This window comes from Neobacillus sp. KR4-4 (assembly GCF_042136325.1).
GTDB lineage: Bacteria > Bacillota > Bacilli > Bacillales > Cytobacillaceae > Neobacillus.
In genome coordinates this window covers 1-57671 of sequence record NZ_JBHHJU010000016.1, presented here as the reverse complement: position 1 = coordinate 57671, position 57671 = coordinate 1, and the positions used below count along the sequence as shown (strand labels likewise).

Below are 57671 nucleotides of genomic sequence, written 5' to 3'. Positions count from 1 at the left end.
TAAATACCTTCAATCCCGCCCAGTCAAACAAAACACATAACAACAAACAGGCAACATCCGACATATTGGATGTTGCCTGCTTTATAGATGAGCGTCCTCCCTGAGAGTACAAATGTCCACGAGCGGTGCCTGACACCACTAATGACTCCATTAATGTAACACCACTAATGTAAAACCACTAATGATACCACTAATGACTCCACACTTATATCAGCCGTTTAAAAATGGGTGGTGGAATAGATGGGCTTTAGTTCTTTTTCGGGTTCTATGTATGCTTTCGCGCTATTGACGGCGGTGGGGCCTTCGGAGAATCCGCCCGCTATCAGGTGTAGTTTGTTTTGGTAGTTTGCGACGTCTCCAGCTGCAAAAATACCCTCGATATTGGTTTGCATCCTACTGTCCACCTTGATGTTTCCGTATTCGAATTCTAATCCCCATCCCTTGATAGGGCCTAGGTCAATACAGAAGCCATGATTGACGAGAACTTCGTCCACGTCAATGATCTGAGTGTTGTTTGTTTCAATATCCTTTACGGTAACACTCTCAATTCGACCGTCCTCCCCATGTAACGCATCCAAAACATGCGGTGTCAAGATGGTCGCAGTTGATTTCCGCAAGTTACTGATGTTTCTCTCAAGTCCAGAAAACTCATGCCTTCGATGCACCACGGTAATATGACGTGCAATCGGGAGCAGCTCGTTCGCCCAATCAACAGCCGAATTACCACCACCAGAAATAAGCACATGTTTGTCTTTGTAGTCATTGAGCTTTTCGACTGCATAACGCAGGTTACGTCCTTCATATTGATCAGCATGTTCTACGTCAAGTTTGGCACTTTTTAATGTACCGAATCCAGTCGCTAAGATAATAGACCTGGTATGGTGTTTCTCACCATTGTGACTTGTTAAGAGGAACGTCCCATCTGCTAACCTTTCTAACCCGACTACTTGTTGATTTAAAACAATTGTCGGATCAAAGGTTTGCGCCTGTTCTACTAGCTGTTTAATTAAGTTTTCTCCTGAAACAGCCGGTATCCCGCCAATATCGCGGATCACCTTTTCTGGATAGAAGTAGGAAACCTTTCCCCCTAAGTATGGGAGAAACTCAATTATTTTTGTTTCCATCTCTCTCATTCCACAATAAAAAGCGGTAAATAAGCCAACTGGGCCACCACCGATAATGGTAACATCGTATAATTTCATTTCATCCCCCATCCCATCTATCCCATTTCACTAGAAATTCATGATTTTTCGATTGTCTAACTCCGGCGCTTTTTCAATTAAATCATAGCAAAGACAGACTGGTTTCTTCGTCCGTGGATCTTTAACAATTTCAGCATCGATTTGAAAGACCATTTTTAATACATCAGGTGTCATGACTTCGTCTGCGGTTCCCTCTTTGATAATTGTTCCCTTACTTAATGCAACCATATGATGGGAAAACCGTGACGCATGGTTCAAATCGTGAATGACCATTACAATTGTCCGGCTTTGTTCCTTATTTAATTTTTCTAGCAGCTGTAAAATCTCTAGCTGGTGCGCCATATCAAGGTAAGTGGTTGGCTCATCAAGCAGCAAGAGATCCGTTTCTTGGGCAATGGCCATGGCGATCCAAGCGCGCTGCCGCTGGCCGCCGGAAAGAGCATCAACTGGATGGTCAGCAAATTGACCAAGTCCGGTAACCTCTAGCGCCCATTCAATCACCTGTCTGTCGTTATCTGTTAGTCTGCCAAAGCCACTTTGATGTGGGGATCGTCCAAATGAAATCAATTCATAGACTGTTAATCCATTGGGTGCCTCGGGGCTTTGCGGAAGAACAGCCATTTTCCTAGCGATTTCTTTTGTTGGGACCTTGTGAATCATCTTTCCATCTAAATAGACGATTCCAGATTTGGCTGCATGGACACGTGCTAATGTTTTTAATATGGTAGATTTCCCACAGCCATTGGCGCCAATAATCGTGGTAATCTCCCCTTTTTTTATGTGTAAATTCAAGTTTTCAACGATTATCTTGTCTCCATAACCAATCTGAAGATTCTCGGTAGAAAGTGAAACCACAATCCGTTCCCCCTTTTTTTATTTGGCTTTCATAAGTAAGAAAATAAAATATGGTGCACTAAATATTGCCACTACAATTCCAACCGGTATTTGGGTTGGGGCAAGCAGGTTTTTGCCTATGGTGTCTGCCAATAAAAGCACAAACGACCCTAAAACGGCAGTAAGCGGCAAAAATAACTGGTGCTTTGGCCCAATTAATCGTTTCGCAATATGCGGAGCAACTAAGCCTAGAAAAGCAATTCCTCCCCCAGCCGCGACACTAAATCCTGCTAGCGCCACTGCTGCTAGAAGCAAGATTCTTCTTTCTTTTTCTACATGAATGCCTAAGCCCGTCGCGACCTGGTCACCTAAATTCATAATATTAAGGATGTGTGCTTTGTATAAAGCAAAAGGAATAAGCAGCAAAATTAACGGGGCGAGAATGGCGACAAATTTCCAATTCGTTCCCCAAATATCACCAGAAAGCCAGACAGCTGCCTGCATGAAGTCTTGTGGATTCATTTTGAGCTGAAAAATTACAATGGCAGCACCAAATCCTGAATTCACACCAATTCCGACTAAAATTAACCGAACGGGATCAATTCCCTTTTTCCATGCCAATACGTAAATTAGAAAAGCCGCAAGTACGGCTCCTAGTAAGGCGAACAATGGCATTAAGAAAATGCCGAGTGTGCTCACACTGTTCATAGAGCCTTGAAAAAAGTAGATAAATAAGATGACCATGAATCCGGCTCCTGTATTTATCCCTAATATTCCAGGATCCGCCAGTTCATTTTTGGTCACACCTTGTAAAATAGCGCCAGAGACTGCTAGTCCTGCACCAATTAATAGAGCCAAAACCATTCTAGGTAACCTAAAATCAATTAAAACGAGTTGGTCACGGGCCGTTCCCTGCCCCATTAATGTCTTGAAAACATCGATGGGTGCAATCCGCACGACTCCAAGGTTTAAACTTATGATAAAAGTGATAATAGTTAAGATAAATAAAAGACTAATTAGGACGATAAATTTTTTCTGTTTTGCTTTCGATTGGTGCATTACAGCCCTCTCCTTTCCCCACGAGCCAGGTATAAGAAGAAAGGAACACCGAGTATCGCAGTTACGGCTCCTACTGGAGTCTCAAACGGGGCATTCACCATTCTTGCTGCAATATCAGCAAGAACGAGTAACAATCCTCCAAGTACAGCGGAAATTGGAATAATCCAACGGTAATCTGAACCAATAATGAATCGGGTAATGTGTGGAATCACCAGTCCGATAAAACCTATAGCACCGGCTATCGATACAGCAGCACCGGTTAGTATTAATACAACAATCACACCGAGTGATTTTACTAAAAGTGTATTTTGTCCAAGCCCTTTAGAAACTTCTTCTCCTAGGCTTAGGATGGTGATTGATCTTGAGATATAAAGGGCGAGTAATAATCCAAATCCTCCTGTGATCAATAGAATCTTAACGGATTCCCAAGTAACCGTTGTTAATCCTCCTGCATACCAAAAGCTCATGTCCTTTGCCACTTGTGTATGGAGAGCAATGGCGCTTGAGAATGCACTTAGCATCGAACCCACTGCCACCCCGGCCAGGGCGAGTTTTACTGGGGTCAATCCTCCCTTTGAAAAAGCTCCAATCGTAAAAACGAGGATTACGCCAAGACCTGCCCCTACAAAGGATGAAAAGGCCAACCCCATCATTGTGGCGGTTGGAATAAAGGCAAGGGTGATGACCAATGCAAAAGCTGCCCCATCTGTCACACCCATGATGGAAGGAGAGGCGAGAGGATTACGTGTTAAACCTTGCATTACCGCACCCGAAACAGCAAGGAATGCCCCAACTAATACAGCGCCGATCGCTCTTGGCATCCGAATTTCTTGAATAATTTGATGCGTGGTCATGTCAGGATTAAAATGGGAGACAGCCTCCCAAACAGTAGCCATTTTTATATCCGCTGCACCGTAAGCAATAGATAATCCCATTGAAATTAGGATTAGTATCATTCCGGCGATTAATACGAAGGTCCCTTTAATGGATGTTCTTAAACTTTTATGATGAAGAGCTAACGAATCGCCTTCGTGCTGCTTTGCTTTTCCAGTCAAAAACTAACACCTCTATCTGATAAAAAACGAAAAATTGGGTATATTATTAAATCGGTAATAAAAATAGCAAAAGAATTGATAATCATTATCATTAAGTATAGAGAGTAACCACTTATTTTTCAATACGTTTACAGTATAAAAGCAACTCCCAGATTTATCCTTCAAACATTTTTCACAAATTTACCTATATTAAAGAGGTTTGTTGATTGACACTTCAAATGAAAATGATTATCATTACCATTATAATAGGTATTCACGATCATAGGAGGTTTATTCATGCTTAAAAAGCGCTTTTATTTATCTTTTACGCTATTACTGATGTTAATTTTGGTAAGTGCTTGCAGTAATTCTGATAATACAAAAACAGAAAAGACTACAGAAAAGGGAAATGCAGAGGTGACATTAACAGATGCGAAGGGTGAAGTGACAATCCCTGCTAATCCAAAACGAATCATCGCTCCTTATTTAGAGGATTCACTCGTGGCATTAGGGGTAAGACCTGCTGCACAATGGTCAATAGGTGATACGGTCTTAGATTATTTACAGCCAGAGTTAAAGGAAGTGCCCAAAATCGGCTGGGATCTCCCTCTAGAACAAGTAATCAACTACAACCCAGATTTAATTATCTTCAGTTCTCCAAATGCCATTCAAAAAGGACAATATGAAGAGTATAAAAAAATCGCTCCTACCTACGTTTATAAGGACGAAGTATATGCTGATTGGCGTAAACAACTGACCCAAATGGGTGAAATCTTAAGTAAACAGAAAGAAGCAAAAGAGGCTTTAGCCAATTACGATACGAAAGTAGCAGATGCGAAAACAAAAGTTCATGATGCTATTGGCGATGAATCAGCAGCTATTCTTTGGGTTATGGCCGATAAGTTTTATTTAATGGAAAACAATCGTTTCAGTGCCAATGTCCTTTATGGGGATTTAGGCATTAAACAACCTGCATTCGTTGAAAGTCTTGGCGGAGCTGCTATCCAGTGGGATCCAATTGCTCTGGAAAAATTTCCAGAAATCAAAGCAGACCACATCTTCCTTCTCAGCAAAAAAGGCGAGGCTGGGTTAGATATTTTAGCAAAAAGCTCCATCTGGAACGGTCTTGATGCCGTAAAAAATGGACATGTATATGAAATGAATGACCCTAGCAACTGGACTATCAACGGTCTAAAAGCAAGTGAAAAAACAATTGATGAAGTAGTAAATGCCCTTAAAAAGTAATAGTCAAAATGCCAGAAAGGCGTCATCCAATGTTAGGATGACGCCTTTTACCTTCTATCAATCCTCCAATACATTGAGCTTCATCAATGACAACGGAACGGAAATCCAAAGCCAAAGCAGCTGAAATTTAACCCTGAGAATTTCAGCGGGTGTCAGGCACCACAAAAAGACAAACGTCCACACATGGTGGACGTTTGCGGGATTGGCCAAAGCATCTTAGGAAACACGCTTTAAATGTTTAAATTGCCCTTTGGATAGTACTGATTTTTCGAGCCGGTGAGCCATGATTCCTGCTAAGACTGCTAAGATGATGTCCTTTGGCAGAGGCACTATCATCCATAACCAAGCCATTTTGTAAGTAAATCCTTCTGGTGCAGCTGCCCACAGCTTGTAGGCAAAATACATCCAATTGGTACCGAAGAGGTAGTTCACAGCCATTCCGATTAGGGACGCAATAATAAAGGCTGGCACAGTTTTCTTCTTTTCAACGATTTTACCAATAATAAACGCTGTGAAAATATACGATAAAATAAAGCCGAAGGTGGGACTGAAAAATGTGGAAGGTCCTGCACCAAATCTAGAAAAAACAGGAACGCCCACAAGTCCTACTAGCATATAAACAATCATAGCTATTGATCCTAAGCGGCTCCCCAAAATAGCACCTGCTAAAATAGCAAAGAAAGTTTGCAGTGTAATTGGAACTCCGCCCACCACCATAAAGGGGACCAAAGAGGTGATGTTAGCCCCTATTGCCATAAGCGCCACAAACATTCCCACTAGCGTTAAATCCAACGCTCTTAATTTACGATTCATACTCCCACCCCAATAAATTGTTATAACTTTAAAATAAAGGGTGACGCCCTATATTGTCAACTATTTCTAATTTAGGGTTAACAATAAAAAGTGTCAGGCACCAAAGAGGCTCCCTATCCTCTCCACACGGACAAAATGTTAGATTTGTCCACGCATGGTGCCTGACACCCACTTCCAACACTTATTTACTTCGTTGTAATATCCTTCAGGATGGCGTAGCCATTGTTTACTTTTAGGTTTGCAAGTATTTCTCCTTTTGCTGAGGCTTTTTCCCATTCTGTGCCTGTGTTGTCCTCAAGGTAGTAGTTATCCAAACCGTATCGGATAATGGCAATTTCTTGGCCTTGGTTGTCTTTATCGATATAGCTGATCGTTCCATTGAGGAATTCTCCCTTATTCGGTTTAGTAAGGGTGACTTTAATAGGTGTGTGGACCCCATTCTTTTTCTTCATTAGAACGTATACCTCAAACTCTCCACCACGGTCCTGTAATCTTGTGAGCACTGGTTGTTCCAACAATTTTATCGGCACCTCTTCTGCTTCATACCTTAGAGTCACATAATCGCCTCTAAATACATCAGATGGATCCAATGGTTTCGTTTGAAGAATCATTTCTTCGCCCGTTAACAGGGTATAAAGGGGCTTGACGCACATGCCTAATAGAATGAGCACAGGCACGCAACAAGCTAATACTAACTGTTTTGCCCGCTTATTCATGCACATTCACCCCTTTTTTCCTTTGTTTTTCAAAATAAAAGCCGAAACCTAGCAACAGGATTCCTCCGATGATAAAGACAAACGATTTTGGTAAAAACTCAAGGGATAAATCAAGGTAAAAACGGAAAATCATTACGCAGAGTATAATGATACTGAGCAGGCTTCCTCTATTGATTAAATACAATACATAAATCAGGTAGAGGATAGAAAAAGGAATATACAGCCAATCGAGCGGCCAGCTATCTTCAAAGGATAACAACAGTGCGGCCGCACCATGGACGAGGTATCCTAATACAACGTAAGTGTCTCTAATTTTCCCTTTCGAAAGGACAAGTGCGACTCCAATGATCAAATAGATTAGACCGTACACGTAGGCAAAATCATCATAATTATCATACGGATTGATAAAGTAACTAATAATCGTGCTGATAAGTGCCAGCGAAAGTAAGCCATTGACAAAACCAGTCAACTTTGAAAAACCTATTTTTTCATTAAGTATATATATTGCAGCAATCCACAACAGTGTCCAATAAGGAATATTTATACCTTGAAGATATTGCCCATCAAGCATGTATTTGAGGACGAAAAGGGAAGATGCTAGAAGAATCCATTTATCCCGCAGTACCCATGACAATGGCAAGATCCCCAGAGACCACCATAAAAAGGCATTTTGAGAATTGGTTCCGAGATGAAACATTTGCTCGACAAGAAAAATTCCCGCACCAAATACCAGACAGCCTAAATAATAAAGGCTCCTTGACGTCTTTGGAAAGTTCTTCTCCATTTTATACCCCGCAAGATTACAGGCCGCAAACAAAACGATGATTAAAAGAAGTTTCACTGTTCTTCCTATTTCATCCCAATTGCTTGCGATAAAACTGAGCACACCAGCTCCAATTAAAACCGTTCCAACATACAAAAGCGTTTTCGTAAATGAAAGTTTTTGAACCTCGTAAATTTCTTCTATCTCATGGGCCTTGCTTGCTGGCAGAATCTCTGAATCTTCTAGGTACTTAAGCTCACGCTTTAAAAAATTCAACTCATTTTGTTTTATAATACGCTTCGTCAACCATCCCACCCCTTTTCGTATCTACTTTTTATAATTGCTCCCCTACAGCTATTTCCAAACAATTTCTATACAATTAAGTTTATTCGACAAGTAGTATTTATATCCTTTTAAAAAATAGTGCTCGACTTGTGACACAAGAAAGTCCTTGTTTATTGGTGAATCAATAAGGCATTGCTATAATTCCTATCGTTCGATAATAAACAGACCGGATTAAATTTAAAGTATGGTTGTTTTTTATAAAATCTAGTATAGTTCTTTATATAGTATTTACATTTATGTAAAATTCCTTATGAATCGCCAAAAAAAGTATCTCCAAAAACTTATAAGATACGACAACATTAGACAGGATATTAAATCATTATAAAGAGGGATTTTGTCATAATAGTATTATGCGATAGTTCACTTATACTCATAGGCCCCCCTAAAATCGACAGTTTTCTCCTTGACCTAAAACTTTTTTAATGGATAAATTTTCCTAAATAATTAATCTACTAATATAACATTCAATTCTTCGAACAACGAAATTTTTGTAGGACGAATTTGGGATACGACTTAGGCATTTCGACAAGGTATTCTGAAAATTAACTTTAATATTGGCTTGTATCATCAAAATTTAGTTATGAATCAGGAGGCGTCGTAATTCCGTGAAAAAGAGACAAAAATGGAAAAAGAATTTAATGGTCATGACTGCCGTGACCGGATTAGGCTTTTCGGTATTTTATCCAGACTTTAGTACACCGACCAGCGCAGTTGGACAACCCGATCTACCGCTGCCAAAGGAGGAATCCTTCTCAATTGTTCAATTAGAGGTTCCTAATCAGAATGCAAAGGATAAACTATTGGAGCTTGGCATTGACCTCACTCACCGTGCCAGTGAAAACAACGGAATTTTTGAAGTGGATGCAGTAGTCACACCCACAGAGATTGCCATGTTAAAAACATTCGGAATAAAGGTGAAAGACACACTGGTCACAGAGAAACAGTGGAAGACCAGAGCTGCGGAGAGAGAAGCCGCTTTACAACAAGAGACAAACTTGACGGCTGCTGAAGATTCACTTAAAATCCTTCGCGCCAATCACTACACAAACCAATCTGAAACCTTCCTCTATATCGAGGCGAAATCAACTGCAGGTGCTTCAGCCAGTACCGCATTAACAGCCACTTGGACAGAGAACGGCGTTGAAAAGTCCGCCACACTTTCCAGAAAGGTAGATGCTGGTGAATACTTATATCACTATCTTGAAGTACCCGTAAGCACGATTCCAGCCTCTGTAAAGTTAGAAAGCAGCCTTGGCGGAGCCGCTTCAAGTGCAGTTACAGAATGGCTTGGTAAGGACAAGCCTGGGAATCCGCAAACACACTATGTTAAAGATTTTGTTGACCATTATATGGATCCAACTGAATTATATGAACGAGCTGAAAATCTAGCAAAAGAGTTCCCTGATTTAGTAGATATTATTGAAATGCCTAATAAAACAAATGGATACAGACGCCTTGCACAAGCCCAAATCGGCAGCACTCAGGAAAACTATGTTGTCGTTACATCCAAAGCATGGGGCCATGAAGGCGGTAATGAAATTTCAGTAGAATTCAAAAAGCCCGGAAGTAATGATTCGTCCTTAAAAATTAATGTCGAAGGGAAGAAAGTTCTTGTCGATTTAGCAACTAACTCTTCTGGTCAGATTATTAGTACAGCAAATCAAGTGGTGGATGCGATAAATGCTGATTCTTCTGCAAGTGCACTCATCACCGCGAATACATATCGCGGCAACGCTGGGACAGGAACAGTGTCATCCGCTACTGCGAAATTAACGGACGGTTTAAAAGCACCAGCAAATATTTCTCGTGATCCTTTTACAGTAAAAGCGATTCGTATCGGGAAACATCGTGACGGCTCCAAGCCAGGAGTATTGGGGTATGCTCAAGAACACGCTCGAGAATGGGTTACACCACTCGTTACAATCGAAACAGCCGAGCGGTTACTCCGTAACTACGCTCACGATGGCGAAACAAAAAAGCTTGTAGATAATTTGGATATTTTCCTAGTGCCGTCTACCAATCCCGACGGTGCACATTACACATTCTATGATTACAATATGCAGCGAAAAAATATGACCAATTATTGTGGGCCTGCGCAATCGGACCCTAACAATCGTAACAATTGGGGAGTCGATATTAACCGTAACCATTCTGTCGGGTCTCCTTTTGATGGATTTATTGGTGCATCTACAACAAATTGCACTAGCGGAACCTATGCAGGCCCTGCGGAAACCTCCGAACCAGAAGCTAAAAACATAGTTTGGTTAGCCGATGAAAATCCTAACATTAAATTTGCCATGAATATTCATAGCTATGGGGGTTACTTTATGTGGTCACCTGGTGCCTACGATGCAAACCGTACCACGCTGCCACGTCCAACTGCCGGTGAGGAAGCATTCTACTGGGCCGCTTCCGATACGATTCTAAACGATATTCAGGATTATCGAGGCACAGTTATTCTACCGAGCCGTACGGGCCCAGTTCCAGATGTTCTTTACTCTGCAGCAGGAAATTCCGCTGACTACCTATGGTATGAAAAAGGGATCTATGCTTGGGATTTCGAAGTAGGAGCAGATTTATGGGATAAGGAAACACAAAAGTGGAAACCAGTTGGCTTCCAGCCATCTTTTGAAGAAGGTCACGAAGAAGCCATGGAATTTGCCAACGGTTTAATAGGTATGTTTAAAGTAGCTTACAATCAGTCGAAAGATCATCAGCGTCCAACTTCCAAAGTTGTACCCGGCGGCGGGAAATTCACTGGACCAGTAGATGTTACCTTCGAGACTAGTGAGCCTGCAACTATTTATTACACCCTTGACGGCAGCCGCCCTACTTTTGAATCTGCTAAAATTAATTTAAGCGGAGTTCGTGAAGATGCCGAAGCTCTAAAAATTGCAAAAACGACAACCTTGAAATGGTTCTCTGTGGACGCAGCAGGAAACATTGAGAAGAATTATAACCCAATCAGTAAAGATAAGAGTAACTATAATTCTGCTACAATTACAATCAAGTAATTTAGGCATGGGCTGACCTTTTGGGGTCAGCTCTTTTTTATTTGTCTTAGGATCAAGTACAACAAAAAGGCCTGGTTCATTTCCTTGAACCAGGCCTTCGCTTAGGTTATTTTTCAAAAATGGCATTCGATAATAGACGGAATAGGTAGTCTGTGTGATCACGGAAACCTGCTTCTAATCCAATTAACGTTACATCTTTATCCTTCTCTTTTACCATTACGGCTTGACCCTCGGCACTGCTATTATTCCTCCAGTGACCTGCCACAAAGAATTTATCAGAGTTTTCAAGAGTTGCTACAACTTCATCATTATCGGTACCAGTATACCAAGCTGGACGGTAGACGAAACCAATGTCATCTTGACTATAACCTGCTGTTAAACCCGTTCCCGAGTAATCTACCATTACGATTCCGTTGCTATTAGACCCACCAGAATTAATAACATCATCTGTCAAACCAAGTGTTTTTGTTGCTCTAGATGAACCAGCCCCCACAGCAATATACTTGCCGCCCTTGCTGACAAAATCATTAACATTTTCCTTAAACAAATCAAACTGCCCAGCATTTTGGAGGCCGAATTCTTGGTTTGCGGCTGATAGTTTAGTAGCAATTAAATTTTCTGTGCCACTGTATATAAATGTATCGAATCCGCCTAGCCCTTTTTCTGCGACTTCCACTGGTTTCACTTCTGTCACATCAAAGCCAAGTCGTTTCAAGGCAAGCTTCGTTCCGCTGTGTGACTGGACTTTGCCCATTCCGCCATCCTTCAAAATGGCTACCTTCAATTTGGTTAACCCCACTGCATCAGCTGGCACCTTATCTGTAGATGCAACCTGTAATCCCGAAGCTTTTACTGCTGCTGAAATTTGATTTGCCGCTGCTTCTGTGTAGAAGTTCCCAGCTGCATCACGCTTTACACGAACACCTTGTTGTAACAATGTATTTGCTAGATTAACAGCTTTAACGGAGCTGTTTGGAATCAAGAATGGCCCCTTACCAGAAACAGATCCTTGGCCTGTGATTTGGTTAACCTTAGTTGCTACTACATCAACCGTACTTTGTGTTGGCACTGCTTCAAAGCCCCAAAGTTCTGGTAAACTCCAAGCAGAAATATCATACATAGCTGTCGTATCGTTAGAGATATCTTCCCCATCCCACAGCATCGTATTGGCTAGACCAGCCTTTGCTTGGTCCATCTGAACAAGATAGGTACCTTTTGGATAAGTCTTACCATCTGCGGTAAAAGCTTTCGTCGCTTGAACCACATCAATATCATTATTGATTAAGTGATTAACAGCCTTATTCGTTACAGTTGGGTCCTTCTCGTCAACTGGTAGGATATAGGCTTTCGGGAAGAAACCATCTTGATGGAATGGATGGTCAAAGTTAATCCCGCGTTTGAACATTTCGATTTGGTCTGTGATCATGCCTTGTTTATTTTCTGTTGCAAATTTTAACGCGCCTAATATGGCATTATATTGCCAGCGCACACCATCTAAGTCATTCGTCGGTGCCTCTAATGTATGTCCGTATGCCCCATGGTACATGGCATACATTGGTGTAAAGATTGGCGGATAATCATCCCATCCAGCACCATCATCACGTTGTGGAACGTAAACACCTTCCATGGTTTTATACTTGTTTCCAGTGTAACTATCCTGATCAGCCATGATTGAGGCTTCCATCGCTTCCGCTTGTTTGTAAGCCCACTTATTATAAAGATCATACTCATAGTTAGGGTTATGCGGCGGTGTACAAGGTTCGATTAATCCTTGTAAGTTAGGACCATAACCACTTACGTATCCGTGAGTATCAAGGAATACCATCGGATTCCATTCTTTAATGAGTTCAACCGTTTCCTTCGTTTCTGGCTGTGACTGTGTAATAAAGTCACGATTCAAGTCGATACCCTCTCCATTAAAACGAGTAGCATTCACACGTCCATCAGGATTTTGTACAACATTTAAGATAAGAATATTACTTTCTAAAATACTTTTAGTCTCTTTGTCATTTTGTGTTGCAAAGCGTTCAATGAGCTGAAGAAGTGCGTCGGACCCTACAAATTCTGTTCCATGAATGGAGCCGTTTATCATAACCGGAACTTTAAAGTCCGGATTATTGGCAATCCAATCTTGCGCCTTACTAGGGTTTTTAAACATTTGTTTTCTTAGGGATTGAATTTTACCAAATTTCCCTTGCGTAGTTGGATCTGCAATCGTTACAACATAAAGTGGATGGCCATCCGCTGATTTTCCACGTACCTCCACTTTAACTCTATTAGACTGCTTTTGGATGGCATTTAACTTTTCACCGATTTGTGAAAAGTTAACAAAGTCATAGTTTTCACTATTAAACAAGCTTCCATCTTGTTCTTCATATGCATTCACGTTTGTCCATTTTGGTCCTTCAGCAAACCCAACTGTCCATGGACTCGACGTTAGCAATCCTACCGCCAATAGGCCCGCAACTGTTTTCTTTTTCTTCATTTGCAAACCTCCGCTTATGTATCATTATTAGTTTTTATGTATTTTTATTATGTGGAATTAATTTTATTACGAAAACTGAAATAATTCTATCCTACCAACCTACTAAACAGGGGAATCCATACATTGCCAATTATGGGTAAAAAGCCCTGTTTTGGTGTCAGGCACCGCAAAAAGACACTCTCGATAATTTGTCCATTCCACGCGGACTCGGTTTGTCAGTTTTAGGAACAAAAGGCACCTTAATTTATAAGGGTGCCTTTGTTTTCTCATTATAAATTTGTGTTTAACGCTCCACTTGAAAAAGACAAATGTCCACGAGCGGTGCCTGACACCATTAGTTTGTTAATATTTTTTATCACGGCAAAATTTGCAAACTTTGATGGTTTGGTTTGTTTCTGTTTGATGTGGATATAGTAGTTTGATTCTAGTTCTTTCACATATCGGGCATGTTCCGCGCCCATTTGAAGGCAGGTAGCTGATTGTTTTTCCTCTGTTTCTCTTTGCCATCTCCATCCATCCCTATTCTTAATAGATTCTTTTCTTTATCTAATGATGGACTGGCATAAAAATTGTTAGGCATATAATTGTTTTTAGAAAAAAGATTGTTCGAATATTCTTTTTGGTAAAAGTAAGGCTTTTGTCCACGAGCGGTGCCTGACACCCTTACATGACACCCCTACATCACTAAAAGAAACCACCAAATTGAGTCATTCTATATCATTGCTCACTGACGCCTTAGACAACCATTAGGCATTTTTACTTGCCTTTCTACATACATTTCTAAGAAGATCATTTATTTCTATGGCTGCACGACTATGTAACACTTTCCATAAGATAGGAATAAGAGGCGGGACTAAACTTTTTCAAATGGAAAGGAAAGATGTGGTGCTTCAATATGAAAAAAAACGGAGCTTATCACGATTCGTTTCAAAATCTCCAAGAAAATGGGATGTCATTCGAGCAGGTTTTTGAACGAATTGTATCATTCATGAAGGTAGATCCTAATGGAAACTATAAACTAATGGTCGGCACAGATTCTCAAGTCCATAGATCTACGACTGTCTTTATTACCGGGATTGTCATTCAGAATAAGGGGAAAGGTGTTTGGGCGTGCATAAGGAAGGTAGTCATCCCAAGGAAAATGACACACTTGCATGAGCGGATATCTCTTGAACTATCGTTGACCGAGGAAATTGTTACAATGTTTACCGATGAAAGGAAAAATGAGTTAATCAATCTTGTCCTTCCCTATATCTACCAAGGAGCAACCTTCACCATGGAGGGGCATATTGATATTGGTGAAGGAAAGCGGAACAAGACGAGTGAGTTTGTGAAAGAAATGGTCACCAGAATCGAATCGATGGGCGTTGAACCAAAAATCAAACCAAACGCCTTTGTTGCTTCCAGCTACGCAAATCGATACACAAAATAAGGGTATCAGACATCACAAAACAATGTGGTGCCTGACACCCTTTTTTATTTGTATTTTTAATAACATTCCAGTTCTACTTTCACTGTCGTGCCTTTGCCTATTTTACTTTCGATATTCATGGTACCATTATGTTCCTGGATGATTTTATTGCTAACGGTTAGGCCCAGTCCGATTCCCTTGTCCTTCGTGGTATAGAACGGTGTTCCCAAAAAGCGCATAAGTTCGTTATCAATTCCAATCCCTTCATCTGAAAAGCGTATCTGCACACGATTGTCTGCAACTCTTTGGACTTGGATATTAACATTGCCGCCAAATGGCATCGATTCAATCGCATTCTTTAAAAAATTAACAAAAACCTGTTTTAATTGATTGGGATTACAATTTAAAAAAATATCCTTTTTCAGGTAATGGTTTTTTATCTGAACATTATGCAACAATGCTTGTGGATGTAAAATATTTACGGTACTCTCTAAGATCGTATGTAGACATTCTTTTTCAAACTGAATCGCCTGTGGCTTCGCCAACGACATAAATTCATTAACGATGATATCAATACGATCTAGTTCGTTCATGATGATTGATAAATATTCATCTTGTTTAGTTTTTGTGATGGTCTCTTTCAACAGCTTTGAAAATCCCTTTAATGAAGTCAAAGGATTCCGGATCTCATGAGCGACTCCTGCAGCTAATTGGCCGATAATTGAAAGCCGATCTAAATTTCGAAGGGCATCATCATTTTTAACTCGGTCCGTAATATTTCTTCCAACCGTGACATACGAATCAACTTCTCCTTCTTCATTAAAGATGGGAGAAATCATTGTCTCTGAATAGATCACGTCATTATCACCAGTTCGGACCTGCGTTTGGAGCAATTGAGGTTCCTTTGTTTCTATCAGGCGCTGACACACTTTTGCAAAATGGTCAATTTCCTCTGGTACGATAAGCTCATAGACGTTTTTACCTAATAATTGGTCAGGAGTGTACCCAATCCCTTTTTCATGGGATGGAGAGGCATATATGACCTTTCCTTCTATTGTATACACCTTTATCATATCCGTAGTATTTTCAGTAATTAACTTGTACAACTCACGTGTTCTTTTTAATTGTCTTTCAATATTAATATGCTCCGTAATATCCCGAAAGATTGCCAGGACGGCAATTATTTCCCCACAACGATTTCGAAAGGGAGAATACGAAACGGCGATATCAAGAATGGTTCCGTCTTTATGGTATTGTTGAGTAACCATATCGGAAAATGCTTCACCACGCTTAACTAGCTCTATCGTTTCATTCACTATGTCCGGATTAGGAAATTCATCAATTTTCCTACCTATTACGTCATCCTCTGTATAGCCAAATATTTTCGTATATACATGGTTCACACGAATAAACTGATTCTCCATATCAACCATACAAATCCCGTCTGCCGTACACTCTAAAAATAAGTCAATTAAATCATCCGGATTATACACCACAGAATCCTTCTCATTCCTAAAAATCGGGAAAAACTTTGACATAGAGATCTCTCCAAACACATCAATTATACTCTTAATCTCCATTTTACAGAGTTTTTCAATAAAGAAAAGAAGAATTTTTTGGTGTCATTAATGGTGTCAGGCACCATCAAAAGACACTTTGTTCATTTCGTCCTCTAGACATGGACAACTACAAGGAGGTGTTGACACAAAAGAACGCTTGGCCCACTGGGGGGGTAGTGTCTTTTTCTTTTTATGAAAGTCTGTTTTGAATTGGATTAATCGACTGGGCGGTCCTCAAATTCATCTCAAATACCTAAACAACCTGGTCTTGCATGCCCACAATTCGCTTATTTCCGAGGAAACTATACATATTTCGCATTACTCTTTCCAAAGATCGGATAAATCCCCATTTTTATACGTAAAATGACAAAATCCTAACAAAGAAAAAGCACACAGTTTAGACACATATTTCTATCTATCAAACTGCGTGCTTACATTCTATTAGCTTTCTTTCAAAACAATTATAAGGCACTCTCGATTTCTTTAGCCATAGATTTGACCGATTTTAAACCTCCACCGCTTAGGTACCAGGTGTCTGCATCAAGGTAGACAATCTTATCATTCTTAAAGGCATTTGTTTTTTTAACTAATTCATTTTCAATAATTTGTTTTGCACCAATTTCGCCGCCGACTGCCGTCGCACGATCGATCACAAATAATACGTCAGGATTCTTCTCCATAATGTACTCAAATGTAATGCTCTGTCCATGTGTGGATACCTCGATATCTTTATCGGCTGCTCCAAACCCAAAGACGTCGTGGACTACGCCGAAACGGGAACTTGGTCCGTATGCACTGACTTTGCCTTCATTTGCTAGCAGAATAAGACCTTTCTTATTAGAAGCCGAAGCTTGTTGATTTAACTTTTCAATACTAGCATTAATATCTTTTAATTCGCTTGCTACCTTGTCTTCTTTCCCAAATAGCTCACCAATAAGATTCATGTTTTTCTCAAAGGATTCCATGTAATTTGCATAATCGATGCCAACATAGACAGTTGGTGCAATCTCAGCAAACTGATCGTATAATTCTGCTTGGCGTCCTGAAATAAAAATGACATCTGGCTGCATCTCATGAATAGCTTCGAAGTCCGGCTCTTTTAAACTGCCGACATTCGTATATTTCTTATCCGCATATTTTTTCAAATACCCCGGAATCGCGGTTTGTGGTACTCCTGTGACATCGATACCTATCTCATCTAGGGTATCTAGGACACCAAAATCAAACACGACTACTTTTTCAGGGTTCTTCTTCACTTCTGCCTCTCCATATTGATGCTTAATCGTCATTTTCTCTGCTGGTCCCTTGCTGGCAGATGCCGTTTCAGTTTGCCCCTTTTCCTTTGATCCACCACATGCTGCTAACACAAGAATCATTGCAAACACTAGTGTAAATAAACTCCATTTTTTCATTTTTAAATCTCTCCTTTATTATGAATTAAAATAAACACAGATTCTGCAGTTATTCATTTCCTGAATCGGAATTTCCATATCATAAATCTCACTTAATGCCTGTGATTGAATAATCTCCTCGGTTGGCCCATCCTTCACGACCATACCATCCTTCATGGCGACAATCCGGTCAGAATAGACCGATGCAAAGTTTATATCATGGAGAACAATAACGACGGTTTTGCCAAGTTCATCGACCAATCTCCGTATGATTTTCATAATCTGAACAGAGTGCTTCATATCCAAATTATTTAACGGCTCATCGAGAAGAATATACTCTGTATCTTGGGCAATCACCATCGCAATAAAAGCACGCTGGCGCTGACCACCAGATAATTCATCTAAAAAGCTATCCTGCATTTCAGTTAAATGCATATACTCAAGCGATTGGTTGACAATTCGTTCATCGTCCTCCGTTAACCTCCCCTTTGAATAAGGGAATCTTCCAAAGGAAACAAGTTCTCTGATCGTGAGGCGGACGTTCATGTAATTCGACTGCTTTAAAATTGAGACCCGCTTGGCAAAATCACTCGATTTCATCCGGCGAACATCGGATTGATCAATCAGCACTTCACCCGTATCGGCATCGAGCAAACGGCTGACCATCGACAAGAGTGTGGATTTCCCCGCGCCATTAGGACCAATAAATGATGTTATTTTTCCAGGTTGAATATTGATCGTGACATCTTTTACCACCGGTTTCTTGCCGTAAAACTTTGACAATGACCTCACTGTTATCATGCAGTTTTCCTCTCCTTTAGCAGTAAATAGATAAAATAGACACCACCGATAAAGTTGATAATGACACTTAACGTCGTCGAAAAAGTAAAGACCCGTTCAACAAACCACTGTCCCCCGACAAGTGCGATGATACTCATGAGAACCGCACCGCTTATCAAAGTTTTGTGCTTGTATGTATGAAAAAATTGATAGGACAAGTTGGCAACAATTAATCCAAAAAATGTTATCGGTCCCACTAATGCGGTCGAGATTGAAATAAAGATGGCAACAATCACAAGCATTTGTTTCACAAGGGAATCATAGGGAACCCCTAGATTAATTGCCGTCTCCCGCCCCAGTGATAAAACATCGAGATACTTCATATACCGCCATGCATAAATCAGCACAAGTACTACGATAACAATCGCCAGCCACACTAAGTCTGAGTTGATATTATTGAAACTAGCAAACATCCGATCTTGGACAATCTGAAACTCATTCGGATCAATCAGCACTTGTAAAAATGTGGAGATACTCGAAAAGAATGTCCCAACAATAATTCCAATCAGCAATAAAAAGTAGATTGGCTGGCTGCCCTTTTTAAACAAGAAACGATATAAGAAAAGGGCAAACACAATCATCACGGCAACTGAAAGTAAAAAGTTTATTTGTTTATTGACGACAATCAGATGGGATGAACCAAGGAAGAAAATAATCACCGTTTGTAATAATAGGTACAAGGCATCTAGTCCCATGATGCTCGGTGTTAAAATTCGGTTATGTGTAATTGTTTGAAAAACCACGGTAGCATAGGCGATGGTAATGCCCGTTAACACCATTGCAAGAACTTTTGTTACCCTCCTTGGCAGCGCATAATCAAAACTTCCATTTAAATCATGAATTAGGTATACGGCACAGCATCCCGCAGCAATCAATACGAGACAGGCCATTTTCAACGGATTACGCATAGGCCTTCCTCCGAGATAGCAGATATAAGAATGTGCCGCTGCCGATCACACCAACCATGAGACTGATTGAAATCTCATATGGATAAATGAGCAACCGGCCTAAAATATCACAGACTAGAAGGAAAATCGCCCCTAGAATGGCTGTATGCGGCAGCGTTTTTTGTAAATGGTCTCCTTTAAAAATAGAGATGATGTTAGGAATAATTAAGCCGAGAAATGGAATTATCCCAACGGTCAGGACAACGGAAGCCGTAATTAGAGCAACGAGTATCAGCCCAATATTTACTACACTTCGGTAGGCAAGGCCTAGATTTTTCGAAAAGTCTTCACCCATACCGGCCACGGTAAAGCGGTTGGCATAAAAATAGGCAATGACTAAAATTGGGATACTTATGTAGAGGAGCTCATATCGACCTTTCATAATCATTGAAAAATCCCCTTGGAGCCAGGCCGACATATTTTGAATGACGTCTGCTCGGTAAGCAAAAAATGTGGTAACCGAAGACAAAATATTACCGAACATTAAGCCAATCAGCGGAATATAAATCGCATCTTTAAACTTGATTCGGTCGAGAATCTGCATAAATAAAAAGGTTCCCCCAAGTGCAAAGACAAAGGCTACTGCCATTTTTTCCAGCATGGTTGCATTTGCAAATAACAACATAGAGACAAGAATTCCAAGTCGGGTAGCATCCAAGGTTCCAGCTGTGGTCGGTGAAACAAATTTGTTCCGACTCAACTGCTGCATAATTAATCCAGCTATACTCATTCCTGCCCCCGCGAGTAGGATTGCAACGAGTCTCGGCACCCTGCTCACCAAGAAAATTTGCGTCTCCTCTGTTTGAAAGTTCAGCAGGTCTAACAGCGATAGACTGCTTACACCAACAAATAGCGAGATTGCGGATAAGATTATTAATGCTAATAGTAAATATCGTTTCTTCATAACTGTCCCCATCATTTCTATCATTCTAGCGATCTCTCGTTAACTAAAATGATAATGAAAATCATTATCACCTATTCTTAAAATCGATTATAACATTCAGAAATTTCAAGTCAACACTAATTGAGAACTTTTTTCAATTAAAATGCCAGAATCATACATTGTCCCAGATTTTAATTCCTAAACTCCATACCTACCGAATAATAAAATTATCGGTTCCATACTCATATTGGACTTCCTGACCCTCATAAATTGGGCATTAGGAGGTGAGTGAAGTGAAAAAATGGCTGGTGGCAATATTTTTGCCCATTTTGATTCTATTGTCTGGATGTTCCAGCGATCCTGTTCAGGATGATTTACTTAATTATGTAAATAAAGAAATGAAGGAAGCGGCGAAATTAGAAAAAACTGCCGTTTCGGCCTATGAAGGGGTTTCGGGTACAAACTATCAGGATGACCAGACCATGTACGATGTCTTAAATCGTGATGTCATTCCCAATTACAACGAATTTATTAAAGAATTAGAGTCTGTTAAGATTGAGACCGATGAGGTAAGAGAAATTCATGAAATATATATTGAAGGGGCAGATATACAATTTAATGCCTTTGCTATCATTAAACAGGCGATAGAAGAACAGGATGCTGACCTGATTCAAAAAGCTAATGACATGTTGGCGGATGCACGAAAACATCTTCGAGAATATCAAACTAAATTGAATAAATTAGCTAAGGAGCATGATGTAGAAATTGGAAAATAACCATCCTCTCCGATATATTCCATAAACAAAAATAAGGTCAGTCCTTTAGCTTTTATTCAACACTAGAGGACTGACCTATTCTGATGACGGAACTTTTCGCATGAGAGGTAATTCGAAATAAGTTAACAAGCGCCATAGCCATTCCAATGGCCCGAATCTAAAGAACCGAAGCCACATTGTACTAAAAATAAACTGGACGACATAAATCGCCACACATAGATAAAGAGATTGGATATATGTCAATTGATTGGACAACTCAAAAACTTCACCTGCGAGCAAGATTAATGCTGTTTGTGATACATAATTGGTCAGTGCCATCCGTCCGTAACTTTTTAAGGGTAATAGAATCCACTGGATGACGGGAAAGTTCAGAAGAACAAGCAACAGTCCAACATAAAAGGCAGAGACAATCGGACCGATCATGATTCCAATCCTTAAGAACTGCTTCGCTTCTTGTGACTCACCACCTGTTCCGACGGGATGCGGTCCAAGCTGATATTGATAAATAAGCACTGCCACACTTAAAACAAACATCACTCCTGTAAAAAAAGTGGTCACTTTCCAGTGATTTGTCATCTGTTCAAATAAACGAAACTGCCCGGAAGCAATTCCCAGCATCATCAACGGAACTACCATAAATATTTTTTCACCATACAAACTTATGACGAGCAACATGGCCAGTCCAAAAACAAGGTTCACAACCTTGTTCACTCTATAAAAAGGTAAAATAATCAGTCCGCACACAGCGTAAATCGCTAATGCTTCCCCAGGCTGGAATTGCAAATGGACGGCACCTAGTAAAAATAACACGACCATCCTCCGCAAAAACAACACATACCCATTTTTCCCCTTCGCCATTGCTCTCGAGATAAAAATATAGAACCCCACACCAAATAAAAAAGTAAAAATCGTATAAAAGCGCCCCTCCACAAATAAGTATAAAAACCTCCAATACGTTGCATCGCTGGTACTAGAAAGGGGTAGTCTCACTGATAATAATGGAATAATATTAACCAACATAATTCCCATGAGGGCAAAGCCACGTAAATAATCAAGTGCATCAATCCGCTGGTTGATTTCCTTCGAATTCATCTATATCAACTCCACCATCATTATAACTGTTTATCCTCCTTTCACCTATTGAAATTAGATAAAGGCTGACACAAAACAATGTGTCATCCTTACTATTTTTCGCATGTTGACTTTATTTTATTTTACTCCCACCCAAATAACCTATACCAAACATATTCCTTTTTCATACCTTAATAAATAAGCAGAAAATGTTAGAAAGGAAACTGGAGGTATACAGAGTTATGTTGGAGCTAAGGCAATCTCAACATGGGCGAGGGATTTTTGCTACACGTGATATCAAGAAAGATGAGTTATTAGAGGTATCACCTGTTATCATTTTCCCGAAGGAAGAGTTTAAGTATTTGGAGAAAACAACTTTAATCGACTATGTCTTCTGGTGGGGGAAAGATTTTGATGAATGTGCATTAGCACTTGGAATTGGTTCGCTTTTTAACCATTCCAGCCAACCGAACGCTATCTTTAAAAGAAAGCTAAAAAAAAGCACCATTAACTTTTATGCCTATACCGACATAGCAGTTGGCGAGGAGATTCGTATTAATTACAATGGTGACCCGAAAGACAAAACGCGATTATGGTTTGAGGAAAAATAAAACACACTTTTCAGATATCGAGAACGAGTCCAGTTCCTAATTAAAAAAGGGATTGGACTCATTTTTTTCAGGACATATTTCCCCCTTTTAAATTGACATTCATTTTGAATTATATTATTCTAGTAAAGCTATTTTATATAAAACCTATAAAAATACTAGGAGATGTAAGAAACATGAAGAGATTTGCACTACTTTTTTTAGCCCTCCTTCTTACCGTTGCTTTAGGCGCTTGTAGCAGCAAAGAGGAAAAGGTAAGTTCTGCTAAGAGTAAAAACCTTTATGAGCAGATTAAAGCAAAAGGTGAAATTACGATTGGCACAGAAGGTACGTATGCTCCTTTTACTTATCATGATGACTCTCAAAAGCTAACAGGCTTTGATATAGAAATTGCTGAAGAAGTATTTAAAAGATTAGATATTAAACCCGTTTTCGTTGAAACAAAGTGGGATGGCATGATCGCTGGTCTTGATGCTAAGCGTTATGACATGGTTGCAAATGAAGTGGCTGTTCGTCCTGACCGTTTAGAGAAATACGATATGTCAGAACCGTATATTGTCTCAAAAGCTGTTCTTGTTGTTCATGAGAACAATAACGATATTAAGACACTTGATGACTTAAAGGGTAAAAAAGTTGGACAATCATTAGACAGTAACTACCGTAAAATTGCTGAAGCACATGGTGCAACCAATACAGTTGTTGAAGGATTTAATCAATCCATCGACCTAATCACTTCAAAACGTATTGATGCAACAATTAACGATAGTCTTTCATACTTAGACTTAAAAAAACAGCGTCCAGATCTTCCTATTAAAAAGGTTTATGAAGAAGCAGACGCAACAAGCAATGCATTTCTTTTCCGTAAAGGAAATAAAGAACTCGTTGATGCGATAAATGGCGCTCTTGCAGATATGAAAAAAGATGGTACGTACCTAGCAATCTCTAAAAAATGGTTTAATGAGGACGTATCTAAGTAAAGGAATGGAACAATATGTTTACAGACCAAGAACGAATAGATCGAATTATAGGAATCCTTAGTGATTCCTTTTTTCCTATTTTAAAAGCGGGAATTCAGTTTACGATCCCATTAACAATTATCACCTTTATTCTAGGGCTAATTTTAGCTTTCCTTATTGCACTTGCACGGCTATCCAATCTAAAAGGCTTAAACGCTGCCGCCAAATTTTATGTTTGGATCTTTCGCGGTACTCCTTTACTCGTTCAAATCTTTATTCTATTTTACGGATTACCTAGTATGGGAATAACACTTGATCCATTTCCGGCTGCGGTCATTGCTTTTACGTTAAATAAAGGTGCTTACAGTTCGGAAATTATCCGGGCAGCGATTCTTTCCATTCCAAAGGGGCAATGGGAAGCCGCTTTTTCAATTGGAATGACCAAATCTCAGGCGATGAGACGAATTATTATTCCTCAAGCCATCCGTGTATCATTGCCGCCGCTCGGTAACTCTTTTATTAGTTTAGTAAAAGACACCTCCTTAGCAGCAACCATTACGGTTACTGAACTATTCCAAAAGGGTCAACAAATCGCGGCTGCTACCTATGAACCACTGTGGATTTATATTGAAGTCGCCTTTATCTATTTAATCTTCAGTACCGTTCTTTCTTATTTCCAGACTAAAATGGAGATAAGATTTGAGCGAAGTGTCGCTAAATAATGGAGGTGTTCCAATGATTCACATAGACAATTTGCATAAAAGTTTTGGTCAGCTTGAGGTATTAAAAGGGATTGATCTGACCATCCCAACAGGAAAAACTGCCGTGATTATCGGTCCTTCAGGTTCTGGAAAAACTACGTTACTGCGTTGCCTTAACCTGTTGGAAGTGCCTAATCAAGGTTCGATTAAACTTGGGGAACAATCGATAAATTTTGAGCAAAACCATAAGATGAAGGCAAAAGAACTTGTTTCTTTTCGTAAAAATACGGGTATGGTCTTTCAAAACTACAATCTTTTTCCACATTTGACTGCTCTTGAAAACGTAATGGAAGGTCAGACCACTGTTCTTAAAAGGTCAAAAGCAGAAGCAGAAACGAAAGCAAGAACCCTTCTGGATAAAGTTGGTCTGAAAGAACGTGCCGAGATGTATCCTCATCAATTATCTGGCGGACAGCAACAACGGGTGGGGATCGCCAGAGCTATGGCTATGGAACCTAAAGTTCTGCTTTTTGATGAACCTACTTCGGCATTAGATCCAGAGTTAGTTGGCGAAGTTTTAAAGGTTATGAAGGATTTATCAAAGGAAAATATGACAATGGTCATTGTAACCCATGAAATGAACTTTGCTAAAGATGTGGCCGACCAAGTCATCTTCATGGACCAGGGAGTTATCGTAGAAAAAGGCACTCCTGAAGAGGTATTTGAGAACACCCAAAATCAACGGACTTTACAGTTCTTGAATAAGGTCGCTTCTCGATCATAGCAGATACGGTTGCTAATCCTTTACACAAGAGGCTCTCCCTAATGAAAATTAGGAAGAGCCTTTTTATTTACATGTCCTTTATGATCCAAGCATGAAGGCCATTAATGATTTATCTTCTTTAAAATTCCAATCAATAAAGATGTCTCGTACTGATTTTTTAAAAATGTCCTCAAATCTGCCTTCACGGTGGAAATATACTTTTTCTAACTCATCTTTTGTGAATCTAAGTTCTTTTTCAAACCCTTTTTCAATAAGTGCCTTTTCAATAGGAACAAGTATACCGCTTCTTTCGACTAAATAAACGTTTGGTGAAATGGGATAGGCTTGGATATGATCAGGTACTTTTTCAACTAAGCAGCTGAGCCGCCCAACCTCCGATTCTAACCTTTGCATATCTATATCCGCTTGACTAACCTGACCTATCATTTCCTCTAATACAAAAATAAGAATGCCCGTATTATTTGGGAAGTTCCAATCATGATAGTATTCTTCTACATCGACTTCCAGAGTCACTTTTACTACCCCTGTTAATTCATCCAAAACGTGGTTAATGATAACGGCTCTTATATCGTCAACATATCTATTCTGTCCTTGCTGTAACAAGATTTCTTCCATTGGGGTTAAAAACCCGCGAATATACGTGACGAGGTGATTTTTAGACAGGGTGGTCCGACATGTCTGCGGGCCTTTTCCAAAATTTTTTCTTAACAACTTACTAATATAACTACTAATAAATTCTTCCTTGTTTTGATTAATCATCCATTTCTACTCCTTAAGCAGATACAAATCAATTCATCATTTATTATGTACCAAGGCTCAACTTGTTAAAAAAAAAACATGCGGCAAGCAGGAAAATCCTTTTGCCACATGTTTTCGATTCATTGATATTCTTTGTAAAAAACAAAAATGAGATAGTTTCGGTTCTTTTCATAATCCCAAACAATGAATATATCTTCAATGATGCGATTAAATAGATCCTCAAATATACTCTTATTTTTCAAATAACCGCTTTTGATTTCCCTTGCTTGATGAAGCAGCAGGTCGAGATTTCCTTGTTCATATGCTAAACTCTCTAGTTGCAAGAGGACATCTCTGGCTTCAATCGCACAAATATTTTGCGTAAACTTTACTACCTTTAAACCAACCGGTCGTTTATGATAACGGGTCCCTACAAAATCAATCAAGTTAAACAGAGTCTTCTCAAAGTCTTCTTCCATTTTAACTTCATCACTAGATGGAACATTTTCTAACAGAATAATTCCTGTATTCGAATCATAATTCCAATCATGGAAAAAATGATCAATTCCCCCTCCGAATACTTTCGAAACTTCATGTTTAAACTCATTGATGACCGCATTGATTACGGCTGAACGAAAATTATGGACCAACATCAACTGATCATTTTCCAACAAGACTTCCTCTGCGGGCGTAATAAAGTTTCGCATGTATATATATAATCGGTTTCCTTTTGACATCATCGTACAAGTTTCTGGACCCTTACCAAATCTGCGCTTGAGGAGCTTACTAAATGTACTGCTAAGATATAGCAAATTCTCTTGTGTAGATTTACTCATTAACTTCTCCTTTCAGGAAAATAAAAAGACCTAACTTCTAGGAAAAGAAGTTAGGTCACGGCTAAGACGACTATTTTTATAGTTTCTTCCATTTACCATACAAGTGATTAGGATATATTTGTGCTGGTTATATATAACTGCCATAACTAATGACTGCAAGACATTAGACCCTAACATTTTAACACGATATTTCCCCAACTAGCAATCATTTAATTTAAGACAACATTGGTAAACTTACTTCGATACAGGTTCCCTTATTGCTGCTGGTAATATGAATTTTCCCCTTATGCTCCTCAATAATTTGAAAACTTACCGGCATTCCGAGCCCCGTCCCATGTTCCTTCGTTGTATAAAATGGTTCATTTATTCGGTTAATCATTTCGGGAGGGATGCCGCATCCTTGGTCGATGATTCGAATCTGAACACGCTTCCCCTTGGTAATGGACCCTTCTATTAAAATCCTGCCGCCATCTGGCATAGCCTCAATTGCATTCTTAATATAATTGATAAATACTTGTTTTAATTGATTTCCATCCCCTAAAATGGATTCTTCGAGGAAGCAGAACTTTTTTTCAACTTCAATATTATTTAATAACATTTGTGATTCCATTAATGATAGGACTTGATCCAATAAGGACTTAATCGGCAATTTTTCATACTTTTTTTTGATCGGTGTTGCCAGTACCATTAGTTCCTTGAGAATTACTTCAATACGCGTAACCTCTGACTCTACAATATCAAAATACATAGACTCCCCATGATAATCCCTAGCCATTAAATGTAAAAATCCTTTTATCGCTGTGATCGGATTTCGTATCTCGTGGGCAATTCCTGCCGCTAATTGGCCTGCAACCGCTTGCTTTTCCGATAGTAATTGTCTTTCTTTTTTAATTAGAGTGATATCTTTTAAAACCACATAAGACCCCACCACTTCCTTATTAAAGAGGATTGGAAATGTAGTAACATTTACATCCATTAATAATTCGGGTCTCATATTAATCTGTGCATCAAAATTTGTTAGTTTTTCCCGGCTCTTTTCGAAGAAGAACGTTTGTGATTCATTCAAACATTTGGAGAGGAATATATGACTCAACCTCATCTGTAATAATTCAGGTATGGAGCAACCTAAGAGAGTTTCGCAAACATCATTCACATACACCAATCGCCCATCCATATTTAGTATAAAGAATGGGTCTGCATTTTTTGATAAAACAGAGAAATCCTTATCCACATTGACATCGATATATATTTGAAGCAGAAAGTTTAGACGTTTTATCTCATCCCTCTCCATTTTCCCCCACCTCTCTTTAATTCTCATTTAAAAAATCAAAAAGCCAAAATAAGCGTATAGTTTCTACGGCTTATTTTGGCTTAAATTCTAGCATCAATAGGTCTAGAGATTCATTGCCTATAAAAAGAGTTCACTGACCTTTTTCTAACACTCACAAGTAGACTAGAGCATATATCCCTATATCCACCTTTAATACTATACCCATTTGTAAAAATATTCAATTAATTTTTTCTGTTTAGTCTATTTGCTTTTTTATTAACCCAAATATTTATGGTATAGAGCCTTTGCTTTGGAAATATCCTTCGTTCCATGCACTAAAACCCTTCCGTCTCTAAAAACTACTAATCGGTGAGGATTCACAGTATACGATAAAAGGTAGGGATTTCGCTCCACGGCTCCTCCTCGAATCGCAAATAATTTTTCTAAAGCCTCCAAATCACGAACCATTGGAACCGCAGGACGTATCTGAACTGAATCTCTTCCACATAGGACGGCTGTCTTGGTTTGATTTTCGAATGATAAATAAGGGTAAGTACGTTCTTCCCCGCAAGAAGGACAATCCCTCTTTTTCAATTTATCTACTTGTATGGAACTATATTGGTTTTTCCATAAATCAAAAGAAACAAGTTTATTTCGCAATGAATCCAAGTCACCCACCAAGATTTTCAATGCTTCACTTATTTGAAAAGAAACGACCATGTTCACAGCTGGACTAATAATTCCAGCTGTATCACAGGTTAATCCTCCTAGAGGAACGGTTTCTACTAAACAAGAAAGGCAAGGTGTTTTCTCAGGAATGATCGTGTAGGAGATTCCATAACTTCCAACGCAAGCACCGTAAATCCAGGGGACACCATACATTTGGGATACATCGTTAATGATCATTCTTGTTTCGAAATTATCCGTTGCATCCATAATAAGATCAACGTTTTTGGCCCAGTCTTCCAGCTCTGACACAGAGGCATCCGCAATGATTACCTCTATTTTCACAGAAGAATTTATCGCTGTTAAGCGGTTTTTGGCCGCTATTACTTTAGGAATTCGATTTTTGGCATCTTCCTCTGTATATAACTGCTGCCGCTGTAAATTGGACCATTCTACATAATCACGATCAACAATGGTTAGTTTACCAATCCCAGCGCGGGCAAGTGCTTCGGCACATGCTGATCCGAGTGCTCCCATTCCAATTATGAGTACATGTTTATCGGAAATTCGCTGCTGCCCGTCTTTTCCAATGGGTGAAAAAAGTTCTTGTCGTGAGTACCGATTAATCACCCGATACTCATTCCTTCCTTTGGACTGCTTGCTGAAGCATATCTCTTTTTCTCAATTCGACCAGCCTCATAGCCTAAACGTCCAGCTTCAATCGCTAGTCTCATTGCTTTTGCCATTTTTACCGGATCATTAGCCGCTGACACAGCTGTATTTAATAAGACGCCGTCGGCTCCTAATTCCATCGCTAAAGCCGCATCGGCTGGTGAGCCAATCCCAGCATCCACAATAACAGGAACGACAGCCTGTTCGATAATAAAGCTAAGGTTTACGGGATTGATGATACCTTGACCAGATCCAATTGGCGAGGCCCCTGGCATGACAGCATGACAGCCTGCTTCTTGAAGTTTCCTAGCTAAAACAACATCATCTGAGGTATAAGGAAGGACAATAAATCCTTCTTTCACTAATTCTTCTGTCGCCTTTAAGGTTTCAATCGGGTCAGGAAGTAATGTTTGATCACAGCCAATCACTTCCACTTTAATCATATCGCAGAGGCCAGATGCTTTTGCCAATTTCGCGATACGGACGGCCTCTGCCGCTGTTTTCGCACCTGCTGTATTTGGCAGCAGCGTATATTTATTGGTGTCTAACTGTTCTAAAAAATTCGGCTGACTTGATTCAAAAATATTCATTCGTCTTACCGCGAACGTGAGTATTTCTGCTTTGGAAACTTCCACTGCTTCCTTTTGGATGTCGTAGCTTGGATACTTTCCCGTACCTAAAAACAAACGAGATTTAAAGGATAATGAACCTATTTTTAACATATCAACCGCCTCCTACAAAATGGACTATTTCAATTCGATCTTTATCTGCTAATCTAGTACTTTGGTGATCTATTTTGGTTAAGATTTCACCATTTACTTCCACAACAATGACTTTATCATGGATTTCATAATGCTTGAGAACATCTGAAACAAATACAACATGCTCTGGTAATTGGATATACTCGCCATTTAATATTACTTCCATTTTTAATCTCCTAACCAACTGTCTCTTTGTGTCTTTCAAGGTGAAAAGCTGCGAGAAGTGCCTCATCTTGCTGTCTACCTGCTAATAGGTCAGCTACTATTTTCCCTGTAATAGGGCTTAATAAAATCCCATTTCGAAAATGCCCTGCTGCAAGGAACAATCCCTTACAGCTTGGATGCTCGCCAATATAAGGGATTCCATCGCCTGTCTGCGGTCTGAATCCTGACCACACTCGCTCCCATGCTGCTTCCTTAATCTGAGGGACTAGTTGAGTCGCTCTTTCTATTAATGAAGCAATCCCTTCGGGGGTAACCTTGTTATCAAAGGTATTTTCAAGCATGGTAGCACCAATATAAATTTCCCCATTGCGTTTTGGTACCAGATAACAGCGTTTGTCGGAAAAAATAGTCGTGTTAATAATCGGCTCCTCCGTTCGAACGGAAAAGCATTCTCCTTTAACAGGATACACGCTAATGTCCAGCCCCGATTCACGCATTAATTTCGCTGCCCAAGCTCCGGTGGCCACGACAACTTGTTCACTATGTATGACACCATTGGTCGTTTTAACCCCTTTAACCTGACCGTTTTCAAAAATAAATGAAAGAACCTCCGTATTTTCACGAATTTCCGCTCCGAAATAAACAGCCGCATTTGCAAACGCTTTTGTTAACTTTGCTGGCTGCACATGTCCATCGTTAGGGAGATACATACCTCCAACAACACTTGGTGCCAAAGACGGTTCCATTTCTAGTAATTCCGTTGAATCCAGCCATTTTATCGTTGGATCCCAATTCCTTTGATAGTTGACTTGTTTTTTTACTTCTACTGCTATTTCTTCTGTTTCTGCAATTTTCAGCATTCCTTTATTCACAAACTCGATATCAATTCCTGTATATTCATATAACTCACTTGATAGTGTAGAAAACATTGCTTGACTCTTTAATGCCAATTGGAATAAAGGACCATCTTGTTCAATCTCCGCTTGTGCTGCCAGCATACCAGCAGCCGCACTGGAAGCTTGGCAAGCCAATCTATCCTTCTCAATTATGATTACTTTTTTGCCCATTTTTGATAGTTGATAGGCAATAGAGGATCCGTTAATCCCTCCTCCGATAATGGCAACATCAAATGAATTTTCCACTTGTTCCATCTCCATCTCTTAATACATTTAAATAAGCCTTTACTGCTACTAATGGATCGCGAGCTTCTAATACTCCTGACATGACCGCGATTCCTTTTGCCCCAGCATCTAGTACCCGCCCTGTATTCTCGGGAGTTAAGCCTCCAATGGCAATAACCGGAACCTCTAATTGTGTAATCCGTGATAATTCATCAAGACCTCTAGGGGGCTTTCCTGGTTTTGATTGCGAAGGGAAGACATGACCGAAAAGGGCGTAATCAGCACCCTTTTCTTTTGCTTTTTGTCCCTCCACGTAGGAATGGATGGAACTTCCTACCCTAAGCTGAGGAAAATTTTCTTTGACAATAGCTGCATCTAAACTATGAAAGGCTAATTGAACCCCCCCAGCCTTTATAACTAAGGCAACATCCACACGATCGTTGATGAGAATCTTTGATAACGGCAGGTTTGTCATTGTTAGAAGTTCCACAGCTTGATATAGTTCCCTCGCTGTTTTTTGTTTTTCTCGTAAGTGAATCGCGGTTACATACGGATGAATATCCGTGACAATTTCACATAGCTGCTCGATCGGCATTTTGCCATTGGATATAATATGTAACTCTTTAACACTAGTTAAAATACAAGTCACCCCCTATAATCCAGATTCTGAAGCTCAATGAAATAAAGTGAAAAACAAAAAACCACTTCCTTTTAATAAGAAAGTGGTTGATAATTTGAAATATAAACATGATCCTTCAAATATCCATGTTTCCACTTCCCTACGCTGGTATAACCCAGATCAGGTTCATAGAGTCCCGAAGTATCACTTCAATCTCAGCCCTTTAAAAAGGCACCTCTAGCGGATTGTTATCTATTCATTTATAAAAATTCCCTTGCATGGATAATGTTAACACGTCGATTAGAAATGTCAAATAAATTCTTTTTATACCTTTCATATATTCTGATCTCTCACCTATGCATGGAAAAGGATTATTTTACTATGGTTAGTTTTTGGCCAATGTAGATTGGTTGATTAGGATTGAGGTTATTGGCTTTAACGATGGAGTCAATCGTAACCCCATTCTTCTGGGCAATCTTCCAGAGAGAATCGCCCGCAACAACGGTGTAAACAACAGTAGATACCGTTGGGAGGGTTACAGTAAATTTTGCTACATACCCAGAATCCAAAGTACTGCTGTCTTTTTTGTATTCGATTGAATACCAGTCTCCGATTGCGGAATAAATTTTTATATCTGTATTCATCGGAAGCACAATCTTTGTATCATACTGAGTTCCAGGATTGGTTCTAACATTGACGTTTGTCCTTGTCTTCGCTTGTTCGATTGCTTGAATCTCCTGATTGGACGGAACTTTAATTAATGGTTTGGAGACATATCCTTTCAGAACCGCGCTGATAATTCTGTACTCAATTTGATACCAATCACCCGTTTCTCCCGTTATCACCACTTCTGAACCAGCAGGGATTGTTGTTAGGATGGTGCTTTGAGTGGTGGCTGCCGAGCGTAAGTTGGAATTTTTCAAGGTTAAACCGAAACCTTCTGTAATCAGAATGGATTTGTCACGTGCTGTATATTCATTCTTATTCCCAGCTAGATCTGTTAGTTTTACAATTGGATAGTAACTTCCACGGATTACATTAAAGCCACGGCTGTTTTTTCCATCCCAATAAAAATTCGCTGTCCCCTTCAAGTAGCGTCCTAACCAAGTCTTAACTACCCAGCCGCTTTCATCAACAATGGTTACCTCCATATCTGCCGTTTCACTTATGGTAATGGGGATTCTAATTTGGTTCTTTCCATCTTGAAGAGTAAGTTGGTTAACCGGTTGCAAATCAATTGTTGCTGTTGGCTTTTCTGTATCTAACTGGGATGTTTTTGGCACAGCGTACGTATATAGAAATTGATTCGTCTCTGTTACAAAAATGGTGTCCTTGATGACGCCGATTGGCCGCAAGCCAGACGCGCCTGTAGTAGGTGTTAGTTGAAGAGTGGAATATATAAGCTGACCATTTGCGCTATTAAAGAATTTAATTTTGTTGTAATTTCCCAAAATAATTCTATCGGAGGCTACGACCATTCCACTTGCCCCTTTAATGGTCTGAAGTCCACCAGCAACAAACTGTTCTGCATACAAGGTCTTCCATTTCTGTACTCCGGTATTTTTGTCTACCGCGATAATATTGGCCTCATCAAGAACAATTAAAGAATCACTCACTACAGAAAGAGGCTGTGTAAACATACCCGTAGGGCTAAACTTCCATAATGTTCTTCCACTTGCAGCATCCAATGCCCAAATATTTCTTGTTGCCGCTGGTTTCGTTTCGAAGTAAAGCTTTCCATCTTTATAGACTGGGGCCCCATAAATAGGGAGGCTTGAATCCAGATCAAATGTCCAAAGCACCGTGCCGGTCGATGCATCAAATGCATACATTTTGGATGTCATTTGAACTGGATTCCGTATATTTGCAAACAATCGATTATCACTAGCAGCGAAAACCCCTTCCAACCGCTCTTGGAATTTAAGGGGATAACTCCATCTCTTTTTACCCGTAGTTACATCTACCGTACCAATTGCATCGAAACCTTCGGTAGTTCTCGTTAAATAATATAAGGTATTCTGGTCAATTAAGAGACGATTCGCAAAGCTATCAACGGTCCAAAGTGTCTGTGGAGAGGTACCGTTATCCTGTATCGCATAAATTTTAGTCATCGTTGAAGCGTAAATCACTCCGTCTCTTGCTATCAAGTCAAGAAACCCATTCTGCTCTTCTATTGAAAAATTCCATCTCTCTTTATAGGTATCTAAGTCAGTGGCAGAGAGTACTTTTTTAGAAATCCGTTCCGCCGAATACAGCTGATTGCGATTTACACTAAACAACGCAGAAGCGTTATTAAAGGGATCTTTCTTTAACGTCAATAACGTCAAATCAGCAGGCAAGGAGGCACTAGAATAATTGGTATTTCCTTGGTCAGCTAAATGCATTTCCCAGTTTTGGTCATCTGCCCTTAGGTTCTGATTCCTTAGAAGTCTCTTTAATTCTTTTATTCTTTTTCTTAATTGTTCATTTTGAGCCTGTAATTGCTTGTATTGTCTATAAATATCTGAAGAATTATTTCTATAATCATGATGGAACATCATTTGGGAACATCACACCTCCATTATTGTGCTTGCATCATTTTATGCACATTTGCCTAGGTGGTGATGTTTAATTAACAACCTAAAGAGCCTTTCCCAAAAATGGAAAAGGCTCTTACAATTTAAATCGTTTGACACTGCTGTTGGCGGAGTTTCCGGGCTGCAGTCACCAAATTTTTAAGCGATGCAATGGTTTCTTCTTCATGACGTGTTTTTAAACCACAATCAGGATTCACCCAGAACTGTTCTTTAGAAATAACCTCGACACTATCTTTTAATATCGCACGAATCTCTTCTACACTGGGCACTCGTGGACTATGAATATCGTACACTCCTAAACCAATCCCAAGTTCGTATGGATTTTGTTTAAGAGATTGAATCAACTCCCCATGACTTCTAGACGTTTCAATTGAAATAACATCCGCATCAAGAGCACGAATGGGCTCTATAAAGTCATTAAACTCGCAATAACACATATGGGTGTGAATTTGTGTTTCATTTTTCACACTGGAAGTGGCTAACTTAAAGGCATTGACCGCCCATGCTAAATAATCCGCCCATTTTTCTTTACGTAATGGCAATCCTTCGCGTAATGCCGGTTCATCTACTTGAATAATGGCAATACCTGCATCTTCTAACGCCTGTATCTCTTCTTTCAGCGCTAAGGCGAGTTGATTGGCAACTTGTTCACGTGAAATATCATCACGGACAAACGACCAATTTAAGATGGTGACAGGACCAGTTAACATCCCTTTCACATACTTAGACGTTAATTGCTGGGCCGCTGCTACCTCCTTCACGGTCATTGGGGCGACCCACTCGACATCACCAAAAATAATTGGTGGTTTAACGCAGCGTGAACCATAGGATACCACCCATGCTTTTTCTGTAAAGGCAAAACCTTCTAGCTTTTCTCCAAAATACTCAACCATATCTGTTCGCTCAAATTCACCATGAACAAAAACATCCAGTCCAATCTCTTCTTGAATTTGAATCCAACGAGCTGTTTCATCTTTCAAGAACAATGCATATTCAGCGTCGGTGAGTTCCTTTTTCCGCCAGGCCGTACGTGTACGTTTTACTTGATCCGACTGAGGGAAACTGCCAATCGTTGTAGTTGGAAAATCTGGTAAATTTAATGTCTCTTTCTGCAAAGGCTGGCGTTCGTTAAATGTCAATGGACGGGAGAAATGTTCGGTTTTTACTTGTAATTCAAGCTCCTTCACCCGTGCATTTTTCCGCGCCTCATGCTGTGCTAATGCTTGGGTCGCTTTCATACTTTGTGACACACTCTTATTTCCTGCCCACGCCTCGTCACTCACATAGGCTGTTAACTGTGTTAGTTCCACAATTTTCTCATCAGCAAATGATAGAGCATTTTTTAATGTGGCATCTAGACGTGTTTCTGCCTTCGTCGTGACAGGTACATGCTGTAAACTACATGAAGACTGAATCCAAGCTTCTTTTACACCGCTTAATAATAAAACAGCTTTTATATGGAATGCTTTTTCAGCCAAATTTGCCCGCCAAATATCCCGTCCATTTACGATGCCAATTCCTAATACTTTGTCTTTTGGGAAGCCGTGTTTTCGAAGTGAAGCCATATTTTCTTCGGCACCATGGATGAAATCAAGGCCAATCCCTGCAACCGGTAACTGAGATAGCTCTTCATATGCTGATAATCCTTCAAAATAAGTTTGTAACATGATTCGGGCAGCTGGTACTTGTTCTGCTAGTTGTTTATAAATCTCTTGGACTAGTTTTACTTCATCTGCTGTGAGTGATAGGACTAGTGCGGGTTCTTCCACTTGAATCCACTGAGCGCCTGCATTTACAAGTTGCTGCAATACTTGTGCATAGAGCGGTAGAAGTTTTAAAATAAACAATGCTTTCGATTTTGCATCGTATCCTTTCGCTAATTTCACAAAAGTAAAAGGACCGATTAAAGTAGGCTTTGTCATTAGGCCTAATTCCTGTTTGGCTTCTAGAAAATAATCTAAGATATAATTCTTCGTCAACCTTAATGATTGGCCTTCATACTCAGGGACGATGTAGTGATAGTTAGTGTTAAACCACTTTGTCATTTCACAAGCCACAACATCGTTTGCCCCACGTGCCATTGCGTAATAGGTTGATAGATTTACTTCATCACCTGTCCATTTATAACGATTGGGAACCATTCCGAACATTGCCGCATGGTCTAGCATACGGTCATAAAAGCTAAAATCTCCAACGGTTAGTAAATCCAAGCCTAATGATTGCTGGCGTTTTAAATTATTTAAGCGAATCGTCTTCATCTCAATACTAAATTGTTCCTCTGATATCCCGGCCCTCCAATAAGACTCTACACACCGTTTCCACTCCCGGTTATCACCAATGTACGGGTAACCAATCGCTGTACTTACTAAATTCATTTTTCATTCCTCCTTTTTATAGTTACAAAATTCCCAAATACAAAAAAGCCATCTCCACAAAATGGAAATGGCTCTACAATCAAGTTAAAGTTTAGCTAAAACATGCATAAACAACGCTGCTCATAACTCGTTTGTCGTACAAATGAAGGTCACCACCTATTTCCACGTAGGTATTTGGTGTGTACTAGAATTTGGCAGGTCTCCTGGCTTATCATCATGGTTCCTCACACCTTCCCGTCATATAGACAGTGGTATTTGTGATTCACTCCGATTTACAGTTGCGGGACAGCGACGGAATTACACCGTTCTTCCCTTTTAAGCCAAGCCTTAGCTTGGCACCAATTCTTACACGATATGGAATTTTCACTAACTATAACATATTATAAATTTGGTGTACATAATTTTCTGAAAAAGGGTCAGATTAACATGCTTAGAATTTAATTATTTTGCTCTAGACATTGATAAACCGCCATCATTTCTCGCTTATTCAACTCACGAATACGATTAAAAATAGGAGTATCTGCAACTGCCTCCGTACATAAACTTTCAGCAACAACATCACTTACGTTACCAGTTAGCCATGTTTGTACTTGTATGCCCTCGACTATTTCCTTTCGGCCCTCTTCATTGATGCCGCTCGCATGACAACTCACACATGGGATCGTTAATTTAAACACGCCATCATGGAGATTATCTTCAGAAATTACTTTCTTTCCTTTACAGAATGGACACGGATGACTTGCTTTAATCTTATTAATCTGGGTGACAATTTTTTTGTAACCAAACGCTTCATAGACATATGTTAGTTTTTTGTATTTTCCATTGGCAAAATACTTATCAATAATGGTTTCTCTAGTTTCGTCAATATTGGCAAAATCACAGATTGTGATCAGATTTTTGCTGCTTATTGCCTCGATATTGCCTTTAATTCTATCCCAGAATGGTAAAACATTTTGTAATACCATTTCATAACCGGCGAAGCTTGCTAGTTCTAATTCAAGCATTTTCAGCGATACTTGTGTTTCCCTAGGAAGTAAGGAGACATCTTCCGTAAGTGCCATATCGCCGCCAACAATTGCTTTTAGTTTTTCAAACTCTGGTAACTTCCCTACTGTTTTAATGACCTGATCAATAGGTTGATGAATAATCTCGCGAATATCCGTGTCACCAAACTTTAGTTTTTTATGGTGGTTTAGCACGGTTCCTTGACAGATTGGACAGGCAATCATCTCTTTTGATGCTTTCATATGCTCTTTAATAATGGATTTCGAAATGAACATATACCGCCCAATGATGATATTGAAGCCTTCCCATTTTCTCTGCGTCTTGCCTGCTTTATCATAAAATGACTTTTCCCAATAGCCGTATAAAAAAGTATGTCTTTCAGCTTCTGTCATCTCATTGTAGCTTTTACTAATATCATGACCAAGTTCATTCTTGATCTCATCAAAAAGGAATTGCAATTTCGGATATTGATAATATTTTAAAACTTCCATTACATCTGGATGTAATAAGCCTTCCCAAAATGGCACTGTTTTGTCTTGAATGACCACATCAAAATCAAACCTTTCGATTTCTAGGCGACCCGAACAGCTTGGACAGTGATTTTCTTGACTAAAGAAATCGAAGCTCCTTGTATCTTTAATGGTTGGATGTGCAGCCACAATATGGTTGATCAATCCACCGATTTCATAGAGAAAACTATATTGACTATACAAATGTCTTTCAAGGTCAATCGCGATAACGGGTGCGATTTTATCAGATTCAAATTCACCATAAATCAAACGGGCCATTGATGATAAGCTTTTCAAGATACCGCCTTTATAGACGTTTTCTGCGTTTTTAAAATAGCTAATATGATTTTCTTTTAAGTAGTTAATGCCCTTCTTTGAATCTAGTGTTGAAGAAATATGCAAGGAAGAAACACTATTTGTCCAATTATGTTGACGAAAATAATCATCATGACTGATGACATCTAGATACCTGACAGGTTCCAGCTGTCTTTTCCCAAAATCAACGATAAAATCAGAGCTTTCTAGCATATAGGCATTATGTTCAATCATCATGATGGAGATAGATTCATCTTTTAGTATTCCCCTGATACTATCAATGAATTGGTTTAAAATATTTTGTGATAACCCCTTTGAAGGCTCGTCAAAAATAAACAGGGTATGTGGGTTTCTTGCGTTTGAAAACAGCTCAGAAACTAAATGAACACATTGAAATTCACCGGTCGATAAGGACTGTGTTTTCCTTTCTAGTGTCAAATACCCAAGTCCAAGTTTGATTAATAAGCTCAAGCGTTTATGAGCGATGTCTTCATTTGGAAGGTCCTCAATAATGTCTTCAATGGAGCGCTGAAAAATATCATCAATTTCGTCGCTGTATTTCGTGAGTTTCCTTTTAATATCAAGAAACGTCGCAACGGTTGACCGGCTGGTAATCGATTGGTTTCGATCCTGCCCTACCATGACCAGTTTATCTTTTGGATATCGCTTTAGAAAATCCTTAGAGATACACTCATTGACAAGGGTCGATTTACCACATCCAGACTCACCCGTAAAGGTTACAAGTCTATTTTTCGGAATCTGAATTTCAGCCATTTGAATATTACGACAGTAAAGGTTTTGAAATTGATAGTATTCTGTTGGCATTGCCAGATTTCGTTCCCAAAAAACAGGTTTGGGACGAGGTGATTCTTCGACTATTTTCCCGCCGTATTTACCACTGCCAGGTCCAAAGAACAATTGCTCATCAGCCGTATCTAGCACCGTATCAGAATGATCAATCAGCCAAATCTGATTCTTATAGCCCAATTGTTTAATCTGTTTTAAAATTTTCAAAAGGGTTTGATGATCAAGACCAACAGAAATTTCATCAATAATAATCACAGTATTTTCACTAGCTGCCATGAATTCAGCCAAGTAGAGCCGTGTTATTTCCCCACCTGACAAGGTACCCATGATCCGATTTAATGTTAAATATCCAATATTCATATTGATAATATTTTTAAGAATATGTTGTTTCGCTTCGCTAATATGTAATTCCTCTGAAAGGGAAAAAATCGATTCAATGCTTAAGTTGTTGATATCGGAAATACTATGTGGTTTATTCCATAATTCTATTCTTTTTTGCTCAACTTCCGGATTATAACGCCTGCCCTCACACTTTTTACATTCAACATTTTTCGTGGTACCGCGTCCTTTACACTCAGGACACCAGCCTAGTGAATTATTAAAGGAAAAAACTTCTGGCGAAAGATGAAATTTTTCAGCAAGCCTAACGCGAATCTCTTTAAAAACACCCGTATGTGTCCCAATCGTTGAACGCGGGTTAGAAGAGATCGATGATTTCCCTAGGAAAAGAACTAAAGGCATGTCTTCCATCTTGATGGCACTAAAATTCGTTTCCATTATATTAGGAAACAAATACTGGTATTCAGCTTTAGGCAACAGGGACACGAGACGCTTCCTGGATTCTTCACCAATGGTTTGACAAAAAGTGGTTTTACCAGATCCGGACAATCCAGCAATTCCGAGCGTCTGATCTTCCGGCAAGACAGCATCTAAACGGTTAATATTGTTGGCAATTAATTGATTTATTTTCATCGGATATTCTCCCCCTTCTCTAAATCTAGTATGGCCATGATAGCACAACTTCAAATGAACATTCTATTCATTTTGTCGTTTATTATCCTCTTAAATTAATTTGGGGCATACAAAAAGACGCCTTCTTTCTTCAAGAAAAGCGCCCTTTGATTAGATGGGATGATCTTTAAATGTCTAAGTTTAGTAGGTGTTTTTTGTGGGATAAAAGAAATTCTGAAAATGGGCTGGAGATGCATGCATATTGTTACATATGGAAGTAGTATTAGTCGCGAAATGGAGGAATTCAGAAAACAGGCTTAAAAAATTTTAGCCAAAATACACTCTTACATTCTTTTCTTTTCGTGCTGTTGCTAAACAGTTTAGTATAAAGTTCTTGATTTGGTTTTGATCCCAATTGATCAAATCACTTTCTGATTTGGAATCGTCATTATTATATAATTTCTTGTAGGCATTCAGAGCCTTTTCAATTTGTTGTATTGAAAAAGTAGCACTGCCGCCAGACCCACTAACTCCTGCATAGTAATGATTTGCATCAAGTAAACTATACAGTATGGTTGCATTATAATTCCCCATGCTAAAACGTGCATAAGCAATTTCTTCTCCTGCTTTATTGTATCCTGATATATCGTGGCCCATTTATTTAGTCTCCTTTTAAATATTAATTTGTAAACATAGAAAGCTTATAAATGTAAATAAGAAGTTTACATTGCTTACCACTCCTTTCAAGTTTGTTTATAGATTGAGATATTTTGGCTGAAACATAAGGATGGAAAAAGAATGGTCAGGAAGAAAAATGTGAAGATGCGATTAAGAGGTGTGCAGAAACGTTGGATAATTAATTAGTTGTTATCATTCTTTAAGGATTTCAGGGGATCATTGTTTTGATGGGGAAAATTATGAAGGATTGAAGTAACAAAATTCATACCTCCATTTGCTACCTCCTACAGATAAAATAATATCACATTAGAATTCTCTTAATTTTAGTCTTTTCAAAAGGTTTTCTACAATTGTGTGAACGCTTTCTTAATTCAAGATCCTTAAGCTGCTGATTCCCGCATCTAGGATTAAGAGGGTCCTCACTTTTCGGTTGGGGATCAGGTTAAGCAACTGAACTGATAAATAGACGGAAATATTCCGCTTAATTAGAAATTATTATTAAAAAAAGCAATAATAGACGGAGAAATTCCGCCTATTTACTTGAAATACGTGAAAATGGGGGATTTTTCCTCGCATAAGCGGAAAACCTTCCCTTATTTACCCTGAAACGAGCTCCATTCAGCATATAGCCGGAAATTCTCCGCTTATTTTACCTTTGCTATCTGATTTTTTAATAGCTTCCTTTTATCATTCGCTAATAGAAATGAAAAGTAGTTACCTAGTTGAGTATTAAACCCATAATTGTAAAAATAATACATAAATTCCATTTGTTTTATGTTAGAATAGTTAAAAGGTAATAAACCACTTTAGACCTGTTTGCTCAGCAAGAAAGGGAATTTATTATGCAAGGAAATATTTTGATAGGAAATAACCTTAAAGATAAAGAGGAAATAGCAACTTGGCTTATTGAGAAATATGAAAATGATGTAAAAAGATTAGCCTATTATTATATGAAAGATATTGAGAGTGCAAAAGATATTTCGCAAGAAGTCTTTTTAACCTGTTATAAGCAACTACATACCTTAAGAGGTGATTCTATTAAACCTTGGATCTATCGAATTACTGCAAACAAATGCATAGATGTTCTAAGGAAAAGATCGTATAAACAGTCGTTAATTGCTTCTTCGTTAGTTGAAAATATGCCTTCAATGGAATTCACACCAGAATTTGTAGTATTGAATAAGAATTTAATACTGGAAATTATTACTGAAATCAACCAATTACCTGAAATCTATAAAGAAGTAATAACTCTTTATTATTTAGATGACTTAAGCTATAAGGAAATAAGCAATAGTTTAAAGGTAAATTATAGTACGATAAAAACAAGATTACATAGAGGGAAACTACTATTAAAAAACAACTTACATGCATTGCAATTTGAATAAGTTGAAAAATAAAATAAAGAGAAGCTACAATCATTGTAGGTTCTCCTATCTTGTTCTTGTATAAATTTGATTATTTTAACCCAACAATTTTCCCATAGGATATAATTGTTAATCCGCAAATCAATGCTACCACGATGAAGGTAAATAGGAAATACACCGGAGATCCTACTGCCCCGAAAGCCACCTCATTTTGAAGCGTTTCTATATTTTCCCACTTATTATCAATAACGGGCTTATAACTCCTTGTTTTAATATAGCCAACTACCAAGGTTCCAGCTATATAGATTAAATGAATTACAAAAGAAATAACTAATGATTGAATAATAGTCTTCAATTAAAAACACCCCTTCATATCCTCAATTTCCATAATAAACCATAAATGATATTTCAGTAAACAGCACTTTCAAGGAGAACTATATTCCAATCATTTATTGATAAGTTTATTCTTTTTCCCCGGGGAGTTCAACAGTGAACGGTTGTAATTCCTTAGCTGGGACAAAGCTTGAGAAATCGAATTGCAAGATTGTATTTTCAAGCTTGAAGCTCTTTATTTTTTCTTCCCCGTTTAAATAGAAGGTAGATTGGAAGTGTGCTGTCTTCTTATCAATGGTTTTATCTTTATTCAAACGGATACTATGATTTTCAGGCGGCACTGGATTTTTAGGATCAATTTTCCGGATATAATCCTTATCTACCAACAGCAACTCATACTGCAGGTTATTTTGAAACAACTCAAGCTGGTGCTTGCTTAATCCCTTTGAGATTGACAGCCCGGTGAATTGATAATCGATTATGAGTTTATTTTCTTTTTGTGTAATGTCATTTACCTGCATGCCTAAACCAAGTCGTTTACTATTTAATGTAAAAGATTTTTTATCCAATAGCTGTTGAACTTTAGGGTCCGCAATCGATAGTGTCGGATACAATGTTAGAGAAGAGATATCCTTATCCACAATCGTCATTCCTCTTCGGATAGTACTATGTAACCCATCCTTCTCTGTAGATTCGGAAAGCTTTGTTCCATTGTCAAACCGGTACACCTTTCCTTTATCATCCACGGCTTTATAAATATAGATGTCATCGTCCTGGTATTTCTTTACTATTTCATAAGTAAGAGCCGAGGACGCTTTTGCGGTTAGTATTTTTTCCAACTTGATTTTCACCCCATCATCGGGGTAGCCCTGTTCCTGTTCGATCGCCAGTGTAGTGTTTTTGTCCTGCTGAAATGGAATATCAAAGTTCCATTCACCCTTAATTCCGTTGATAGAATGTATGGTGACCGGGAGAGTAAACTGGTCTCGTATTTTTCCATATGGATATTCTGTTTTCCATTGAAAGTTGTATCCGTTTTTCACCTTTCTGATATCGTACGACATTCCCAGCCATGGATCGCGATCCCCTTTATTTCCCTCAAAGTTTACATCAAAGCTGACTTCCCCTTTTTCGTTATGTCCCCTTTCAACACCCTCATCGACAAATCCGGTAATGGAAATAATGTTGCCGTCAAAATAAGAACTGGTCAGTTTCACTGTTACTCCGTTCTTCGTTTGGGATTGATTTAATACAGTAACAGCATCCTGATTTGCCAGATTTACACCCGTTGAATCGTCAAATTCTTGAAAGAGGGCGCCTATTAAAGGTGCATTTGCTAATACTTTGTTCATAGTTGGGTTGATAAAGCCTGATGCAAGCGTAATCCCAAGAAGCGCAGCCGCAGTGGCCGAACCTGCCAGAACCTTCTTTTTCTTCGAATGTCTACCCTGGCTTGCTTTTGTGAGGCCCTTATCAATTGCTTCAAACACTTTTTCTTTTGGCACAGGTATTTGTTCAATTGCTGCCTTCATTTCCTTATTATCCATGGCACTTGCCCTCCTCCTCGTTATAAGACTTTTTTAATTCGGCTTTCCCTCTGCTTAAATATGTTTTTACGGTACTTTCAGGAATCTCCATGACACTGCTAATCGTTTTAATTGAGTAATCGTAATAGTAAAAAAGTATTATCGCTGTACGGTAATTCTCTTTCAGCTCCTTAATTGCATTTAGCAGATGTAAGGATTCTTCAATGTATACATTTGCTTGGCCCGGCAGATTCGACAATATTTCATCACTCAGCGGAACAACATTGTTCTTTCTCTTTAGAACCCTGCCTGAACAACGAATGACAATCCTGGTAAACCAGGTCGAAAAATACTCTGGATTTTTTTACGAATGAATAGATGTAAAGGCCTGATAGGTTGCCTCCTGGACAACATCCAACGCATCTTCTTCGTTATGTACATAAAGATATGCAGTCCGATAGATTCTTTCATAATGCTCTTGAACTAACTTTTCAAAGGCGCCCTTATTACCCTTGATTGCTTTTTTTACTAGCCGGTGGCTTTCCGTTTCCATCTTCTATGACCCCCTTTACTAATTAGTGGAATGTATACTCAAAAAAAGTTTCAAAAAGTTAAAGTTTTTTTAAAGAAAAGCATATCATGCAAATAGAATCCTAAGTTCAAAAAAATAACAGAAACCATACTTGGTTTCTGCTAATTTCAATCTATTTTAGACTGTCCCAACGCCCAAAGGGTTAGTTGCCTTCCTTTAAAATGAGTTGTGCGACACACTCCACATGCGTCGTCATCGGAAACATATCAACCGGCTGCACTTCCACCGTTTTGTATCCTCCGTCCTCCAATATCCGCAAATCCCTCGCTAGGGTAGCTGGATTACAGGATACATAAACCACTTTTTTCGGCTTCATCTCGATAATTGTTTGAAGCAAAGCTTCATCGCAGCCTTTACGCGGTGGATCAACGACCAAGACATCCGCGGCATTTCCTTCTTTATACCACTTCGGAATCACAACCTCGGCTTCCCCTGCAGCAAACTCAGTATTTTCCATTCTGTTTAATAAGGCATTCCGCTTCGCATCCTCAATCGCCTCGGGAACTACCTCTACACCAAATACCTTCCGTGCTTTTTGTGCTAAAAATAAAGAAATCGTTCCGATCCCACAGTAGGCATCAATCACGCTTTCTTCTCCGCTAAGGTCCGCGTATTCAAGCGCCTTATCATATAAAACCTTTGTTTGAACAGGATTAACCTGATAAAAGGACAGGGCGGAAATCGCAAATTTCACATCGCCAATATAGTCATAAATGACTTCGTTGCCCCATAAAACGTTCGTTGTCGCCCCCATAATCACGTTCGTCCGTTTGGAATTCACATTATGGATAATCGACTTGATCTTTGGGAGCCGCGCAACGATTTGCTCCACTAGCTTGTCTTTTTGGGGAAGGTCTGTCGTCCTTGTGATAATGACCACCATGAGTTCGCCTGTTTGCTGACCATAACGGGCCATAATATGTCTGAGTACACCTTTATGTGATTCCTCATGATAGGCAGGGATCCCTAACTCACTGCAAATATCCTTCACCGTCTGAACTGCTTCATTTATTTCAGGCAGTTGAATGACACTTTCGTTCGTATCAACAATTTCATGGCTCCTTGGTTTAAAAAAGCCCGCAATCAATTTACCGTCCTTTTCCCCCACCGGCACCTGTGCCTTGTTGCGGTAATGAAAGGGCTGGTCCATTCCTAAAATGGGATGTACAACGACATCCTCTAATTTACCAATCCGTGTAAGTACCTGACGAACTTGGTTTTCCTTATACCTTAGCTGACCTTCATAACTAAGGTGCTCGAGCTGGCAGCCTCCATATTTATGGATATCTCTGCTGTCAATCTCGACTCGATCAGGGCTTTTTTCATAAAACTCCACCAACCGCCCAAAGCCGTACCCTTTGCCCGTCTTAATAACCTTCACTTTTGCCTTTTCGCCCGGCAGTCCGTTGGGAACAAATAACGGGTACCCATCAACCTTGGCCACACCGGCCCCATCATGGGTTAGATCTTCAAACACTACATCTATAAAATCATTTTTATTAACCGGTAAGATTCTGCTCATTCGTTTCTTCCTTTTCACATTTTGACTGCTAAGATTGTAACACAAAGCATGGTTGATTGCGAAACTTGACCATGGCAAGCGCCTTTTTTTCAAAAAAAACCAAGAAAATTGTCAGAATGTTTTTATTTTCAAATATAATAAAAGTGTATATGATTAAAACAATCTCATTCTTGGAAGGAGTGGATAATGATGAAGATGAAAAACAACCTTACTATCACGTTGCTCCTTGCCTTCCTTGCTTTCACCTTTCTTCACTTTTCATATTCACTTTCCCACTCTCATACCAATTTCAAGGCCATCATCAACCTAGATGATGCCAAGGTGAAAGGGCAATGGGACGATGACAAGAAGCTGCCCATGGACATACCCATTCTTTTTGTCCTGCCGGTCATCCTAGCTGCAGTTGCCGCTCCCCTTGTGTATCTATCCATCATTTTTATCAGAAGCTTTATTTTTCTAATACCGAAATTTCATCAATCCAACTATGTGATCGACGCTCCCGAATCATTCTGATAACAATCAATGATAAGGGAGGAATTGATAATGTGGATACGCTTTGTTATTATTGGCTTGTTTTCCATATCGGCCGCAAGCATGCTTACCTACCAGGGAATTGAAATCTTCCATGCCTTTACGGATTTCTTTAAGCAAAAATAACCGAAGGGCAGCCTCCGGCGGGGATTAATTACTCCCCCTTAGGAGTCTGCCCTTTTTAATTAAAAGCTCTCTTCTTGATCGCCTTTCATGGCCGCAACTTTATCTTTGACCTCTTCAATATTCCTCATTTTGTTATCCCAGCATTTTTGGCTTAAGTCAACCGGATACTCTGCCGGATTGGTAATCCGCTTATACTCATCCCAAAGGGCAACGAGGTTTTGCTTTAAATAATCACGGGATTCTTCCAAGCAAGGTACTTCATAAACAAGTTCCCCCTCAGAAAAAATTCTCACATGTAATTCTTTTGCAGTAAAGTTGGTCACCACTTTGTTCATGAACGTATGGGTTGGATGGAACATTCGCAGCCGTTTTTCAGGGAGCCTTTCATCGGCTAGTGCAATATAATCCCCTTCGGCGTGGTTGTTCGTATTATTGATAATTCGATAAATCCTCTTTAATCCTGGTGTTGTCACCTTTTCCGGATTGGATGAGATTTTAATCGTATCTTCCATTTTTCCGTTATTGTCCTCAATGGATACAATTTTATAAACCGCCCCAAGCGCAGCTTGATCGTAAGCTGTAATCAGTTTGGTCCCTACCCCCCAGCTGTCAATTTTGGCACCCTGTGATTTCAAACTCATAATCGTATACTCATCTAAATCACTGGAGGCAACAATCTTTGCATCAGTAAATCCAGCCTCATCGAGCAATTTGCGTGCTTCTTTCGAAAGGTAAGCAAGGTCACCGCTGTCAAGGCGGATTCCGATAAAATTAATATTATCTCCAAGCTCCTTAGCCACTTTGATTGCATTTGGAACACCGAGACGGAGTGTATCATATGTATCTACTAGAAAGACACAATCCTTATGTGTTTGGGCATATTTAATGAAGGCCGTATATTCATCTTTATATGCTTGGACCATCGAATGGGCATGCGTTCCCGATACAGGAATACCGAACAGCTTTCCCGCTCTGACATTACTTGTTGATTCAAAACCGGCAAGATAGGCTGCTCGGGTTCCCCAAATCGCCGCATCCATTTCCTGTGCCCGTCTTGTGCCAAATTCCATCGCTACTTCATCGCCTACCACTTGCTTGATACGCGATGCTTTGGTCGCAATTAATGTTTGGTAATTCACAATATTAAGCAAAGCTGTTTCAATCAATTGAGCTTCTGCAAGGGGGGCTTCCACCCTGATGATCGGCTCATTGCCGAAAACAAGCTCGCCTTCTTCCATGGCACATATAGTTCCTGTAAATCGGATATCTTTAAGATATTGAATGAAATCCTCCTGATAACCCACTTCATTTTTCAAATATTCAAGATCTTCCTCGCTAAAGCGGAAGCCTTTAATAAACTGAATCACTTTCTCCAATCCAGCAAATACAGCATAACCGTTCCCGAACGGAAGCTTACGGAAAAATAGTTCGAAGACCGCTCGTTTATTATGTATTCCATCTCTCCAATACGTTTCCACCATGTTGATCTGATATAGATCCGTATGCAGAGTTAAACTATCATCTTGGTAAAAGTGTTTCATCATCTGACCTCCGAAGTACTATTTCAGCTTTTTCATCATTATAACCAATAATGCACCTGGAAGTCTATTTAACTTGGGCTCCTAGCGATTGTTCAAAATGTCCAAGTGCCCATTCGTGACCTGCCTGATTTTTTTGGATTAGATTCACAATCCCATACGAGAAAAGGACCAGTAAATTTTTAATTACTAGTCCCAACCGATATAAGGGAATTTTCGATTTATAGGTGGAAGGTATTTCCTGCCCCTACTTTCCTTTCCTCTATATTCCTCTTACCTTTTGAATTACTTTCTTTTAATTTCTCCTCCCAAAAATCAGCACCTTTAATGCCGAGTTTAACAGGATCGAAGACTGGTTCAATTCCCGCTTTCCTTTGTTGTTCATAATCTTTAAATACTTTTAAGGCCGTTTTCGTTAGCAATAAAATAGCCACTAAGTTTAGCCAAGCCATGCTACCGAAGCCAAAGTCACCAAGTCCCCATAATAGGGATGCGTTTTCAACACTTCCAATATAAATCATTCCTAAGAAAAGAATCATTAAGCCTGCTTTCAACCCTTTTAAATTTCTATTTCTCCCAAGGTAGAAGAGGGTTGTTTCAGAAATATAGTAGTAAGCCATTAGTGTTGTAAAGGCAAAGAAGAAGATCGCAATCGCAACAAACAATCCGCCAAATCCAGGGATAACACTTTCAACAGCCGCTTGTGTCCACATCGGACCAGCCTCAACTCCTGGGATGTTGTCAACAATTGAAGACTGTCCTTCTGGAGTAATGTTGTACATACCGGTGATTAAAATCATAAGTGCCGTAGCTGTACAAACAATGATCGTATCAATATAAACAGAGAATGCTTGAACAAGACCTTGTTTTGCCGGATGGGATACAGCAGCGGCGGCTGAACTATAAGTTCCTTCCCCTACACCAGCAACGTTGGAAAATACAGCTCTCTTAACACCCCATGCAATCGCTGCACCGAACATACCGCCAAACATTTCATTTGCTCCAAATGCACTTGAAATGATTAATCCAAACATTGCTGGAATTTCTGATGCATTAGCAATTAAAAGAACGAACGTGACAATCACATATCCTAAAGCCATGAAAGGTACAACTTTATCTGCAACAGACGCGATTCGCTTAACACCGCCAAAAATAATGATGCCAAGTAATGCCACAAGAATGATACCAGTGATGCTTTTATTGAGACCGATTGTGTTCTCAAATCCAACAGCAATCGTGTTAGCCTGAATACCTGGAACTAATATTCCGTAACACAGGGTAACAACAATCGCAACCAACACCCCGAACCACTTCATTTTTAAACCTTTTTCAATAAAATAAGGAGTTCCGCCTCGGTATTGGTTACCATCTTTTACTTTATAGACCTGAGCAAGTGTCGATTCAACAAAAGCACTTGCTCCTCCCAATAAAGCCATGATCCACATCCAGAAAACTGCTCCCGGACCGCCAAATGCAATCGCAGTAGCAACTCCAGCGATATTTCCAATACCGACCCGACCAGCTAAAGCCATACAAAACGCCTGGAAAGAGGACACACCAGATTCCGGTTCACCCTTATCAAAAAGAAGCTTAATCATTTCCTTAAAATATCTAATTTGCACAAAACGCGTAATAATAGAAAAGAATAATCCAGCACCAAGTGCAAATGCTACCAACCCCAGACTCCAAACCATACCCGACGCTTTATTCACCAATTCTTCCATCTTACCCCTCCTATGTAAGCGCTTCAAAAAATAGTTGTATTACTTTTAGTTTTTATAACATTAATAATTTTCAGACAGAAAAAGTTGTGGAAATGGACATGGGACAGACTTGCTGTCCCGCTCCCATTCATTTATACACTTGTCCCATTGTTTCTTAAATTGATCCATCCTGTTTGATGCTAACAAATACACTTTTCACTTCTGTATAGTTTTGTAAGCCATACTCTCCACCCATTTCGCGGCCGATTCCTGATTGTTTGTAGCCACCGAAAGGCATAGTTTCCCATTCAAGACCAAAATCATTAATCCAGACTGTTCCTGATTGCAGCTTGTTTGCAATATAATGGCCCTTTTTCATACTTTCTGTCCAGACACTTGCAGCTAAGCCATAGTCACTATCGTTTGCCCGTTTAATTACCTCTTCAATCGTGTCGAAAACGAAAATTGACATGACTGGACCAAAGATTTCTTCACGAGCAATCACCATATGATCTTCCACATCAGCGAAAATGGTTGGCTGTACAAAATATCCTTTTTCAAAAACTTTTTCACCGCCAGCCACAAGGCGCGCCCCTTCTTTTTTCCCTTGTTCAATATAATTAAGAACGGTTTTTTGCTGTTTAGCTGAAACGAGCGGCCCCATTTCTGTTTCAGGATCCATACCTGGTCCAATCTTCAGGGATTTTGCTCGCTCTGATAAAGCTTCTACAACACGATCATAAATGTTTCGCTGTACAAATACTCGTGTACAAGCACTGCAGTTTTGCCCATGATTGTACATCGTTCCGTTAAATGCCCCTTCAATCGCTTCCTCAAGATTGGCATCTTCTAAAATAATCGCTGGGGATTTACCGCCAAGCTCAAGTGTAACGCCTTTAATTTGATCCGCAGCCTTTTTCATAACTTCTCTTCCGACAGCCGTTGAACCAGTGAAGGCTACTTTATTGACATCTTTATGTGTGATAATCGCTTCTCCCGCAATTCTTCCTGATCCAGGCACAATATTCACAACACCATCCGGAAAACCAGCCTCTTTAAATAACTTTCCTACGTATAGAAGAGATAGCGGTGTTTCACTTGCTGGCTTAATAACAACCGTACAGCCTACAGCCAGTGCGGATCCAAGCTTCCAAGCAGCCATAGCAAGCGGGAAGTTCCATGGAATAATTTGGCCTACAACCCCAACCGGCTCATGTACAGTATAGGTTACATAATCCTTTGAAATAGGAGTTGTCTTACCTAATAGTTTCGTTGCCCAGCCGGCATAATATCTAAAATGCTGGATCGTTCCGTCGACGTCATCTGACAGAGCGACTGTATATGGTTTTCCGTTATCCAATGATTCTAGCTGTGCAAGCTCTTCACGGTTTTCTTCTAAGAGATCCGCAAATTTATAGATTAGATGAGAGCGTTCCGCGGCATCCATTTTTGTCCATTCGCCTTCATCAAAGGCATGTCTTGCTGCAGCCACCGCTGCATTAATATCTTCCTCTTGCGCTTCACTTACTTGTGCAATAACCTCTTCACTGGCAGGATTAACAACGGAGAACGTTTTACCACTAATTGCAGGTACATATTCACCGTTAATATATAATCCTTTCACACCTTCCAAGAATTCTTGAACTTTCAGTTTCAAATTGTAGTTTGTCGCTTGCATATTCTCTCTCCTTTTCTGTTTTAGATATTTACTGTTTCTAAATTGGCAAGTAGTTCTTTTAGCAGTTGATCTTCCTCAGGTAATAGACCTAAACGAGGGTAACGTGCAGGACCTCCAGCTTGTCCATTTAATTCCATCGCCCGCTTCACTATTTGCACGTACTTTCCAGATCCTTCAAGGAATGCACAAAGCGGCAAAATACGATCATTGATTGCCCACGCTTGTTCAAGCTCCCCGTTTTGGAAATGGTTATACATATCTGTAACAAGCTTTGGTACGATGTTTCCAGCAACAGAAATCCAGCCAGTTGCACCAACTAAGTAAGACTCCATCACAAGTTCTTCAGCACCACAGAATACTTCAAAGTCTCCCTTGCCTTTTCTTGCAAGATCTCTTACCTTGCCAATTTCACCGCTGGATTCCTTAATGTGAGTGACATTTTCACATTCCTTACCAATCTGTAACATTAAATCTGTACTCATATTAACGCCAGAAGTAAATGGATTGTTATAAAGCATGATTGGTAGATTAACAGCACGAGATACTTCTTTGAAATGATAGTAGATTTCATTTTCCTTCGGCTTCATGTAATATGGATTAATGATGAGAGCAGCATCCGCTCCGTGAGCTTCAGCCTGCTTTGTATTCTCGATTGTCTCTTTTGTTGTTTCACCTGAAGTACCCACAATTACAGGGATGCGTCCGTTTACTTCCTTCATTACCGTTTCGACCATTTGATATTTTTCTTCTTTTGAAAGACTGACAAATTCCCCAGTACTTCCATTGATGACAATACCTGCCACACCTTGATCGATGAAGTAATTAACATTATTCTTTACTCCGCCCCAATCGATTTCTTGCTCCTGTGTCATTGGTGTAATTAATACTGGAAAAGCTCCTCTAATTTTAGTCATTTAATTTTCCTCCTAATTAGTTAATAATTTTTTATTTTAATAAAAACCCTTCGAATAATGGATCTGTCGGGTCTAATACATATGTCTGCATACCCGAAATAAATCCACGGGCTGAAAACTTAAACTTGTAACCGGTTTCAATTCGTTCTGAAAGTTCTGCTGTCAATTTTCCATTAAAAATGCTTTCATTTTCAATTGGGCTATCTGCAGATATATCGCCATTTCCTAATAAATAGGTGCTGCAGGCAGCTACAGTGCCAAATCCTGGCGAACGCACAATATAACGATCCGGACGGAATGTGACCGTTTTGATTTTGCCTTCACTTTTTTGCGAATGATCCAGCAGGATCACTCGGCTGACAGCATCTTGGCCTTCTAAGGCTTTAATCGCCTTTTGTCCCCATTGATTAATGTCAGTAAGGTTCTCCATTTCAATCGCAAAAGGCAGCTCTGCTTTATCAAAAATCGCATAAAGCTGATCGGCTTGAACAAGAGCAATTTCTGTCTGTAAATCTAAATAAGACACTGCCACATGGGTCTGTACAACCTGGCATGGCTCGCTTTTTAACTCAACTAATTCCACTTCATCATCTTTCAAAACAGCAGTAACAGTAACAACACCACAGGCTGTTTCAATACTGTATTCATTTGAAGGCTTTGCCTTTAATTGGCCGCACTCCAGCAATGTAGTTATGACAGCAACAATTCCACCATATTGCATGGGAACGGTTCCGTTATGATCGAAAAAGACAACCGCTGCATCGGCACCGCTTTTAAAAGGCGGAACGACCAAACAGCCATTCAGTCCGGCAAATCCGCGGGGCTCATTTAATAGAAGTTTAATTTCTTCCTCATAGGCAAGCGGAAATTGCTCATTCAACTCTTGTAAACTTTGATAATGAACAAGTGGCGCATCCTTAATAATTCTAAAAGCCTCGCCTGCTACATGTACATCAGTTGCTGTGTAAGCCTTTTGAATGTTCATTTCACATCCTCCATTTCATGTTCCATTGGGGGAATGAGTAAAAAGCCTTCTTTAAGCGGATCTTCCTCGTTATAAAAGAACCGGTGCATTCCCATTAACCATGCTGAACCAGCGATTCTAGTTATGACAGCCTCCACACCCTGAACAACTGTTGTTTCAAGGACTCGGCCACGGAATAAAGAACCGACAATACTCTCATGCACAAATTCTTCGTCAATACCTATCTCCTTTTTAGAAAAGAGGACGGATAATTTGGCGGATGTACCTGTACCGCATGGTGAACGGTCGATCCCGCCTGGAGGAACGATCACTGCATTTTTCACATCTGCTTCTTCATGGGTTGGCTCAGTAAAAAACTCAATATGAGTCAAGCCGCGTATAAATGGATACTCCGGATGAACGATATCCGTTGTTTCGTTAATCGTATTCCTAATTTTGATGGCTTTTTCAATGATTTTTGATGCATTCTCCGGAATCAGCTCTAATCCAACAGATGCGGCATCAATAATTCCATAGAAATTACCGCCATAGGCAATGTCTGCATCCACGATTCCAATTCCCTCAACTTCAACAGAAACACTCTTTAACAGGAAGGCAGGGACATTACAGAAGGAAACCTCTTTTGCCTTTCCGTTCTCCACCTTAATCTCAGCCTCCACAAGGCCTGCTGGTGTATCAAGTTTGATTGAAGTCACTGGTTCTTGAACAGGGATTAGCCCTGCTTCCACTAATGCTGTACAAACACCGATTGTGTCATGACCGCACATGGGCAAATATCCGCCGGTTTCGATATAGATCACACCGATATCTGCTTCCGGATGGCATGGATCTGTCAACAACGCACCTGACATCACATCATGTCCTCTTGGTTCATTCATCAGCAGCTTACGAATCCAGTCATATTCCATTTGCATATGTAGCATTTTTTCGGACATTGTTGCTCCTTTTAGCTCTGGGAGTCCACTAATTACTGTCCTTGTCGGATTTCCACCCGTGTGTGTATCAATCGTTGTAAAAACTCGTTTTGCTTTCATCAGCTCAGCACCCTTTCCTTAAATCGGGAAAATTTTAGCGGTTCAATTGGGATGCAAGTCTCCTTTTTATTCAGCATTTCCTCTATGACTTTACCCGTTATAGCAGCAAGACTAATTCCGTCTCCTTCATGACCGGCTGCAATGTAATAATTTGGAACCCCTTCAACTTCTGACACAATCGGTAAATGATCCTCCGTCCAGGGGCGTAAACCTGCATAGGACCGTATAACTATCATGTCAGCCATTTTCGGATAAAATCGTATGGCACGATTGGCAATGCATTTAATAATTTCATTGTTGACTTTTGTATTAAATCCAACAAATTCACGGCTGCTTCCAATCAAGAAGTTTTGACTTTCTGTTGGTTCGAAAACAAGGGCCACGCCATATTTTTCAGTAATCGGATCCACCTGGCGCTTACCGCCAAATTTTGATATTAAATAGCCAAATTCCATCACTTTTCTTGGCCCGACAAATTCCTGGCGTGATGCGACAATGATGTGGCCTTTTCTTGGTTTAATTGGAATGGACAGATCCAGCATCTCGCCAATATATGGAGCCCATACACCTGCAGCATTAATAACATGGTTAGCGGTAAAAACTCCATTAGATGTTTCGACAGTAAATGTACCGTCCGGCTCCCTTCTCATTCCAGTAACCTCAGTTTGTTTATGGGCTTTAGCACCCATTTTCTTTGCACCATCTAGAAGGTTAAAGGCAAGAAGATATGGGTTAACGGTTGAATCTGTTGCACACTCTAAACCGCCTAATAAATCATCAGCAAAATACTTTGAATCTTGGCGGATGTCCTGACGATCCAACATCCTGAACGGCAAACCGGCCTCTTTCTGACGGTCAACCCATTTTTGCGCGGCTTCCATTTCTTCTTCTGTTTCACAGACAAGGATGCTTCCAGGCGCGCGGTAATCAAAAGGTTGTTTCAATTCTCTGCTTAATTCATCTACTAATTTCTGGCTGACAAGTGACATTTGACTGTCAAACCCAGGATCTTTATCAATTGCTAAAATATTTCCATCACAGCGGGATGAAGTCCCACTGACAAATTCTCCTTTTTCTATAACGGTTACATCTCGTCCAGATTTAGAAGTATAATAGGCAATTGCACAGCCAATGATTCCCCCGCCTATAACCAGAACATCACAATGATGTCTCACAATACCAACCTCCCTTCGTCTCTATACATGATTTTATTAATGCAAATTGCGTGCCAACTTTTGTAAATGTTTAAAAACAACAAGACCCAAGCTGTTTTTACAATTATTCGGAATATTTACTTTGTATCCGTTTGCAAATGTCAAATTTATTGATAAACTAGTGTATAAAATATTAAACAGTGTAAAAATATTTTTACACTTCAAGGAGACTGCTATGTTTGAATTACCGTCAGTCAAAGAAATAATTGAAAAGCATTTTATCCATCTAAACCAAGCAGATAATGAAGACGCCTTAGCGGCGGTTTATTTAAATGATCCCTTCGCTGTATTAGTTGAGGCATTCAAGCAATATCCGGCTGTTGCCGTCAAGGACTCATACGGTCAAACGCTTGGCTGTATCACAAGTGAACAAATCATTGGTTTTTTGCATGATTCCTACAATCAATTAAAGGCTTTCTATGAAACGGTGATTGACACGATGGATGCTTCTGTCACAGTGGTTGATGCTGATGAACGTGTCCGCACATGGACACAAGGAGCAGAAAAAATTTTCTCTGTTAAAAAAGATGAGATTATGGGCAAACCAATCATAGAATTCTTTGAACATAAAAATCTAGAAATCTTGGAATCCTTACACAAGGGGAAAAGAATTCGGGGAAAGTACCACCAGGCAAGATCTAATCTATTTGTTCTTATAAATGCAAACCCTGTTTACTTTAATGAAAGTATTATTGGGGCAGTTGTTTCCGAAACCGATGTGACAAGCCAAGTTGTTCTAAATGAAAAATTGTTTAATATGTCAACAGAAGTTCGCCGATTAGAACAGGAGATGGCGAAATACAAGCCTTCAGATCCCTTTAATAGCATTAAAGGGAAAAGTACTGTGATGGAGAAAACGGTGCAACTGGCGAAAAAGGTGTGCACAGTTCGGTCAACTGTATTGATCTTAGGAGAAAGCGGGGTCGGTAAGGAGGTCTTTGCTAAAGCTATTCATGAGACAACCGAAGGGGCTAACGCACCATTTCGTATTATAAGGTTAACCAGATAAGAAAATATTTCTGGTTGACCTTTATTTATATGGTCTTATTATAACAGTAGCCAGGGTAGAACGTCCGCACCCGTGGGACTTTGATCCCGTCAAGTAAACCG

The 57671-nt window shown here is 39.6% G+C and carries 49 protein-coding genes, 2 pseudogenes and 2 riboswitches (1 of these 53 running past the window's edge); of the genes and pseudogenes, 12 read left to right on the top strand and 39 right to left on the bottom strand.

What is annotated here, in order from left to right:
• Positions 1-40, top strand: the end of a protein-coding gene (locus ACE198_RS16780) for an MFS transporter (protein WP_375376321.1). It extends 1163 nt beyond the left edge of the window; 40 of the gene's 1203 nt are visible here — the last part of the coding sequence; the start codon falls outside the window, past its left edge; it ends in the stop codon at positions 38-40.
• Positions 41-218: 178 nt separating this feature from the next.
• Here the strand turns inward: ACE198_RS16780 and ACE198_RS16775 are convergent, their stop codons facing one another.
• The 4 genes from ACE198_RS16775 to ACE198_RS16760 are packed head-to-tail and all read right to left on the bottom strand — an operon-like array spanning position 219 to position 4051.
• The gene (locus ACE198_RS16775) at positions 219-1214 is read right to left on the bottom strand and encodes an NAD(P)/FAD-dependent oxidoreductase (protein WP_098571005.1); all 996 of its coding nucleotides are present in this window, start codon (positions 1212-1214) and stop codon (positions 219-221) included.
• A gap of 18 nt (positions 1215-1232) precedes the next feature.
• On the bottom strand, positions 1233-2057 hold the full coding sequence (locus ACE198_RS16770) for an ABC transporter ATP-binding protein (protein ID WP_098571006.1): 825 nt from the start codon (positions 2055-2057) through the stop codon (positions 1233-1235).
• 18 nt (positions 2058-2075) lie between these two features.
• Positions 2076-3095 carry a FecCD family ABC transporter permease gene (locus ACE198_RS16765; protein WP_375376320.1) on the bottom strand — a complete coding sequence of 340 codons (1020 nt, stop codon included), beginning with the start codon at positions 3093-3095 and terminating at the stop codon, positions 2076-2078.
• Complete coding sequence (locus ACE198_RS16760; RefSeq protein ID WP_375376366.1) at positions 3095-4051, bottom strand: FecCD family ABC transporter permease; 957 nt, start codon at positions 4049-4051, stop codon at positions 3095-3097. Before ACE198_RS16760 ends, ACE198_RS16765 begins: the two co-directional genes overlap by 1 nt.
• A gap of 375 nt (positions 4052-4426) precedes the next feature.
• Between ACE198_RS16760 and ACE198_RS16755 the strand changes: the two genes are divergently transcribed.
• Positions 4427-5374: an iron-hydroxamate ABC transporter substrate-binding protein gene (locus tag ACE198_RS16755; protein ID WP_375376319.1), complete on the top strand. Its 948-nt coding sequence runs from the start codon at positions 4427-4429 to the stop codon at positions 5372-5374.
• A gap of 216 nt (positions 5375-5590) precedes the next feature.
• Here ACE198_RS16755 and ACE198_RS16750 read toward each other — a convergent pair whose 3' ends face one another.
• The 3 genes from ACE198_RS16750 to ACE198_RS16740 all read right to left on the bottom strand — a co-directional run bounded on the left by ACE198_RS16750 (position 5591) and on the right by ACE198_RS16740 (position 7972).
• Positions 5591-6187, bottom strand: a complete 597-nt coding sequence (locus ACE198_RS16750) for a biotin transporter BioY (RefSeq protein WP_098571009.1) — start codon at positions 6185-6187, stop codon at positions 5591-5593.
• Positions 6188-6372: 185 nt separating this feature from the next.
• Positions 6373-6903, bottom strand: coding sequence for a GDYXXLXY domain-containing protein (locus tag ACE198_RS16745; RefSeq protein WP_251461328.1), 531 nt, complete (start codon positions 6901-6903; stop codon positions 6373-6375).
• Positions 6896-7972: a DUF2157 domain-containing protein gene (locus ACE198_RS16740; protein WP_375376318.1), complete on the bottom strand. Its 1077-nt coding sequence runs from the start codon at positions 7970-7972 to the stop codon at positions 6896-6898. The genes ACE198_RS16745 and ACE198_RS16740 overlap by 8 nt, the downstream gene beginning before the upstream one ends.
• A 644-nt stretch (positions 7973-8616) precedes the next feature.
• Between ACE198_RS16740 and ACE198_RS16735 the strand changes: the two genes are divergently transcribed.
• A complete protein-coding gene (locus ACE198_RS16735; RefSeq protein WP_375376317.1) occupies positions 8617-11025 on the top strand; it encodes a M14 family metallopeptidase in 2409 nt (802 codons plus the stop codon).
• A 106-nt stretch (positions 11026-11131) separates the two neighbouring features.
• On the opposite strand, the gene ACE198_RS16730 is transcribed toward ACE198_RS16735, so the two are convergent.
• Together ACE198_RS16730 and ACE198_RS16725 are read right to left on the bottom strand one after the other, a co-directional pair.
• On the bottom strand, positions 11132-13510 hold the full coding sequence (locus ACE198_RS16730; protein WP_375376316.1) for a M14 family zinc carboxypeptidase: 2379 nt from the start codon (positions 13508-13510) through the stop codon (positions 11132-11134).
• A gap of 342 nt (positions 13511-13852) precedes the next feature.
• Positions 13853-14017 carry a hypothetical protein gene (locus ACE198_RS16725; protein WP_375376315.1) on the bottom strand — a complete coding sequence of 55 codons (165 nt, stop codon included), beginning with the start codon at positions 14015-14017 and terminating at the stop codon, positions 13853-13855.
• Positions 14018-14405: 388 nt separating this feature from the next.
• On the opposite strand from ACE198_RS16725, the gene ACE198_RS16720 reads away from it, so the two are divergent.
• Entirely contained in the window at positions 14406-14942 is a 537-nt protein-coding gene (locus tag ACE198_RS16720; protein ID WP_251461322.1) for a ribonuclease H-like YkuK family protein, read from the top strand.
• Positions 14943-14998: 56 nt separating this feature from the next.
• On the opposite strand, the gene ACE198_RS16715 is transcribed toward ACE198_RS16720, so the two are convergent.
• From ACE198_RS16715 to ACE198_RS16695, 5 genes are all read right to left on the bottom strand, one after another.
• Entirely contained in the window at positions 14999-16459 is a 1461-nt protein-coding gene (locus tag ACE198_RS16715; RefSeq protein ID WP_375376314.1) for a PAS domain-containing sensor histidine kinase, read from the bottom strand.
• Between the two features lie 482 nt (positions 16460-16941).
• Positions 16942-17892 (bottom strand): siderophore ABC transporter substrate-binding protein, encoded by a 951-nt coding sequence (locus ACE198_RS16710; protein ID WP_375376313.1) that lies wholly within the window; start codon positions 17890-17892, stop codon positions 16942-16944.
• An 18-nt stretch (positions 17893-17910) separates the two neighbouring features.
• Positions 17911-18672, bottom strand: a complete 762-nt coding sequence (locus tag ACE198_RS16705; RefSeq protein ID WP_375376312.1) for an iron ABC transporter ATP-binding protein — start codon at positions 18670-18672, stop codon at positions 17911-17913.
• Positions 18669-19619, bottom strand: coding sequence for an iron chelate uptake ABC transporter family permease subunit (locus ACE198_RS16700; RefSeq protein ID WP_375376311.1), 951 nt, complete (start codon positions 19617-19619; stop codon positions 18669-18671). The genes ACE198_RS16705 and ACE198_RS16700 overlap by 4 nt, the downstream gene beginning before the upstream one ends.
• Positions 19612-20562 carry an ABC transporter permease gene (locus tag ACE198_RS16695; RefSeq protein WP_375376365.1) on the bottom strand — a complete coding sequence of 317 codons (951 nt, stop codon included), beginning with the start codon at positions 20560-20562 and terminating at the stop codon, positions 19612-19614. The genes ACE198_RS16700 and ACE198_RS16695 overlap by 8 nt, the downstream gene beginning before the upstream one ends.
• Before the next feature lie 272 nt (positions 20563-20834).
• On the opposite strand from ACE198_RS16695, the gene ACE198_RS16690 reads away from it, so the two are divergent.
• Complete coding sequence (locus ACE198_RS16690; protein ID WP_375376310.1) at positions 20835-21317, top strand: hypothetical protein; 483 nt, start codon at positions 20835-20837, stop codon at positions 21315-21317.
• A 75-nt stretch (positions 21318-21392) separates the two neighbouring features.
• On the opposite strand, the gene ACE198_RS16685 is transcribed toward ACE198_RS16690, so the two are convergent.
• Positions 21393-22409 carry a DUF418 domain-containing protein gene (locus ACE198_RS16685; protein WP_375376309.1) on the bottom strand — a complete coding sequence of 339 codons (1017 nt, stop codon included), beginning with the start codon at positions 22407-22409 and terminating at the stop codon, positions 21393-21395.
• Positions 22410-22630: 221 nt separating this feature from the next.
• Between ACE198_RS16685 and ACE198_RS16680 the strand changes: the two genes are divergently transcribed.
• The 4 genes from ACE198_RS16680 to ACE198_RS16665 all read left to right on the top strand — a co-directional run bounded on the left by ACE198_RS16680 (position 22631) and on the right by ACE198_RS16665 (position 25437).
• Entirely contained in the window at positions 22631-22999 is a 369-nt protein-coding gene (locus tag ACE198_RS16680; protein ID WP_375376308.1) for an SET domain-containing protein, read from the top strand.
• A 173-nt stretch (positions 23000-23172) separates the two neighbouring features.
• A complete protein-coding gene (locus ACE198_RS16675) occupies positions 23173-23973 on the top strand; it encodes an amino acid ABC transporter substrate-binding protein (protein WP_375376307.1) in 801 nt (266 codons plus the stop codon).
• Positions 23974-23987: 14 nt separating this feature from the next.
• Positions 23988-24674, top strand: coding sequence for an amino acid ABC transporter permease (locus ACE198_RS16670; RefSeq protein WP_375376306.1), 687 nt, complete (start codon positions 23988-23990; stop codon positions 24672-24674).
• A gap of 13 nt (positions 24675-24687) precedes the next feature.
• The gene (locus ACE198_RS16665; RefSeq protein ID WP_098571022.1) at positions 24688-25437 is read left to right on the top strand and encodes an amino acid ABC transporter ATP-binding protein; all 750 of its coding nucleotides are present in this window, start codon (positions 24688-24690) and stop codon (positions 25435-25437) included.
• A gap of 78 nt (positions 25438-25515) precedes the next feature.
• Here the strand turns inward: ACE198_RS16665 and ACE198_RS16660 are convergent, their stop codons facing one another.
• The 12 genes from ACE198_RS16660 to ACE198_RS16605 form a co-directional block, all read right to left on the bottom strand.
• Positions 25516-26196 carry a Na-translocating system protein MpsC family protein gene (locus tag ACE198_RS16660; RefSeq protein ID WP_375376305.1) on the bottom strand — a complete coding sequence of 227 codons (681 nt, stop codon included), beginning with the start codon at positions 26194-26196 and terminating at the stop codon, positions 25516-25518.
• A gap of 119 nt (positions 26197-26315) precedes the next feature.
• Positions 26316-27011 carry a Na-translocating system protein MpsC family protein gene (locus tag ACE198_RS16655; RefSeq protein WP_251461308.1) on the bottom strand — a complete coding sequence of 232 codons (696 nt, stop codon included), beginning with the start codon at positions 27009-27011 and terminating at the stop codon, positions 26316-26318.
• Between the two features lie 214 nt (positions 27012-27225).
• Complete coding sequence (locus ACE198_RS16650) at positions 27226-28302, bottom strand: ATP-binding protein (protein ID WP_375376304.1); 1077 nt, start codon at positions 28300-28302, stop codon at positions 27226-27228.
• A gap of 255 nt (positions 28303-28557) precedes the next feature.
• Positions 28558-29577: a thiazole biosynthesis adenylyltransferase ThiF gene (locus ACE198_RS16645; RefSeq protein WP_375376303.1), complete on the bottom strand. Its 1020-nt coding sequence runs from the start codon at positions 29575-29577 to the stop codon at positions 28558-28560.
• Positions 29574-30341, bottom strand: coding sequence for a thiazole synthase (locus ACE198_RS16640; protein WP_375376302.1), 768 nt, complete (start codon positions 30339-30341; stop codon positions 29574-29576). The genes ACE198_RS16645 and ACE198_RS16640 overlap by 4 nt, the downstream gene beginning before the upstream one ends.
• Position 30342: 1 nt before the next feature.
• Positions 30343-30546, bottom strand: a complete 204-nt coding sequence (gene thiS, locus ACE198_RS16635) for a sulfur carrier protein ThiS (RefSeq protein WP_375376301.1) — start codon at positions 30544-30546, stop codon at positions 30343-30345.
• 10 nt (positions 30547-30556) lie between these two features.
• A complete protein-coding gene (gene thiO / locus ACE198_RS16630; RefSeq protein ID WP_375376300.1) occupies positions 30557-31687 on the bottom strand; it encodes a glycine oxidase ThiO in 1131 nt (376 codons plus the stop codon).
• Entirely contained in the window at positions 31671-32315 is a 645-nt protein-coding gene (locus ACE198_RS16625; RefSeq protein WP_375376299.1) for a thiamine phosphate synthase, read from the bottom strand. The genes thiO and ACE198_RS16625 overlap by 17 nt, the downstream gene beginning before the upstream one ends.
• Before the next feature lie 110 nt (positions 32316-32425).
• A riboswitch (TPP riboswitch) is annotated at positions 32426-32534 on the bottom strand.
• Between the two features lie 122 nt (positions 32535-32656).
• A complete protein-coding gene (locus ACE198_RS16620; RefSeq protein ID WP_375376298.1) occupies positions 32657-34825 on the bottom strand; it encodes an outer membrane protein assembly factor BamB family protein in 2169 nt (722 codons plus the stop codon).
• A 119-nt stretch (positions 34826-34944) separates the two neighbouring features.
• Entirely contained in the window at positions 34945-37236 is a 2292-nt protein-coding gene (gene metE, locus ACE198_RS16615) for a 5-methyltetrahydropteroyltriglutamate--homocysteine S-methyltransferase (protein ID WP_375376297.1), read from the bottom strand.
• Positions 37237-37412: 176 nt separating this feature from the next.
• Positions 37413-37594, bottom strand: a riboswitch (cobalamin riboswitch).
• A 79-nt stretch (positions 37595-37673) separates the two neighbouring features.
• The gene (locus tag ACE198_RS16610; protein ID WP_375376296.1) at positions 37674-40844 is read right to left on the bottom strand and encodes an ATP-binding cassette domain-containing protein; all 3171 of its coding nucleotides are present in this window, start codon (positions 40842-40844) and stop codon (positions 37674-37676) included.
• Between the two features lie 306 nt (positions 40845-41150).
• Positions 41151-41480, bottom strand: coding sequence for a hypothetical protein (locus tag ACE198_RS16605; RefSeq protein ID WP_180229934.1), 330 nt, complete (start codon positions 41478-41480; stop codon positions 41151-41153).
• A gap of 863 nt (positions 41481-42343) precedes the next feature.
• Here ACE198_RS16605 and ACE198_RS16600 point away from each other — a divergent pair.
• Positions 42344-42886, top strand: coding sequence for an RNA polymerase sigma factor (locus ACE198_RS16600; RefSeq protein WP_098571034.1), 543 nt, complete (start codon positions 42344-42346; stop codon positions 42884-42886).
• Positions 42887-42956: 70 nt separating this feature from the next.
• On the opposite strand, the gene ACE198_RS16595 is transcribed toward ACE198_RS16600, so the two are convergent.
• The 5 genes and pseudogenes from ACE198_RS16595 to rlmD form a co-directional block, all read right to left on the bottom strand.
• Entirely contained in the window at positions 42957-43220 is a 264-nt protein-coding gene (locus tag ACE198_RS16595) for a hypothetical protein (protein WP_098571035.1), read from the bottom strand.
• 106 nt (positions 43221-43326) lie between these two features.
• Positions 43327-44745: a DUF4179 domain-containing protein gene (locus tag ACE198_RS16590; RefSeq protein WP_375376295.1), complete on the bottom strand. Its 1419-nt coding sequence runs from the start codon at positions 44743-44745 to the stop codon at positions 43327-43329.
• Positions 44738-45070, bottom strand: a pseudogene (locus ACE198_RS16585) (sigma factor-like helix-turn-helix DNA-binding protein); the annotation flags it as partial. The gene ACE198_RS16590 and the pseudogene ACE198_RS16585, both read right to left, overlap by 8 nt.
• A gap of 18 nt (positions 45071-45088) precedes the next feature.
• Positions 45089-45277 (bottom strand): sigma factor, encoded by a 189-nt coding sequence (locus ACE198_RS16580; RefSeq protein WP_375376294.1) that lies wholly within the window; start codon positions 45275-45277, stop codon positions 45089-45091.
• A gap of 181 nt (positions 45278-45458) precedes the next feature.
• Entirely contained in the window at positions 45459-46838 is a 1380-nt protein-coding gene (gene rlmD / locus ACE198_RS16575; RefSeq protein ID WP_375376293.1) for a 23S rRNA (uracil(1939)-C(5))-methyltransferase RlmD, read from the bottom strand.
• A 186-nt stretch (positions 46839-47024) separates the two neighbouring features.
• Between rlmD and ACE198_RS16570 the strand changes: the two genes are divergently transcribed.
• Positions 47025-47351, top strand: coding sequence for a hypothetical protein (locus ACE198_RS16570; RefSeq protein ID WP_375376292.1), 327 nt, complete (start codon positions 47025-47027; stop codon positions 47349-47351).
• Positions 47352-47554: 203 nt separating this feature from the next.
• Here the strand turns inward: ACE198_RS16570 and ACE198_RS16565 are convergent, their stop codons facing one another.
• The 7 genes from ACE198_RS16565 to ACE198_RS16535 all read right to left on the bottom strand — a co-directional run bounded on the left by ACE198_RS16565 (position 47555) and on the right by ACE198_RS16535 (position 56522).
• Positions 47555-49036 carry a nicotinate phosphoribosyltransferase gene (locus ACE198_RS16565; protein ID WP_098571040.1) on the bottom strand — a complete coding sequence of 494 codons (1482 nt, stop codon included), beginning with the start codon at positions 49034-49036 and terminating at the stop codon, positions 47555-47557.
• A gap of 218 nt (positions 49037-49254) precedes the next feature.
• Positions 49255-50757, bottom strand: a complete 1503-nt coding sequence (locus ACE198_RS16560) for an alanine/glycine:cation symporter family protein (RefSeq protein ID WP_375376291.1) — start codon at positions 50755-50757, stop codon at positions 49255-49257.
• Positions 50758-50911: 154 nt separating this feature from the next.
• A complete protein-coding gene (locus ACE198_RS16555; RefSeq protein ID WP_375376290.1) occupies positions 50912-52414 on the bottom strand; it encodes an aldehyde dehydrogenase family protein in 1503 nt (500 codons plus the stop codon).
• A 20-nt stretch (positions 52415-52434) separates the two neighbouring features.
• Positions 52435-53328 (bottom strand): 4-hydroxy-tetrahydrodipicolinate synthase, encoded by an 894-nt coding sequence (gene dapA, locus ACE198_RS16550; protein WP_375376289.1) that lies wholly within the window; start codon positions 53326-53328, stop codon positions 52435-52437.
• A gap of 31 nt (positions 53329-53359) precedes the next feature.
• Complete coding sequence (locus ACE198_RS16545; protein WP_375376288.1) at positions 53360-54313, bottom strand: proline racemase family protein; 954 nt, start codon at positions 54311-54313, stop codon at positions 53360-53362.
• The gene (locus ACE198_RS16540) at positions 54310-55347 is read right to left on the bottom strand and encodes a proline racemase family protein (protein WP_375376287.1); all 1038 of its coding nucleotides are present in this window, start codon (positions 55345-55347) and stop codon (positions 54310-54312) included. The genes ACE198_RS16545 and ACE198_RS16540 overlap by 4 nt, the downstream gene beginning before the upstream one ends.
• On the bottom strand, positions 55347-56522 hold the full coding sequence (locus ACE198_RS16535) for an NAD(P)/FAD-dependent oxidoreductase (RefSeq protein ID WP_375376286.1): 1176 nt from the start codon (positions 56520-56522) through the stop codon (positions 55347-55349). The genes ACE198_RS16540 and ACE198_RS16535 overlap by 1 nt, the downstream gene beginning before the upstream one ends.
• A 214-nt stretch (positions 56523-56736) precedes the next feature.
• Between ACE198_RS16535 and ACE198_RS16530 the strand changes: the two are divergent.
• Positions 56737-57546 (top strand): annotated as a pseudogene (locus ACE198_RS16530) (sigma 54-interacting transcriptional regulator); the annotation flags it as partial.
• Between the last annotated feature and the right edge of the window lie 125 nt (positions 57547-57671).

Excerpts from the sequence above, each read along its gene's own strand:
- ACE198_RS16775 (WP_098571005.1), bottom strand. The coding sequence starts at position 1,214 with ATGGGGGATGAAATGAAATTATACGATGTTACCATTATCGGTGGTGGC.
- ACE198_RS16765 (WP_375376320.1), bottom strand. The coding sequence starts at position 3,095 with ATGCACCAATCGAAAGCAAAACAGAAAAAATTTATCGTCCTAATTAGT.
- ACE198_RS16760 (WP_375376366.1), bottom strand. The coding sequence starts at position 4,051 with ATGATACTAATCCTAATTTCAATGGGATTATCTATTGCTTACGGTGCA.
- ACE198_RS16755 (WP_375376319.1), top strand. The coding sequence starts at position 4,427 with ATGCTTAAAAAGCGCTTTTATTTATCTTTTACGCTATTACTGATGTTA.
- ACE198_RS16750 (WP_098571009.1), bottom strand. The coding sequence starts at position 6,187 with ATGAATCGTAAATTAAGAGCGTTGGATTTAACGCTAGTGGGAATGTTT.
- ACE198_RS16745 (WP_251461328.1), bottom strand. The coding sequence starts at position 6,903 with ATGAATAAGCGGGCAAAACAGTTAGTATTAGCTTGTTGCGTGCCTGTG.
- ACE198_RS16730 (WP_375376316.1), bottom strand. The coding sequence starts at position 13,510 with ATGAAGAAAAAGAAAACAGTTGCGGGCCTATTGGCGGTAGGATTGCTA.
- ACE198_RS16725 (WP_375376315.1), bottom strand. The coding sequence starts at position 14,017 with ATGGCAAAGAGAAACAGAGGAAAAACAATCAGCTACCTGCCTTCAAAT.
- ACE198_RS16720 (WP_251461322.1), top strand. The coding sequence starts at position 14,406 with ATGAAAAAAAACGGAGCTTATCACGATTCGTTTCAAAATCTCCAAGAA.
- ACE198_RS16715 (WP_375376314.1), bottom strand. The coding sequence starts at position 16,459 with ATGTCAAAGTTTTTCCCGATTTTTAGGAATGAGAAGGATTCTGTGGTG.
- ACE198_RS16710 (WP_375376313.1), bottom strand. The coding sequence starts at position 17,892 with ATGAAAAAATGGAGTTTATTTACACTAGTGTTTGCAATGATTCTTGTG.
- ACE198_RS16705 (WP_375376312.1), bottom strand. The coding sequence starts at position 18,672 with ATGATAACAGTGAGGTCATTGTCAAAGTTTTACGGCAAGAAACCGGTG.
- ACE198_RS16700 (WP_375376311.1), bottom strand. The coding sequence starts at position 19,619 with ATGCGTAATCCGTTGAAAATGGCCTGTCTCGTATTGATTGCTGCGGGA.
- ACE198_RS16695 (WP_375376365.1), bottom strand. The coding sequence starts at position 20,562 with ATGAAGAAACGATATTTACTATTAGCATTAATAATCTTATCCGCAATC.
- ACE198_RS16685 (WP_375376309.1), bottom strand. The coding sequence starts at position 22,409 with ATGAATTCGAAGGAAATCAACCAGCGGATTGATGCACTTGATTATTTA.
- ACE198_RS16680 (WP_375376308.1), top strand. The coding sequence starts at position 22,631 with ATGTTGGAGCTAAGGCAATCTCAACATGGGCGAGGGATTTTTGCTACA.
- ACE198_RS16675 (WP_375376307.1), top strand. The coding sequence starts at position 23,173 with ATGAAGAGATTTGCACTACTTTTTTTAGCCCTCCTTCTTACCGTTGCT.
- ACE198_RS16670 (WP_375376306.1), top strand. The coding sequence starts at position 23,988 with ATGTTTACAGACCAAGAACGAATAGATCGAATTATAGGAATCCTTAGT.
- ACE198_RS16665 (WP_098571022.1), top strand. The coding sequence starts at position 24,688 with ATGATTCACATAGACAATTTGCATAAAAGTTTTGGTCAGCTTGAGGTA.
- ACE198_RS16660 (WP_375376305.1), bottom strand. The coding sequence starts at position 26,196 with ATGATTAATCAAAACAAGGAAGAATTTATTAGTAGTTATATTAGTAAG.
- ACE198_RS16655 (WP_251461308.1), bottom strand. The coding sequence starts at position 27,011 with ATGAGTAAATCTACACAAGAGAATTTGCTATATCTTAGCAGTACATTT.
- ACE198_RS16650 (WP_375376304.1), bottom strand. The coding sequence starts at position 28,302 with ATGGAGAGGGATGAGATAAAACGTCTAAACTTTCTGCTTCAAATATAT.
- ACE198_RS16640 (WP_375376302.1), bottom strand. The coding sequence starts at position 30,341 with ATGTTAAAAATAGGTTCATTATCCTTTAAATCTCGTTTGTTTTTAGGT.
- thiS (WP_375376301.1), bottom strand. The coding sequence starts at position 30,546 with ATGGAAGTAATATTAAATGGCGAGTATATCCAATTACCAGAGCATGTT.
- ACE198_RS16620 (WP_375376298.1), bottom strand. The coding sequence starts at position 34,825 with ATGATGTTCCATCATGATTATAGAAATAATTCTTCAGATATTTATAGA.
- metE (WP_375376297.1), bottom strand. The coding sequence starts at position 37,236 with ATGAATTTAGTAAGTACAGCGATTGGTTACCCGTACATTGGTGATAAC.
- ACE198_RS16610 (WP_375376296.1), bottom strand. The coding sequence starts at position 40,844 with ATGAAAATAAATCAATTAATTGCCAACAATATTAACCGTTTAGATGCT.
- ACE198_RS16605 (WP_180229934.1), bottom strand. The coding sequence starts at position 41,480 with ATGGGCCACGATATATCAGGATACAATAAAGCAGGAGAAGAAATTGCT.
- ACE198_RS16600 (WP_098571034.1), top strand. The coding sequence starts at position 42,344 with ATGCAAGGAAATATTTTGATAGGAAATAACCTTAAAGATAAAGAGGAA.
- ACE198_RS16590 (WP_375376295.1), bottom strand. The coding sequence starts at position 44,745 with ATGGATAATAAGGAAATGAAGGCAGCAATTGAACAAATACCTGTGCCA.
- ACE198_RS16580 (WP_375376294.1), bottom strand. The coding sequence starts at position 45,277 with ATGGAAACGGAAAGCCACCGGCTAGTAAAAAAAGCAATCAAGGGTAAT.
- rlmD (WP_375376293.1), bottom strand. The coding sequence starts at position 46,838 with ATGAGCAGAATCTTACCGGTTAATAAAAATGATTTTATAGATGTAGTG.
- ACE198_RS16570 (WP_375376292.1), top strand. The coding sequence starts at position 47,025 with ATGATGAAGATGAAAAACAACCTTACTATCACGTTGCTCCTTGCCTTC.
- ACE198_RS16565 (WP_098571040.1), bottom strand. The coding sequence starts at position 49,036 with ATGAAACACTTTTACCAAGATGATAGTTTAACTCTGCATACGGATCTA.
- ACE198_RS16560 (WP_375376291.1), bottom strand. The coding sequence starts at position 50,757 with ATGGAAGAATTGGTGAATAAAGCGTCGGGTATGGTTTGGAGTCTGGGG.
- ACE198_RS16555 (WP_375376290.1), bottom strand. The coding sequence starts at position 52,414 with ATGCAAGCGACAAACTACAATTTGAAACTGAAAGTTCAAGAATTCTTG.
- dapA (WP_375376289.1), bottom strand. The coding sequence starts at position 53,328 with ATGACTAAAATTAGAGGAGCTTTTCCAGTATTAATTACACCAATGACA.
- ACE198_RS16545 (WP_375376288.1), bottom strand. The coding sequence starts at position 54,313 with ATGAACATTCAAAAGGCTTACACAGCAACTGATGTACATGTAGCAGGC.
- ACE198_RS16540 (WP_375376287.1), bottom strand. The coding sequence starts at position 55,347 with ATGAAAGCAAAACGAGTTTTTACAACGATTGATACACACACGGGTGGA.